This is a genomic window from Polaribacter sp. YIW18, from assembly GCF_057219325.1.
Genome location: NZ_JBXVVE010000010.1, coordinates 1 through 57671 on the forward strand (window position 1 = coordinate 1; position 57671 = coordinate 57671).

The window sequence follows — 57671 nt, forward strand, 5'->3', positions numbered from 1 at the left end:
ACACCAAATCAAATGCATCAACAAAATAAAGTCAAAAGAAAACAATATAAAAGCAAAAAAGGCAGTGATATAAAATCACTACCTTTAGATTATTAATTCTGTAACGCTATTTCAGGACGTCACAATTTAATTTTTATTGTTTGATAAACTTTTTACTGATCGATTGGTTTTGCGTATATAATTTTAATAAATACATCCCTTTAGATAACTTGGAAACGTTTATAGAACTGTTTACGTTTTTTATTGTTTCTGATTGTACCAATTTACCTAGGACATTATAAATATTTATAGTTGCTTTTTCGTTGATATTAAAAAATAACTTGTTTCCTGTAACCGGGTTTGGATACATTTTGAAACCGTTTAAAGCCTCTGAATTTGTACTTAGAGTTACAGTGTGACTTCCAACGCCGTTAAATGTGTTTTCAGGAAAAGCAGTCCATTCAGCTGTTTTATCAAAGGTAGTGTTAGGTGCAGTAATATCTTCGTTTCTTCTTAATGTTACGTTAATGGCAAATTTTTCGCTATTTCCAAAAACGCCAATTATATCAATTAATACATCATCTTTAAATAAAGCAACTGCGTCATCACCATTAAAGTTTACTGGTTGACCATAGTTTGTGTCAAGGTTATTTGGTTGTACTAAATCTACTTGTCCATTTGGATTAGATGCAGAATATGGTTGTAATTCTGGAGCAGAGTTATCTCCGTTACCAACAACAAAAACATCACCAGGAACAATACTTTTTACAGATCCTTTATCTAAAGCTAAAGGTGTGGTCCAAACACCAGATCCATTTCTTTCTAATTTTAAAACATATCCATCAAGATCTACTTTACTACCTGTTAGGTTAACAATTTCAATTGCTTTGTTAGTGCCTCCATTTCCTTCTACATATTCAGAAATAAATAATTCTGTTGCAGTACCACCAGAAGAACCATCTGTAGTTGTTGCGCTAGCTGCTGCAGATTTTGCAGACATATTATTGTCTTTGTCTTTAGCTAATACAGTTATACGATAAGTAGTAGATGTTGATAAATTTATGATTGTATAATTTGTTTCTGTTGTATTTGCGTGAAAAGAATCATCTAAATAAACGTCATAACTTACAACGGCATTATTATCTGTTGATGCAGACCAGTTTACCATGAAAGAGCTATCTGTAATATTTGTAATTGTAACATTATTAGGTACAGTTGGAGCTGTTGTGTCCGATAATGTTTGTCTTGTAACTATGTCACTTGCTTCAGATCTATTAATTTGATCTTTGGCAACAACTTTAAAGCTATAAGATGTGCCTGCTTCTAAATCTGTTATAGAAGTATTTGTTGTTGTAGTTTGTTTTGTTAAAACATCATTAACATAAACATTATAACCTATAACACCAACATCATCTGTAGAAGCTGTCCAGTTTAAATCGATTGATGTTAAAGTTATATTGCTTAAAGTTACATTTGTAGGCTTAGTAGGTGCTTATGTATCACTACTAGTGTAAATACCCCAAGTATCTTGTGCTGCATCTCCGCCCCAAATTCTAGTTGCTAAATATGGGTTATCTATAAAAGGGTTTCTATTTCCTTGCGCATAAGTATTCGAAGTATTTTCATGAAATGTATTACGAGCTTTTTCAAAGTCTGAAACGGGGTCTTCTACATTCCATTTTAAGAATAAATCAATCATGTCATCTGGCGTAAATTGATTACTCCCAACACCTACAGCAGTAGGCAAACATTGGTCTCCGTAACGAAGGTACATGTACATAATAATTCTAGCAACATCACCTTTCCATTCATCTCCAGGATACCAACCTCTTGTATTTGGGCCTTCGGGACCATTGTAAGTTACGCTAGAACGAGAAGAATTACCAGTACCTAAAGCAAATTTAAAATTATTTCTTTCTGAATTTCTGTTTTTATCTGCAGGTCTTAAGTTGTGTGCATCTTTACCAGAACCTGGATTGTTTGTTACCAAACTTGGGCTTGCCAAAGATTTAGAAAAAACATGTTCTCTGTTCCAAACAAAGTTATCACCATTTCCTCTATCTTGTAAAGAATTATCTCTAGTTCTGTCGTTTGTAATATCTTGGTCAGTACCATTTTCCCAACCATAAATTAAAACAACTTTAGATGCATCTACATCTTTGTCTGTAACCTTAGAAGCTTCCCAAACACCAGGAGTGTAACTTAATAAGTTTGTGTGTGTACTAATAATTTTTGTTGCTAAAGCATCTTTTAAATCTGTACCAGATAATTGTAAATTAACATCACTATAATAAGCTTCTTGACAGAAAGAGATTAAAGAGGTTAAAGTAAGAATACTAAAAAGTAATTTTTTCATCATATTTATTTATTAAAAATTAAAAAATAGATATTTCTTTTTCTGCAATTAAACCTTAATACTATCAATATATTAAGGTTGTTTTTTTTCTAAAAGCGCCATGTAAAATCCGTCAAAACCAGATTTATGAGCTAACACTTTTTTATCTGATACAAAGGTAAACTCTTTTCCTGCTTCTGATGTTAAGAAAGTATTAACTTGATTTTGATTTTCTGATGGAAGAATTGAACAAGTTGCATACACCATTTTACCACCTGGTTTTACCATTTTAGAGTAACTCTGTAAAATTTCTTGTTGTACTTTTTTAATATTATCTATAAATTCTGGTTTTAATTTCCATTTAGAATCTGGGTTTCTTCTAATAACACCCAAACCAGAACAAGGCGCATCTATTAAAACTCTATCTGCTTTACCATATAGTTTTTTAATAGGTTTTGTAGAATCTATTACACGCATATCTATATTATGTGCTTTGTTTCTTCTGGCTCTTACTTTTAATTTTTTTAATTTACTTTCGTAAATATCCATAGCAATTATTTGCCCTTTATTTTGCATTAAAGCAGATAAATGCAAGGTTTTACCACCAGCACCAGCACAAGTATCTACTACTTTCATACCTGGTTGTACATCTAAATAAGCAGCTACTAATTGAGAGGAGGCATCTTGAACTTCAAAAAAACCATTGTGAAAAGCTTCTGTTTTAAATACATTGGCTCTTTCTGGTAATACCAAAGCATCTGGATGATTAGGTACAAATTCTGTAATTACATTTTCTGCTCTTAATTTTTTCTGAAGAACTTCTTTGGTAATATTTAATGTATTAGTTCGTAAAATTACTTTGGCTTGCTCATTTAAAGCTTCAATTTCTTTGGTCCAAATAGCTTCTCCTAATTCAGATATACATAATTCGTCCATCCAATCTGGTACAGATTCTCTATATTTTCTAATTTTAGATAATTCAGCAAAACGCCCTTTAATCCTTCTTTCTGGCACATCACCAATTTGATTCCAATCTGGTAATGCAATTCCTCTTAGAATACACCATACAGAAAACAATCTCCAAATATTATCTCTATCATAAGGTATTTTTACTTCTGCAATTTCTGCGTATAACCTATTCCAACGTACCATTTCGTAAATGGTTTCTGCCACAAACTTACGATCTCTTGCACCCCAACGTTTATCTCTTTTTAAAGCTTTTTCTACGGCTTTATCTGCGTAAACACCTTCGTTAAATATATCTCTAATACTGTCTATAACAGCAAATGTTAAATTTCTGTGTAATCTCATTTTATTTAAATCTAATGGGGTGCAAAGATACGTCAAATAAAAGGTATTTTGTATTTTCGTTTTTACAAACTTTTAAAAGTTGAATTTAGACCAACCTATTACATATATTAAAGGTATAAGTGTACAAAAAGCGGCATTGCTTTTTGCAGAATTGGGTATAAAAACTTGTAACGATCTATTACATTTTTTTCCTTTTAGATATATAGATAAAACCCAGTTTTATGCCATAAAAGACTTACAGCCAAGTACCGCTGAAGTACAAATTGTAGGTAAAATTACACGTGTAAAATCGGTAGCTCAAAAAAGAGGAAGTAGATTAGTAGCTACTTTTCAAGATGCTACTGGTTCTATGGAACTAGTCTGGTTTAAAGGCCAAAAATGGATTAAAGATTCTTTAAAAATTAATCAACCTTATGTGGTTTATGGTAAATTAAACCATTATAATGGCAGTTTTAGTATTCCACATCCAGAAATGGAGTTAGTAACAGAGTACAAAAAGAAACTACAAACTAAAATGCAACCTGTTTATCCATCAACAGAAAAATTAACCAATTCTGGTTTTTCTAATAAAATGATGCGAACCTATCAACAAAATTTATTACAGCAGTTTTATGACGGCATACAAGAAAGTTTATCTCAAGAAATTATAAGTGATTTTAAGTTGATGTTAAAAAGAGATGCATTGTTAAATATACATTTTCCTAAAAGTCAAGAAAACTTAGCCAAAGCTCAAAACAGATTAAAGTTTGAAGAATTATTTTTTATTCAATTACAATTATTGCGTAAAAAACTCATCAATAAAACTAAAAACAAAGGTTTTATTTTTGAAAATGTTGGTGCTGTTTTTAATCAATTTTATAGTAAAAAGTTACCTTTTGATTTAACAAATGCCCAAAAAAGAGTTTTAAAAGAAATTAGAAAAGATGTAGCATCTGGTGCACATATGAACCGACTTTTACAAGGAGATGTTGGCTCAGGAAAAACAATTGTAGCTTTATTAACCATGCTTTTAGCAATAGATAATGGTTTTCAAGCCACCATTATGGCGCCTACAGAAATTTTAGCAAATCAGCATTTTATTGCTGTTTCAGAATTGTTAGAAGGCATGAATATTAAGGTTGCTATTTTAACAGGGTCTGTTAAAACAAAAAAACGAAAAGAAATTCACGCTAGTTTAGAAGATGGTAGTTTACATATTTTAGTGGGTACACATGCCTTATTAGAAGATAAAGTACAATTTAAAAATCTTGGTATTGCTATTATTGACGAACAGCACAGGTTTGGTGTAAAACAAAGAGCAAAATTGTGGATGAAAGGAGGGATAATTGATGGTATTTCTCTTCCACCACATATATTAGTGATGACAGCAACACCAATACCAAGAACATTGGCAATGTCTGTATATGGTGATTTAGATATTTCTGTAATTGACGAATTACCTCCAGGAAGAAAAGAAGTAAAAACGGTGCATCGTTTTGATAGCAATAGATTGTCGGTTTTTAAATTTATGAAAGATGAAATTAAAAAAGGTAGACAAGTCTACGTGGTTTATCCATTAATTCAAGAATCTGAAGCGATGGATTATAAAGATTTAATGGATGGTTATGAAAGTATTTCTAGAGAATTTCCATCGCCAAATTATCAAATTAGTATTGTACATGGTAAAATGAAACCTGCAGATAAAGATTTTGAAATGCAGCGATTTGTGAATGGAGAAACTCAAATTATGGTGGCCACAACTGTTATTGAAGTTGGTGTAAATGTACCCAATGCAAGTGTAATGATTATAGAAAGTGCAGAACGTTTTGGCTTGTCTCAATTACATCAATTACGAGGTAGAGTAGGTAGAGGTGCAGACCAAAGTTATTGTATTTTATTATCTAGCTATAAATTATCTGAAGAAGGTAAAACGCGTTTAAAAACTATGGTAGAAACTACAGATGGATTTAAAATTGCAGAGGTAGATTTAAAGTTACGTGGACCTGGAAATTTAATGGGTACACAACAAAGTGGCGTTTTAAATTTAAAAATTGCTGATGTTGTAAAAGATTCTAAAATTTTAGTTGCTGCCAGAAATACAGCTATGGCTGTATTACAAGAAGATGATACCTTATCTAAACCAGAAAACGCACCTATTAAAAAAGCCTATGTAAAAATGAGTAAACACTCTAAAATTTGGAGTGAAATTAGCTAGTGTATTTACGAATACGACCTCGTTTTAATGACTTATACTCGTACTTAACTAATTTATATTTATTAAAGTTTTTAAACAAAAAAACTACAATTCTAACAAGCGTTTTGCTGCATTAAAAGGGGTTGTTTTGCTTTTTTCTAATTTATCTATTTCTTTTTCTAAAGCTTTTTTAATTAACGGATTGTTATAAAAATTAGCTTTTAATTGTTGTTCTATAGTAGCCAATAACCAATATTTATTTTGTGCATTTCTTTTATCAATAAAATAATTATTTTCTTTTGTTAAGGTTAGGTATTCAGAAATCATGTTGTCAATTTCTTGAATTCCTGTATTGTGCAATGCACTTGCAATAAGTACTTTTGGTTGCAAGTTACTTTTTTTTGGTGGATATAAATGCAATGCTCGATTAAATTCTACTTTAGCAATTTTTGCATTTTTTTCGTTTTCACCATCAGCTTTATTAATTACAATAGCATCTGCCATTTCTATAATACCACGCTTTATGCCTTGTAATTCGTCTCCAGCTCCAGCCAGTTTTAGTAATAAAAAGAAGTCTACCATAGAATGTACTACAGTTTCAGATTGCCCAACACCCACAGTTTCTATAATAATAGTATCAAAACCAGCAGCTTCACATAAAATGATACTTTCTCTTGTTTTTTGTGCAACACCACCTAAAGATGTTCCAGAAGGAGAGGGTCTAATAAAAGCATTTTTATCGGTAACCAATTGTTCCATTCTGGTTTTATCGCCTAAAATAGACCCTTTATTTACAGCGCTACTTGGGTCTACAGCTAAAACCGCTACTTTTTTTCCTTTGGATGTTAAATGTTTACCAAAAGATTCAATAAACGTGCTTTTACCAACACCAGGTACACCTGTAATTCCTATTCTTACTGATTTATTTGCATGTGGCAAACAACGCTCTAATATTTCGTTTGCTTTTTGTTGATGTTTCACATTTGTACTTTCCACCAAAGTAATTGCACGACTTAAATACGTAATATTACCCTTTAAGATTTCTGAAGTAAAAAAATCTACAGAGTTTTGTTTAGCTCTGTTAAGTTTTATTTTTTCTGCACTGGTTTTACTGGTTGTTTCTGGTTGAGAAACACCTTCATTTTCATGTAATGCAGAAGAATTTTTGTTCATTTATAAAAGTAAATATGTAAATTTAGAAATAAATTATTACAATTTTGCAACACTCCAAAAAATCTATCGTCTTTAGAGTAAGATTATTTTAATGAAACCAACCAAATATTTACATCAATCTTTAGTAGATCTGTATTAAAAACAAATAATAAAATCTCTTTAAAAGCAGATTATAGTACTATTGTAATTAAGTAATTTTCTAGTAAATATTTATCTTATTTCTATTTCAAACTATTTACCAAACTTCTCTCAATTTCCATTTCTCTATTCTTAATAAAGTGCCTATCTTTATCCACTGTAAATAGTCACTTTTTTTAATGGAACTCTACAAAGAAAATCAATTGAAAATATACAATTCTCTTAACAAGTCTAAAGAGGATTTTAAACCCATAACAGAAGGTTACGTTGGCATGTATGTTTGCGGTCCAACAGTATATAGCAATGCACATTTAGGCAACGTAAGAACATTTATGTTTTTCGATGTTGTGTACAGGTATCTTTTACATTTAGGATATAAGGTGCGTTACGTTCGTAATATTACAGATGCTGGTCATTTAGAAAATGATGCAGATGAAGGCGAAGATAGAATTGCAAAAAAAGCACGTTTAGAAGAAATAGAACCGATGGAAGTTGTACAACGTTACACTGTAGATTTTCATAATGTGCTAAAAAATTACAACTTTTTGCCACCAAGCATAGAGCCTACAGCAACTGGCCATATTGTAGAACAAATAGAAATGATTAAAGAAATCATAGAAAAAGGTTTTGCATATGAGGTAAATGGATCTGTCTATTTTGATGTATTAGCCTACAATAAATCTAATCACTATGGAATTTTATCTGGCAGAAAAGTAGAAGACTTAATTCACAATACACGTGCTTTAGATGGACAATCAGACAAGAAAAACCCACAAGATTTTGCACTTTGGAAAAAAGCCGAAGAACGCCATATAATGCGTTGGCCTTCACCATGGTCAGATGGTTTTCCGGGTTGGCATTTAGAGTGTTCTGTGATGAGTACCAAATATTTAGGTGAAAGTTTCGATATTCATGGTGGTGGTATGGATTTAAAATTTCCACATCACGAATGTGAAATTGCACAATCGCAAACTTGCTCAGGTGTAAAACCCGTAAATTATTGGATGCATACTAATATGTTATTGTTAAATAGTCAAAAAATGGCTAAATCCACTGGGAATTTTATTTTACCAAACGAAATTTTATCAGGTAAAAATAATATTTTGCCCAAAGCCTTTTCAGCTTCTGTAGTACGTTTTTTTAACATGCAAGCCAACTATAGAAGTATTTTAGACTTTTCTGGAGAAGCGTTAGAAGCATCAGAAAAAGGACATGCTAAGTTAATGGAAGCCATTACATTTTTGGATAAAATAGAAGCTGATAAAGCCTCTACTTTCGATGTGAAAAAATGGAAAAAAGCCTGTTATGACGCTATGAATGATGATTTTAATACACCCATTTTAATATCGCATTTATTTGAAGCTGTAAAGGTAATCAACCAAATTAAAGAGCATAAAGCAGGTTTAACAAATGCTGATTTAGAAGAGTTTAAAACCACTATCAATGCTTTTGTTTTTGATATTTTAGGGTTGATGAATGAGGCAACACAAGACAGTTCAGAAAAAATAAATGGAGTAGTAGAGTTGTTAATTAAATTACGAAAAGAAGCAAGAGAAAATAAGGATTGGGCTTTATCTGACCAAATTAGAGACGAGTTAATTAAATTAGGTATTCAGTTAAAAGATGGTAAAGAAGGCACTACTTTTTCAGTAAATTAATTAAAATACTATTAGGATGTCAGTACAAATGATTTCTATTATTCATCAAAATTGTATCGATAACTTTTAAATATGATTAAATTATATTTTTGAAAAAAATACTTTCATATCCATTCATATTATTAGTTCGTTTTTACCAGACAGCTATATCACCGTTTACACCAGCAACCTGTAGATACAGTCCCACATGTTCACATTACACCATAGAAGCATTGCAAAAATACGGTTTATTTTCTGGTGGTTGGTTAGCTTTAAAACGAATTTTTAGTTGTCATCCTTGGGGAGGCAGTGGTTACGACCCTGTTCCTGAAAAAATAAAAAAAGAGTAGAAAAAAATAAAATTGTCAGTTTTAGTGATTATTGAAATTAAAAAATCACAAGATATAACAATAATAAAAATAGTAAATATGAGTTTTATAGCAATCAATTGGGATCCATCCATAGGAATAGATTTAGGTTTTTTTACCATACGTTGGTACAGTTTAATGTTTGTAACTGCTTTTTTATTAGGTTTAAGACTCATGAAAAAAATCTATATAGAAGACAAAATTCCTACAGAAAAAATGGACCCATTATTTATGTATGTTTTTGTTTCTATGCTAATAGGTATGCGTTTAGGAGATGTATTTTTTTATAGTTGGAATTATTATCAGCATAATTTGTTAGAAATATTTTTACCCTTTAAAAAATCTGCAGAAGGTTGGAGATTTACTGGCTTTACAGGTTTTGCAAGCCATGGCGCAGCTATTGGAATTCCAATTGCTATGTATTTTTATGCTAAGAAACATTTACAACAACCTTGGTTATTTATTTTAGATAGATTGGCAATTATGGTAGCTTTGGCTGGGTTTTTCATCCGTTTTGGAAACTTTTTCAATTCAGAAATTTACGGGAAAGAAACAGGTTCTAATTTTGGGGTAATTTTTAAAGCAGCTGGAGAAACTGTACCCAGACATCCAACACAATTATACGAAGCATTTAGTTATTTAGCTTTATTTTTTGTAATGTGGTATTTGTATTGGAAAACCAACAAAAAAGAACTAACTGGTTATTTATTTGGTTTGTTTATGGTTGTTTTATGGTCATTACGTTTCGTAATCGAATTTTTAAAAGAGCCGCAGGTACAAAAAAGAGGAGAAGAGTGGTTTTTTAGTCCGTTAAATACTGGGCAAGTTTTAAGTATTCCACTTGTATTAATAGGTGTTTGGTTAATGTTACGTAAAACTAAAAATAAAGAAGCTTAATTATATGGAAAAATTAAAACAGAGGTGGAATATTGAAAGTAATTGGAGTTTAGCAGCTATTTTTATCGTTTTTTCAATAAACGGCTCTTTTGCGGCTTGGGTAGCAAAACCCTTAACAAATTTTATCGGTTTAAATCCAGACACAGTATCTGGTTTTATCTACTGGCCTTTAAGGATTTTATTAATTTTTCCAATTTATCAATTAACCTTACCCATTGTAGGTTGGTTGTTTGGGCAATTTAAATTTTTCTGGGCGTTTGAAAAAAAGTTTTTAAGCAGATTAGGTTTTGGTTTTTTATTTAAAAAAGAAGATTAATTTTTTGGGCGTTTTAACGGGCTTTCAGCACTCGCTTTTTTTCTAAATAAGAAAAAAGAGCTCAAACAAATGATTCAATCCCTAACGCAATCAATCAACTTCAATAAAATTTTCATTTTTACGTTTGTTAATTATGTAGCAATAAATTCAATGGTATCGAAAGCATTACTAATCGCTTTTTTATTTAGTTTCCATAACACATATCATGTTCAAATTTCTTATCAAAAATTGCTACACTAAAATAGAAATATATAAATTAGCTTAAAATAGAGAAAACAGTTTGAAATTTGACACTTTTAAAAGCAATTTAAATAGTTTAAAAACAGAAAAGTTAGGGGGTTTAGAAGCGCAGTTTAAATTAGCACCAGGATTAAGAAAACGCTACGATGCCAATAAAATTAGACTAAGTAATCCTAAAAAAGCCGCTGTTTTAGCTCTCTTTTATCCTAACAAAAATAACCAAACTACTTTTTTATTAATAGAAAGAGCTACCTATAAAGGTACACACTCTGCACAAATTAGTTTTCCAGGAGGTAAAATAGATAAAACAGATGTAAATTTACAATCAACAGCCTTAAGAGAAGCTTATGAAGAAGTAGGGGTAATAGCATCAGAAATACAAATTGTTAGAGAGTTAACTTCTGTTTTTATACCGCCAAGTAATTTTTTGGCTACACCTTTTATAGGATTTGTAAATCAAAAACCCATTTTTAAAAAAAATTACGAAGTAGAGCAAACAATAGAGGTTTTGTTAAAAGATTTATTAAATGATAATTCAATAACAACAAAACTATTAACAACATCCTATATGGGTAAAGTTAATACACCTTGCTTTAAATTAAATAATTACATAGTTTGGGGTGCTACTGCTATGATGTTATCAGAAATTAAACAACTCTTTAATTCTTCATTTTAACATTTTGTTTTGTAAATTTGTTGTTAACTAAGTATTATCTAACAAAGATGCCATTATTAAAAAAAAATCCATTTGGTCATTATTTATTTTTAAAAAAATGTATTATTAGAATTTTTGGATTAATTTCTCACGGACGTTATCGTAAATTTAATAACTTACAAATAGAGGGTTCTGAAATTTTAAGAAATTTACCAGAAAAAAATGTATTATTTATTTCTAATCATCAAACCTATTTTGCAGATGTAGCAGCTATGTTTCATGTATTTAATGCATCTTTAAAAGGTAGAGATGATACGATTAAAAATATAGGTTATATCTGGAATCCGAAATTAAACATTTATTTTGTGGCTGCTGGAGAAACAATGCGTGCTGGTTTATTACCAAAACTGTTTGCTTACGCAGGTTCTGTTTCTATTGATAGAACTTGGAGAAGCGCAGGTAAAAACGTTAACAGACAGGTTAAAAATTCTGATATTTCTAACATTCAAAAAGCCATAAAAGATGGTTGGGTAATTACTTTTCCACAAGGTACAACTACGCCATTTAAACCAATTAGAAGAGGAACAGCACATATTATAAAAACGTGTAAACCAGTTGTTGTACCTATTGTGATAGATGGTTTTAGACGTTCTTTTGATAAAAAAGGATTGGTAATAAAAAAAAGAAACGTATTACAATCTATGGTTATTAAAGAACCTTTAGAAATTGATTACGAGAATGAAGAAATTGCAGATATAGTTACAAAAATAGAATATGCTATCGAGCAGCATCCTTCTTTTTTAAAAGTATTATCTCCAAAAGAAGCAGAAGAATACTTAAATCAAGAAGAAGAATTGAATAAAAAGAGAGAATTTTGGAGTTCTTAAAATTGTTTCATTTATTCTTTTAAAACGGCATTAATATTATTTAGTTCATCATCAGAAAAAGAGGTGTTTTCTGTAGCTTTTAAACTGTCTATAATTTGGTCTGTTTTACTGGCACCAATTAAGACTGAAGTAATTCTATCATCTTTTAAAATCCAAGAAATAGCCATTTGTGCTAAATTCTGATTTCTATTTTTAGCAATTTCGTTTAGCGCTTTAATTTTTGGTAGATGTTCTAAAACTTGGCCTGTATTTAAAAAAGGACTTTCTTTTACTGCTCTAGAATCTTGTGGCAATCCATTAATGTACTTATTAGTAAGCATGCCTTGTGCCAAAGGAGAAAAACAAATTGCTCCAACTCCAGAATTGTCTAATAAATCCAACAAACCATCTTCAATCCATCGATCAAATAGATTATATCTAGGTTGATGAATGATACAAGGAGTTCCTAATTCTTTTAAAATTTTAAAAGCCTTAGCAGCTCTTTCTGGTTGATAATTAGAAATCCCAACATATAAAGCTTTCCCTTGTCTTACAATCAAATCTAAAGCTCCCATTGTTTCCTCTAAAGGCGTATCATAATCGGGTCTGTGGTGGTAAAAAATATCTACATAATCTAGTCCCATTCTTTGTAAACTCTGGTCTAAACTTGCCACTAAAAACTTCTTCGAGCCTAAATCTCCATAAGGTCCAGGCCACATACCATAGCCTGCTTTCGAAGAAATAATCAATTCATCTCTGTAAGGTTTAAAATCCTTTTTTAAAATTTTACCAAAGTTTTTTTCGGCAGAACCAGGAGGTGGTCCATAATTATTGGCCAAGTCAAAATGTGTAATTCCGTTATCAAAGGCACATTTTAAAAGGTTTCTAGCGTTTTTAAAATCATCATTATCACCAAAGTTATGCCATAAGCCAAGAGAAAGTTCCGGTAACAATAAACCACTATTACCTGTTCTTCTATATTTTATTTTTTCATAGCGATTTTCATCAGCTATATAGTTCTTTTTTTTACTCATAATTTTATAATAAAGCTTCTTTTAAAAGAGTAATTGGATGCTTTGCAGTACGTTTTGTACCATCAAAAATTTGATGACGACAACTAGTTCCAGCAGCAGCAATTTCTGTATCAGCACTACAATTTCTTACTTTAGGAAATAACGTATCTTCACCAACTTGCATGCTTACTTTATAATGTTCTTTTTCATAACCAAAAGAACCAGCCATACCACAACAACCTGTATTTAATATGGTTACTGTATAATTTTCTGGTAAATTTAAAATTTGAAAACTAGCATTTGTACTTGATAATGCTTTTTGATGACAATGTCCGTGAATTTTAATAGCCTTAGATTCTTTTGTAAAACGGTCTTTGCTAATAGTTCCTTCTTTTATTTCGTTAGCCAAAAACTCTTCAAAAGTAAAGGTGTTTTTTGCTATTGTTGAAGCGGATTTTTTATCATCTGCTAATCTGATGTATTCGTCTCTAAAAGTTAATATTGCAGAAGGTTCTACACCTATTAACGGATTTTCTTTAGATATGATATCTTTAAAAATAGCAATATTTTTATTGCAAACAGCTTTGGCTTCTTTTAAAAACCCTTTAGAGATATAACTTCTTGCACTTTCTTCGTGATTGATAATAGTAACGCTATATCCTAATTTTTCTAACAAATAAAGTGCGTCTTTACCAATTTCTACATCGTAAAAGTTGGTAAATTCATCGTTAAAAAGATAGATTTCTTTTTTAGGTTGTTTTGTGTTCTTTTCAACAATTTTATGTTTTTTATACCAACTATTTAATGTTTTTTTAGCCAATTTAGGAACGCTTCTTTCAACAGCAACTCCCATAGCAGATTTTGCAATTTTAGTATTTAAAACCACGTTGGCTAAAGTAGGAGTGAGGCTCCCTAATTTGTTAAGTTTGGCATTGTTTGCAAATAATTTACTTCTAAAAGAATAACCATTTGTTTCTTGATATTGATACAAAAACTCAGCTTTCATAGTAGCAATATCTACATTACTTGGGCATTCAGAAGCACAAGCTTTGCAACTTAAACAAAGGTCTAAAACTTTTTTTAATTCTTTAGAATCAAATTTATTTGCAGCTGTATTGTTGGTTAAAACCTCACGTAACATATTAGCTCTTGCACGAGTTGTATCTTTTTCATCTTTAGTAGCTCTATAACTTGGGCATAAAGTGCCACCCGCTTCTACAGGCTTTCTACAGTCTCCAGAACCATTACACTTTTCGGCTAATTTTATAATGCCTTCACTATCAGAAAAATCTTGAATGGTTTCAATTTCAGGTTCAGTTCTGTCAATTTCATAACGCAAACTTTTATCCATTGGAAAAGCATCGGTAATTTTTCCTTTATTAAATATGTTATTTTTATCAAATACTTTTTTAATTCTTCTTAATAATTGATAATTGTTTTCACCAATCATTAACGGAATAAACTCTGCACGTACAATTCCATCTCCATGTTCACCAGAAAAAGAACCTTGGTATTTTTTTACCAATTTAGCAGTTTCTGTGGTTATTTTTCGAAACAACACGACGTCTTCAGATTTTTTTAAATTCAAAATAGGACGTAAATGCAATTCTCCAGCACCTGCATGCGCATAATACACAGCATTTTGCTTGTATTTTGCCATAATTTTGGTAAACTCTTCTATATAATTTGGCAAATCTTCTAGTGCAACAGCAGTATCTTCGATACAAGCCACAGCTTTCATATCTCCCACCATATTCCCTAAAGCACCCAAACCAGCTTTTCGTAAATAATGCACTTTAGCAATATCTAATCCATATACTTTTGGGTGATGATACCCAAAATTGTTTTTTTCTAAATCTTTTATTAATTTGTTTGCTAAAAGTTCTGCTTCTGGTAAAGTATCTGCAGCAACTTCTAACATTAAAACAGCTTCTGGATCTCCTTGTAAAAAGAAACGGTTTTTTGCCAATTCGCGATTGTTTTTAGTACAATCTAAAATGGTTTTATCCATCAATTCACAATTGTATAAATTATGATTCATGGATGTTAATGTGGCTTTTAAACTCTCGTTAATGCTTTTAAAATGAGAGCAAACCATGATGCTTTCTTTCGGTGGAATTGTATCTAGCTGTAAAGTAATTGCTGTCGAAAAAGCTAGAGTTCCTTCACTTCCTGCTAATAATTTAGCAACATTTATCGTAGGTTCTGTGCCTCCAAACAAATCTGATTTTAAAAACTCATCTACAGCATAACCAGTACATCTTCTATGAATGGTTTCTTTAGGGAATTCCTTTTTAATTTCTTGTTGTACAGATGCTGAATTCAATTCCTTATAAATGGATTGATAAATCTGTCCTTCTAAACTATTTTCTTTGGTTTTGTTGATGAATTCTTCTGATGTAATTTCTTTAAAAGTAGCTGAAGAACCATCACTTAAAATAGCATCTATAGCCAATACTTTATCACGAGTAACACCATATCTAATAGAGGTACTTCCAGAAGAATTGTTACCCACCATACCACCAATCATACATCTGTTAGATGTTGATGTGTTAGGACCAAAAAACAACCCAAAAGGTTTTAAATAAACGTTTAAAGAATCTCTTACAATTCCTGGTTGTAATTTAATGGTTTTGTTTTGCTCATTAAAATGAATAATTTGAGTAAAATGCTTAGAAACATCAACTACAATTCCATCTCCTACACATTGGCCTGCTAAAGATGTACCTGCAGTTCTTGGTATTAAAGTAATGTTATTTTTAGTAGCAAAATCGATTAAAATTTTGATGTCTTTTTCATCTTTAGGAAAAGCAACTGCTAAAGGTATTTTACGATAAACAGAAGCATCTGTGGCATATAATGTTTTGTGTAAATCATCAAATAAAACATCACCAGAAAGTGATTTATGTAAGTTTTGTAAAGGCCTAGTATCAATCATTATTTACTATTAAAAAGTAACTGTTTATGCAAATATCTGAATAATAAACGCAATATTTCTATGTCTAAAAACTTCTTTACTATTTTTATTGATTCTACAATAAAGGCTTTTAATTCTTGTTGATTTTTAAACAATCTATTTACAAAAACTCCTTTATTTCTTTAAAATGATGAATAACTGCATCTGCATTTTCTAGCGTTTGTCCTTCAGATAAAATATTTGCGTATCCAAAAACAAAAATACCAGCATCGTTTGCGGCTTTTATACCATTATCAGAATCTTCTATAACAATACAGTTTTCTTTAGGTGTTTTTGCTAAAAGAGCTGCTTTTTCAAAAATTTCTGGATGTGGTTTGCTTTTAGCTAAATCTGCGCCACTAATTTTTCCTTTAAAATAAGAATTTAGCTTAAATCTGTTAAAAACACGATCTATATTTATCATTGCAGAAGAAGATGCTAAAATTAAAGTGTAACCTTTGTTATATAGGTGTTTTATAAGTTCTTCTACACCACTTACCAAACTTAAATTTGGGTCGTTTTCAAAATAGTTTACATATCTTTCTCTTTTATAGATTACTAAATCTTCTGGATTGTTATCTAAATTAAAATGAGCCACCAATCTTTGAAAAGCATTAATGGTAGAAGACCCAGTAAATGATTTGTATAAATCTTCTGAAACGTTTACACCTAAATACTTGTAAGTTTCGTAATACGCTTTTTTATGGATTTCTTCAGAATCGATAATAACGCCATCCATATCAAATATGATACAATTTATTTTTTTGGGAAAATTCATTTAATCTAAAAATTTTGCTTTTATTTCTGGAGTTGGTATCATACAATTGTCTTTTTTACCAAACCAATGATATCTGTTTTTTGCTATAAAATCGTAAATGTAATTTCTAAAAAGCTCTGGAAAAACCCAACCAATTTGAGTTAGTTTCCATAAACCTTCAAAATTACTCATAATTTTTAAAGCTGCTGTAGATTTTATCTCATAAGAAACACCAGGTTCATATAAAATTATTGAATCTGTTTTTGTAGTATCAATGTTTAAATAAGCTAAAATTTCTTGTCCAGATTTAGATTGTATTGCAGCAAATAAAAATGTGTTTTTTTTGTCAAAACGAATCACTTTTGCAACAAAATTATTACATAAATTACAAACTCCATCAAACAAAATTACCTTTTTATCTTTAGCAATAGAAACCATTTAATCACTTTAAAATTTATTTTAACAAAGATACTTTAACTTTTTCTAAAAATCTTGTAACATTTTTTATTTTGATACGTCTTATGGTTGTAATTGTAGAGAAAATTTGCTTTTAACATATTATTAATAAGTACAGTCAATAGCATTCAATACTTTTATATTTTAAATAACCAACGAATGATTAAAATAGAAAAATTACACAAATCTTATCCTATTGGAAAAGATTCTTTACATGTATTAAAAGGAATTGATTTACACATAAAAGAAGGCGAATTCGTATCAATTATGGGGTCTTCTGGATCAGGAAAATCTACTTTACTGAATATTGTTGGTTTGTTAGACGTACATGATGAAGGGTCTTACTATTTAAATGGTCAGTTGATAAAAGATATGAATGAGAAAAAAGCGGCTTTGTTACGTAATAAATTCTTAGGGTTCGTATTTCAATCTTTTAACTTAATCTCATACAAAACAGCTCTAGAAAATGTTGCTTTACCTCTATATTACAAGGGGATGAATAGAAAAGAGCGTTTAAAGGTTGCTTTAGATTATTTAGAAAAAGTAGGGTTAAAAGATTGGGCAAATCACTTACCTAACGAACTCTCTGGTGGACAAAAACAACGTGTGGCTATTGCAAGAGCATTGGTAACCAAACCTAAAGTTGTTTTAGCAGATGAACCTACAGGAGCATTAGATTCTACAACAACAGACTCTGTAATGGATTTATTAAAAGATATTAATGACGAAGGAATGACTGTTTTTGTAATTACGCACGAAGAAGAAGTTGCAGAACAGACCAAAAGAATAGTTCGTTTAAAAGATGGTTTAATTATTAGCGACGAGTTAACAAAAGCATCTAAGGCAGTTTAATTATGTTTGATTTAGATAGGTGGAGAGAAATTTTTCAGAGTATAAATAAAAATAGACTACGTTCTGTAATGTCTGGTTTTACAGTTGCATTTGCAATTTTACTTTTTACTTTGTTATTTGGCATCGTAAGTGGATTAAGCAATTCTTTTAAAAGTGCTTTTGCAGACGATGCTCAAAATGCCATGTTTGTACGAGTTTGGAAAACCTCTAAACCCTATAAAGGTTTACAGACGGGTAGAAGGGTTCAATTAAAAAATAGTGACTACAACTATGTAACTGAAGAATATGCGAGTAAAATAGAATATCAATCTTCTAGAATTTATAAAAACTTTTCTATAAAATATAAAAGCGAGGCAAGTTCATATACCGTAATGGCTGTAAATCCAGATCATCAGTTTTTAGAAAAAACAATAATAAATGAGGGAAGGTATTTGAACGAAAGAGATCTTAGAGAAGCTTCTAAAGTTATTGTAATTGGTAGGTTGATAAAAAAGGATTTATTTGGGGAAAGACCAGCTCTCGGAAAACGAGTAAATATGAATGGGAGTTCATTTTTAATTATTGGTGTTTTTTCTGACGATGGTGGAGATAACGAAGAAAGAAAAGCATTTATACCTTTATCTACAGCACAAAGAATGTATGGTAATAATGATTATATAAGCCAGATAGCTTTAGGTTATAATCCTGATTTAAGTTTAGATGCAGCAGTAGCTTTTGGTAATCAATTAGAAAGAGATTTACGAAATAAACTAAATATTCATCCAGATGATCAAAGCGCTTTATCTGTTAGAAATATGGCAGAAGCTAATAAAGGTGTTGGGCAATTTATGGGTATTTTATATGCAATTGTTATATTAATAGGATCTGGAACTTTAATTGCGGGTATTATTGGTATTTCTAATATTATGATTTTTGTGATAAAAGAACGAACTAAAGAATTCGGAATTAGAAAAGCCCTAGGTGCAAAACCATCCTCTATCGTAGCAATGGTTGTACAAGAATCGATACTTATAACCGCTTTAGCAGGCTACTTTGGTCTTTCTTTAGGAACTTACATTTTAAGTTTAATAGGAAATAGTCTAGAAGAAGAATACTTTATTAAAGATCCAAGTGTTAGCCCAGGAATTGTAATTGGAGCAACAATTGTACTTATTCTATCTGGTTTAATTGCAGGTTATTTACCAGCAAAAAAAGCAGCAAATATTAAACCAATTGTAGCATTAAGAGCAGATTAACTATGAAATTTTTATTCGATTCAGATACTTGGCAAGAAATTTACGGAAGCATTCGTAAAAATAAAGTAAGAACTGCAATTACTATAATTGGTGTTCTATGGGGAATTTTCCTTTTAGTAGTTCTTTTAGGTGCAGCAAGAGGTATGGAAAATGGTTTTAATAAACTGTTTGGAAATTTTGCAACCAATAGTGTTTTTGTTTGGACACAATCTACAGATACACCTTTTAAAGGTTTTCAGGAAGGTAGAAGGTTTAGACTTACTATGAATGATATTCAAGTTTTGAACTCTGAATATAAAGATGAAATCAAATTGTTAGCCCCAAGAAATCAAACGAACAATTTAATTATAAAAGATTTTAAATCTGGAGATTTTAGAGTAAGTGGAGACTATCCAGTATTAGATAAAATACAGAAAAAACAATTGATTTATGGGCGTTTTTTAAATGAAAACGATATTCAAAACATTGCAAAAGTTACTGTAATATCTGAAGATATGTACAAACAATTGTTTGACAAAGAGGAGTTTCCCATAGGACAATATGTAAAAATTAATAGTATAAGTTATCAGGTGATTGGAGTGTATAAACCTTCAAATACTATAGATTTTGATGGAGATACAGCTTATATACCATTTACAACTTTCAAAAAAGTATACAATACTGCCAATAAAGTAGACTGGATGATGATTACAGCAAATGAAGGCACCAACATAGAGCAAATGGAAAAAGACATCTTATTGACTTTAAAAGGACTTCATAAAGTACATCCAGAAGATGAAAGAGCTTTTGGAAGTGTCAATTTAGGAAAAGAGATTGGAAAAGTAACAGGTTTTTTAACAGGAATGCAGTTTTTAACTTGGTTTGTAGGTATAGCCACTTTAATTGCAGGTGTTTTTGCAATTGGAAATATTTTATTAATCACAGTTAAAGAACGTACCAAAGAGATAGGTATTAGAAGAGCTTTAGGAGCAACTCCTAAAAGTATAAGACAGCAAATTATTTTAGAATCGGTTTTTTTAACAACCATTGCAGGTATGTTGGGTATTATTTTTGGGAGTTTAGTTTTGTTTTTAATAGATGCTACCTTTGGACAAGGAGAAGATGCAGCTTTAATAAATCCAACTGTAAATATACCTATTATATTTATTGCCTTTGCTACTTTAATAATTTTGGGAACCCTAATAGGATTAATTCCTGCACATATGGCAACAATAGTAAAACCAATAGAAGCATTAAGAGAAGAGTAAATACAATCAATTAACAACAAATCATGAGTAAAAGATCAAAAATTATTTTAATAATTATTGCAATAGGTTTTATTGCAGCACTTATTTGGTTCGGAAAAAAGAATAAAAAAAGTATTGTAGAGTACGAAACTGAAACACCATTTAGAACAACTATTGTTAAAAAAACAGTAGCTACCGGTAAAGTTATACCTTTAGAGGAAATTGAAATTAAGCCTCAAATAACAGGTATTATAGATAAAATAGTATTACTAGAAGGTTCTAAAGTTAAAAAAGGAGATTTAATTGCAACTGTAAGAGTAGTGCCTAATGAGCAATCTTTAATTAGTGCAAAAGGTAGGGTAGACAATACAAAAATTAGATTGAGTAATGCAGAAATTTCTTACAAAAGAAGTAAAAATTTGTTCGATAAAGGAGTAATACCAAGAGCAGAATTTGAAAATGTAGAACTAACTTACAACCAAGCAAAGCAAGATTTAAAAAATGCTCAGAACGATTTTCAAATTATAAAAAGAGGTTCTGCTGGCTCAGGTGCTTCAGCTAACACAAATATAATTGCACAAATGTCTGGTACTATTTTAGAAATCCCTGTAAAAGAAGGAGATCAGGTAATTCAGTCTAACAATTTTAATGCAGGTACAACCATTGCCTCTATTGCAGATATGAATAAAATGATTTTTGAAGGGAAAGTAGATGAATCTGAAGTTGGAAAATTATTAAAAGGTTCAGATATAGAAGTATCTATAGGTGCTATTGAAGGAAAAAAGTTTCCAGCAAAATTAAATTTTATTGCTCCAAAAGGAACAGAGGAAGCTGGTGCGGTTCAATTTAAAATAAAAGCTGATGTGTCATTAGATGATAAATACTTTATCAGAGCAGGTTATAGTGCTAATGCAGATATTGTTTTAGAGAAAAAAGACAGTGTGTTAGCAATAAAAGAAGCTCTTTTAAAATTTGATAAAAAAACAGAAAAGCCTTATGTAGAAGTAAAAACAGGTGAAGGTTCTTATGAAAAGAAAACCATAAAATTAGGAACTTCTGATGGCGTAAATGTTCAAATTTTAGAGGGAGTTACTAAAGATGATGAAATAAAAATTTGGAATAAAGTTTCTAAGAAAGAAGAAAAATCAAATAATTAAGACTTAGTATTAAAATTTAAAAAAAAAGGAAACTAATTTTAGTTTCCTTTTTTTCATACCAATTCTCACTCCTATAACCACCAAACCAAAAAGAATTTTTCTAGTTCACCATTTGTCTTTTTAAGCCAACAAAGTGGAGAAAAATTTCTATCCAAATATTCTCTAGAACTTTTTTTAAAACTTACAAAAGATTGCCAATCTACATTTTTATGTGGAATTATGAGCCAATCTTTTTTAACAGGAATAAAAAACTTACAATCAGAAAAAAGAGGAAGCTCCTTATAATTGATGTAAAACCCAACAATACAAATTGTGTTTAGCTTTTTAAGTTGTATGTGTCTATTAAAAAAAGGTACAAAAAGTTGCGCTTTAAAATAAACTTGTTGTGCTATATTTTTTGGATTTAAATTTAAACTTGATACATATTCTGAACATTCTTTAGAGTAGAGAAGTGGCAACTGTTTTTCTTTTAGTTTTGTTAATTTTTCTAAAAGACTATCTTTTCTATTAGGGCCAATAAAATGTTCTATTTCAGTATTGCCAATTGAAACATCATATAGATAAAACTTATAAATTATTTCTAAATGTATGGGTATGTCATCTTTTAAAAGAATACAATCTAATTCGCCTAATGTTCTTTTTTCTTGCTGAATTTGAATGTTTTCAGCAATCATATTTATGGTTGATTTTTGAGATAATTCGAAGGATACAAAACGTTCTACATATTTTCCTAAACGCAAATTCTCATCAATATTAATAGTTATTTTCTTTGATCTAGAATCGATTTTAAATTGTTCTAAGTTAAAAACAGCATTATTTTTCCATAAAGAAGCAGTCTGTAAGTAACCTTCGTATCTTTTTTGTATGTCTTTCGTTTTTTGATGCATCTCAAAATCGAAGTTACAAATCAATTTTGTAAATTGAACTTTTTAATAACAACAAAAAAATGCAAATACAAAAAACAACATTTCAATTTTTAGAAAACCTTCAGAAAAATAATAATAGAGATTGGTTTACAGACAATAAAGAAACGTATTTAAAAGCACAAAAAAATGCAAAAGAGGTATTTGCGGCAATACATACTAATTTGCAAAAACACGATGAAATTGAAAAATCTAAGATGATGCGTATTTATAGAGATGTTCGTTTTTCTAAAGATAAAACACCTTATAAAGCTCATTTTGCCAACTCGTATTCTAGATTAGGTGCAGCTTTAAGGGGTGGTTACTTTTTAAGAATAAGACCAGGAGAATCTTTTTTAGCAGGTGGTTTTTGGGAACCAAATAAAGAAGATTTATTTAGAATTAGAAAAGAGATAGAATTAGATGCTTCTGAAATTAGAGAAATTTTAGAGGATAAAAATTTTAAAAAACATTTTGGTAGTAAGTTTGAAAGTTTTGGCGAATTAAAAACGGCTCCAAGAGGTTTTGATAAAGCACATCCAGATATAGATTTATTACGTAAAAAAGGGTTTATAGCTGTTAAAAACTTTACAGATAAAGAAGTATTATCAGAAAACTTTATTGTAGAAGTAGATAAAAGTTACAAAGCTTTACGCCCTTTTTTTAATTTGTTCAGTGATATTTTAACCACTAATTTAAACGGTGAAAGTATTCTTTAGTTTTAAAGTTGCAAAGTTGCAAAGTTGTGAAGTTTTAAAGTAGTGAAATTTTTAACTCCCAACTCCCAACTCCCAACTTCCAGCTTCCAGCTTCAATCTTCCATCTTCAAAATTAACAGAATTAGTTCAAATTCTTATCAACTTCTCGTTTTAAAACCAAAATTGTAATGACTGTAGATAAGATGTCTGCTATTGGAAAAGACCACCAAACACCATTTACACCATAATACTTTGGTAAAAAATAGGCTAGTGGAATTAAAAAAAATCCTTGTTTTAAAAGTGTTAAAATTAATGCAGGTATTGCTTTTCCAGCTGCCTGAAAATAAGCAGAACCTATTAATTGCATCGTAACAATTGGAGTTGCTAAAAAAACAATAAGCATTGCATTAGGTGTTTCAGATAATAAAGTGGCATCATTGGTAAATACCCAAATAATTTCTTCTTTAAAAAATACAATTCCTAAAAAGATAATGGTACCAATAATGCTTCCAAAATACACAGATATTTTAATGGTATCTTTTATTCTATCATTTTTTTTTGCACCAATATTAAAACCAGCCACAGGTAAAAATCCTTGAGAAACCCCTAAAACAGGAGATAGTGCAAACATCATTACTCTGTTGATAATTCCAAAAATTGCTATAGAAATTTCTCCTCCGTATTTATATAAAGAATAATTTAATACAATCATTAATATGCTAACAGCTCCTTGCCTAACTACAGAAACACCACCTAATTCAACAATTTCTCTTACAATTTTATGGTCTAATTTAAAGTTTTTAGGAATTATTTGTAGTTCACTTTTAGAAGATAAAAAGAAATATAAAATATACAAACCACAACTTGCAAAAGACAAAGAAGTTGCCAAACCAGCGCCCCACATACCCCAATTAAATACTTTAATAAATAAAATATCTAACAAAATATTTAGCACAGCAGGAATCATCATAGCATACATAGCAAATTTTGGTTTTCCTTCTGCTCTAATCGTAGGGTTTCCCATCATTGCAAAAGCTAAAAAGGGAACTCCATAAATAATCACACTAAAATAGTCTGATGCAATTGGTAAAATATCGCCTTTTGCACCAAATAAATTTAAAATTGGTACACTAAAAAGGTTGCCAAGTAAAACAAATGTAATGGCTAAAATGACTGTTAAACAAATTTGATTTCCGAAAGTTAAAAATGCTTTTTCGTAGTTGTTTGCACCTAAAGACCTAGAAATTATAGAACTTCCACCAATTCCAATACCCATTCCAATAGAAGAAATTAAAAATGCAATAGGCAAAACTACTGTAATGGCTGCAATTGCTAAAACACCAATCCATTTTCCTACAAAAATGGTGTCTACAATCATGTTTAAAGACATTACAAGAATCCCTATAGTTGCAGGAACTGCTTGTTTTATCAATAATTTGCTAATTTTTCCGGTACCTAAATCGCTTGCTAATTTGTTCATATGATTTTCCAAATATCAACATAAATTAGAAGTTGAACGGAATTCTATCATCAATAATTATTATACAATTATTTAAAATGATAAGTTTGTAAAAAAGGAATAATGAAAGATATTTTTGAACTAGAAATAGTTGTAAATTTAGAAGATATAGACGTTTTAAATCATGTAAATAATGTAGTTTATGTAAAATGGATGGATAAGGTTGCGTTTGAGCATTGGGCATTTTTAACCAGAAATAACCCTTTACCTCAGTTTATTTGGGTTGTATTAAGACATGAGATAGATTATGTAAAACAAGCCGTTTTAGGTGATAAAATTACAGTAAAAACTTGGGTAGGAGAAACCAAAGGTTTTAAATCTGAACGTTATATGGAGTTTTATAAAAACAATGATGTGTTGGTAAAAGCTAAAACAATTTGGGGCATGTTAGATGCAGAAACTTATAAGCCATCTAGAATTAGAGAAAACGTGCTAAATGTATTGCAGCCACCTAAATAAAAGTATCTTTGTAACTTATTAAGAAAGATTAGTTATGAGTACATTTTTAGATTTAGGCATTCAAAAAGAATATATAAAAGGGTTAAACGAATTGGGAATTAAAATTCCATCTGAAATTCAAGAAAAAGCCATACCAATTTTATTAAATTCTAAAACCGATTTTGTAGGTTTAGCACAAACAGGTACAGGTAAAACTGCAGCTTTTGGATTACCAATATTACAAAATATTGATGCTAAAAAAGATGAAATACAAGCCTTAATTTTATCGCCAACGAGAGAGTTGGTGCAACAAATAAAAAAGCAACTTTTTAAATTCACAAAATATTGTAACGATAAAATCTTTTTAGAAGCCGTTTTTGGTGGCGAAAAAATTGACATCCAAATTAAAAACTTACAAAGAACTACACATGTTGTAATTGCAACACCTGGTAGATTGGTAGATTTAATTGAACGAGGAGAAATAGACATCAGTAATATAAAAACGTTGGTTTTAGACGAAGCAGACGAAATGTTGTCTATGGGTTTTAAACAAGATTTAAATAGAATTTTAAAGTTTACAACTGGGCAAAGAAACACATGGTTGTTTTCTGCAACAATGCCAGAAGAAATTCAAAGAATTATAAAAACTTACATGGATTCTAATTCGCCAAGAGTAGAAATTAATAGAAACTCTTTGGTAAACGAAAACATAAGGCATCAATATGTAAAAACAACCCTCAAGCAAAAAACAAATGATATTGTTGCTTACATAGAAAAAAGAGGTACAGAAAGAGGTATTATTTTTTGTAGAACAAAATTAGGCGTTCAAAACTTGTACAATCAACTAAAAGAAAAAGGTTTTTCTGTAGGAGCTTTAGAAGGAGATATGCAGCAAAGAGATCGTGAAAAAGCCATGAGAGCTTTTAAAAACGGTAGCATGCAGTATTTAATATCTACAGATGTTTCGGCTAGAGGTATAGATGTAAGAGGTTTAGAATTTATTATTCATCATCAATTACCAGAACAATTAGAGTATTATACACACAGAAGTGGTAGAACTGCTAGAGCAGGAAAAACAGGAAATTCTATTGCTTTTATTTTACCAAGCGAATTACCTAGAATACACGAAATTCAAAAAGAATTAAACATAAAGTTTACCGAAATTACTACGTAAATGGATGTTATTTACATTTTAGATATTTTAGGAACTTTTGCTTTTGCAGTAAGTGGTGCCTTGGTTGCTTCTGATAAAAAGTTCGATTTATTCGGGGTTTTAATAATTGCTTTTGTAACTGCTGTTGGTGGCGGTATGCTAAGAGATTTATTAATTAATGCACACCCAATAAATTGGATTGGAGATTTAAACTATTTATACACTATTTTTATTGCTGTAATAACCACTATTTTATTTAAAAGTAAAATTTTACCTTTAAGTAAAACCATGTTTTTGTTTGATACTGTTGGTTTAGGTGTTTTTACATTGTTAGGTTTACAAAAAGGATTGTCTTACAATTTGCACCCAATCATAGCTTTAATTATGGGGATGACTTCTGCTGTTTTTGGTGGGGTTTTAAGAGATGTTTTAACCAATAAAGTACCTTTGATTTTTGAAAAAGAAATTTATGCCTCTGCTTGTTTAGCTGGCGGAATCGTTTTTTTAATTTTAAAATCTTTACATGTAGATAATCAACTAAATTTTATGATAGCCGTATCTGTTGTGGTTGTAATTAGAGTAATTGCTATAAAGTTTCATTTAGAACTTCCTAAAATTAAAGACGATATTTTTACAAAATCAAACAAATAAAATGAGAACATTTGATACGATTGCCGATTTTAAAACAATGCTTGGTAAAGATTTACCAACAGGAAATTGGTATACCGTTTCTCAACAAATGATAAATGATTTTGCCAATGCAACTCTAGACAAACAATGGATTCATGTTGATGAAGCTAGAGCAGAGAAGGAGACTCCTTTTAAAAGTACGATTGCTCATGGTTTTATGTCTGTTGCTATGATTTCCAAACTTTTAGAAGATGTTTTTAGTATTAGAAGTTTAAAAATGGGCTTAAACTATGGATTGAATAGAGTTCGTTTCCCAAATCCTGTTCCTGTAAACAGTCAATTAAGAATACATACTACTGTTAAGAAAATTGAAGATTTAGATAATAACGGAATTAAAGTTACTTTTTCTTGTACAATAGAAATTAAAAATGCAGCAAAACCAGCTTGTGTAGCTGAGTTTATTGCTGCATTGTTTGAATAAAAAAGGGCTACTGCATTTTTTAATTTAAAATGCCATCTTGAACGCATTTTTTCGAATACCAAATTAAAAAGAGCGAGATTACTATAATCATAACAGGCATTATAACACTTGGTAGTGCTATGTTTGTTAATAAGTAACCTTGTTGTACAATGGCACAAATACCAGAAATTAAAAATAATTGATAGGCAAACTTCTTTTTTAATAAAAGTACAATACAAGCTAAAGTACCTACAAAAACAGCCAGTGCAAACAAAGCTGTATACCAAGCAGGGTGTTCAATTAAATAAAGGGCTTGTTGATCTTTAGGTAAAGTCGCAATTTGTGCATCTGTAATAAATGCTTGCATTAAATAAGCAATTGCACCCATTAAATTCCAAAGGAGGGCGATAGGACCAATGATCCAAAAGGGTCTTGGTGTTTTTTTGTTAGGAGTCATAATAATAAGTTTCGTTGTTTGTTCTTTTAAATTTAGTCAAAATAAATTGATTAATTCAAAAATGTAAAGTATATTTGTCATTATATAAAATAAACTTGTCTAATTGTAAAATAAAATACGATGTCTAAATCAACTATTTGTGAAAGAGAAAGAAAACAACTTCAAAAAATGAATAAATTCCAACTTGGGAATCCATATAAAAAAGCAGGACATATTATTGCAATAGGTGCTTTTCTTTTAATGATTTTAAGAAAATATATTGAAGATTCAGAATGGATTCGTACAATTTTACAGGGAACACTGTTAATTGGCTTATTAATCATTTCATTATCTAAAGAAAAAATAGAAGATGAGTATTTAGATAGTTTACGTTCTCAGTCTTATAGATTGGCTTTTATTTTAGCAATTGTTTATTCTTTAGTACAACCTGCCATTAATTATGCAGTGGCTACTCTGTTAAATCAAGATGATACATTATCTAGTTTTAGTTATTTTCAAGTATTGTTTTTTATGTTAATTGTGCAATTGCTTTTTTTTTGGCAATTGAAAAGAATGAATAACTAAGATGAAAAACACATTAAAAGTACAAAGAGCCATTTTAGGATTAACACAAGATGATTTGGCGAAAAAAATAGGAGTATCAAGACAAACCATTAATTCTATCGAAAAAAACAGGTATGTTCCTTCTACAGTATTGGCATTAAAACTCTCTACTATTTTTAATATACCCGTAAACGATTTTTTTACTTTAGAAGAAGAAGATTAGGTTTCTCAGATAAATTATATATAAGACCTCACAAAATAACTTTGTGAAGTTTTTTACAGATTCGAAAATAAATGATTAATTTATAGAAATAACTGCGGTTTTAAACAAGTTTGCTTTGGTTTTAAAAAAGGTGTTTTCTAATTTTATAGCTTTTAATTTGGCTTCTATAAGTTTTACTTCTCTATAGTTAACTAAAAATAAAGAACTTTCTCCTAAAAAGAACTTTCTATCTTCTGCTTTTAAAAGGGTGGTATAATCTTTAACAATATTAGCAGTTAAATCGTTTTGTAAAATATATGATTCTAACTCTTGTTGTATACCCGACACTTTATTTTTAATAGTAAGTTTAGCTACTTCATTTTCGTATTTTTTATCATTCAATTTAACGTTAGCCAATTTTAAATCTCCTCGTTCCTTTCTTAAAAATAAGGGGAGTTTAAATTTAATACTTGCTTTATAATCTTGCATATTCAGCGTGTTTATTTGATTTCTATTCTGAGTCAAAAAATTATATTGCACATCTAAATTTGGTAATAAGTTATTCATTTTAAATCTTCTATTTACATCAAGGCTTTTAATTTTAAACTCTAAAGACCTTATTTTTGGGTGCTTGTTAATATCAAAATTTTCATTATTAAATAAAGCAATATTAAAGGTATCATCAATAGAATTAAAAGTATTTATATCGGGTAGGATGTTGTCTTGTAATTCTACTGGAGTGTTATCATTCAGCCATAAAAAATTAGATAATTCTAATGAAGATTTTACCAATTTAATTCTAGCTTTTTCTAAATTTAGCTTTCTTGTATCTAAAGTTATTTTTGCTTCTGTAGTATCTATGGCTGGTTTTTCACCTTCAAAAAAAGCTCTTTTTGTTAATTTAAATCTAGTAATAGCATTTTCTAAAAATTCTTTATAAACCCTTTGTTCATTATAATTTTTTAACCAAGTAAAGTATGATAAAGAGGCATTGTACAATATATTATTTACTACTATTTGTTGGTCTTCCTTTGCTTGATTTAAAAATAGTTTCGCTTGTTTTAAAGACGCCATTCTTTTGTTAATTAACAAACCTTTTAATAAAGAAGCAGAAACACCAGCACTGTACAAACCGTCTGTTGGCACGTTTGCTTCAGGATTTAAAAAAACGCCATCATTGTTTTCAAAATTTGCCTTAAATTCTAAGCCATAATAGGTAGGTATTTTAAAAGCTGCATTTAGTTTGTTGTAATACTCTTTGTCTTTAAATTCTTTTTTATCAAAATCTACCTCTATTTTAGGGTCAAAAGCACCTCTTGCTTTTAAAAGTTTTGCTTCACTTTCGTTAATTACAAGGTTGGCTTGTTTTACAATAGGATGAAAACTTTTTACATAGCCTAAATATTCAGACAGCGTCATTACAGAAGTAACTTTTTCTTGTGAAAAAACACTGGCAGAAATCAACAAAAACAGCATTAAAATATACTTTTTCATGTTTTTAAAATCTTAAAATGGCTATATTATTTCTTTTTTGCGTCAGATTTTCCTTTGTTATTTCCATTTGGTTGATAATAATTAGGAGGGAAGCTGTTTAATTGTCTCCAAAGTTCAAACCAAATAGGAACATCTTCTAATAATGCAATGGTTCTTGCACCAGAACCTACTCTGATGGCTTCTGGCCATGTGTGATCTGTTTCATCTGGAGCTAATAAAACTCTGTATTTACCATTATCGCTTATAAAGTTTTCTATAGCAACTACTTTTGCACCATAAGTACCATACGAAACATTGGGCCAACCAGAAAAAACAATTGCTGGCCAACCATCAAATTGTACACGTACTTTTTCGCCAATGTGTAATAAAGGTAAATCTATTGGTCTTACAAAGGTTTCTACAGCTAAATCGTATTTTTCTGGCATAATACCCACCAAATCATCACCTTCTTTAAAAGTCCCACCAATTCCGCCTTTTATGGCTTTGTTTATAAAACCATTATGTGGTGCTGTAATGTATAATAAATTTCTTCTAATTCTGTAATTGCTATTGCTGTTTTCTAATTTAGAAACCTGTACTTCAGCATCAAAACCACTAGACATGGCAGTAGACATATCACTTTGTGCTTTAGAAATTTTATTAGTGTATTCTGCGTTAATTCGGTTTAACTCTATTCTTGCATTAATTACATTATTTTTGCTTTCTAATAATTTATTTTCTTTACCAATTAATTCCGCTTGTGTTTTTTGTAATTTTAAATTTTTCTCCTCAACATCTTTAACAGCTGCAATTCCTTCACTTTCTAGTGTTACTGCACGATTAAATTGTCTTTCTGCAATTTTAATATTTGTTTTTGCAGCCTCAAACTCTATGCTATCACTTTGCACTTTAAGCTTAGATTGTAGCAGTTTATTTTCTGCCATTTCTAATTTTAATACTTGCTCATTTTTAAGTGATTTTATTCCCATTTGTAATGCGTTTACTTTTTCTTTATAAGCACCAACAGATAAAACTTTTGAATTAATTTGTTGATTGGTTCTCTCAATTAATTGATCGTCGAAATAATCGGTCTTAATTTCAGAAATTCTAAGAATAGTATCTCCTTTTTTAACATAATCTCCTTCTCTTACAAACCATTCTTCTATTCTACCAGGAATTTGAGATTGTATGGTTTGTGGTCTTTGTTCTGGCGTTAAAGTGGTAACAATACCTTGACCAGTAATATTCTGTGTCCAAGGTAAAAAGAGTACAATAATACCTAAAATAGCAAAAACTAATAAAAACTTATTAAATGCTTTATAATAGTTTTTAGTAAAGATTTTTTTACCCGATTTAAATAAAGTTAAATCTATTTTTTTATTTAATTGATTGTTAGAAATATTTAACATAGCTATTATATTATAGATTTAATTTCTCCTTTTTCTAAGGTTATTATTTGCTGGCATTGTGTGCTCCAGCTTTTTTTACTACTTACAACAATTAATGCCCAAGGTTTATCTGGTGCAGTTAAATATTTAATAATGTCTTTAGTTTCCTGTAAATTAAATTGATCTAATGGATCCTCTAAAATGAGCACTTTGGGTTGTTTAATTATTGCTCTAGCTAATATTATTTTTTTCGCAATGGTAAAAGACATTTGTTTTCCTTCAGGATAAATTATTGTTTCTAAACCATAAGGTTGCTCTTTGATAAACTGATTTAAACCTACAATATCAAGTACTTTATAAATAATACTATCATCTATCTCTTTATCACCAAAAACCAAATTGTCTTTTATAGTTCCTTCAAAAGGAGTTTCATCTGATAGTGATAAACCCAATTGAGAACGATAATGATTTAAATGTAAGCTGTTTAACGATAAATTATTAATGTAAATATTGCCCTCTGTTGGTTCTATAATTCCTGATAATAAACGTAGTAAACTAGATTTTCCTGCACCACTTTCTCCTTTAATTAAAATTCTACTTTTAGGATGTAAAATAATGGAAACATTTTTTAAAATAGGTTTTTTTCTGTCTTCTACTGTATAGGACACATTGTCTAACTCTATAGTTAAACCGTCTTTAAATATAGGTCTTTCTCCGTCTTGAGATTCTAACTCTTTGTCTACAACCTGACCAATTTTTTCTATAGATGTTAATACGTCATAAAAAGATTCTAATCCAATAATAAGTTTTTCTACAGATTGAATAACCAATAAAATGATAATTTCTGCTGCAACAAACTGCCCAATATTCATTTCTTGATTTAAAACCAAAGCCCCACCAATTAACAATAAACTAGCAGTTACAACAACTTTAAAACCAATCATTTGAGAAAATTGTAGTATTAAGATTTTAAAATGACTTTCTCTTGCTTTTAAATATTGGTCTACCAAAACATCATTTTTTTGAATTGCCAAATTTGTATTTCCAGAAAGTTTAAAACTCACTACAGTTCTTGCTACTTCTTGTATCCAATGTGCTACTTTGTATTTATTTTTAGATTCTTTTAAACTAGTTTCTAAACCTTTTTGAGCTGTAAATTTAAATACAATGTAAATAAGCAATAATAATAAAATACCAAATATGATAAAAAATGGATGGTAAAAGGATAACAAAATCAAAGCAAAAATAATTTGCAATAATGCAGTAGGTACATCAATTAAAATTTTAGAAAGTCCTTTTTGAATGGTTAAAGTATCAAAAAAACGATTTGCTAATTCTGGTGGATAATAATTACGCAACTCATTCATTTTTATTTTTGGAAAACGATAACTCAACTCAAAAGAAGCTTTTGTAAATATTCTTTGTTGAATGGTTTCTATAATTCTTAGTTGCATTAATTGTAAGGCTCCAGAGAAAATTACACCAAGTGTAACTACAATTACTAAAACAACCCAAGAAGTAGAAATTTGTGCTCCCTGTATTAAATTAATAATCGCTTGAATACCTAAGGGTAGTGATAGCGATACAATACCGCCAAAAATTGCATAATAAAAAATCTGAAAAATATCACGTTTTTCTAACCTTAATAAGTTGATAAAACGTTTCCAAGGGTGTAATTTTTTTTCTTCCATACTTATTTAATGGTATTTTTCACTAATTCAATAAAAAATTTTTTGGGTGTGTTTTTTTGTTTACAATTTGTAATAGAAGGGAAGTGTTCTGTTAAAAAATGTTGATGCAAACCACCTTCTAAAATAGTACTAGCTAAACTTAACGCGAATCTGTAGTTCGGTTTTATTGCTAAAATCATTTGTTCTAATCTTAAAATTAGACGTTTATAAGTTTCAAAATACCCTTCTTTATTATCTTTGTCAACCTCTTTTGTTAAATATGATTTAGAGCTTTCATTTACAATTATTCTATATAAAAGTACTTCATTAACATGAGAAAATGTAGTATCTTCCTTTACTTTTCTTGTAAAAACATCAATAGCTTTTTCTAATTTTTGTTGATTGTCTGAAATACTAAACGTTTCTAAAACCAATTGATACTCTAACCAAGCCCAATACCAAGAAGATAGATAAAGTAACAATTTGTGCTTGCTTTCAAAATATCTGTAAATAGAACTCTCATTAGAGCCAATTTTGGTTCCTAATTTTTTAAAAGTAAAATTTTCAAAACCAATTTCATTTATCAATGTAATGCTATTTTCTACTATGCGTTTTCCTAAATCGGATGTTTCTGGATCTTTAATATATACATTGTTAGGTACAGAAATTTTTAAAACAGATAATAAATTTTTCATTTTGTTTATTTTCTATAATTGCAAATATAATAGTAATACTATTATTAAAGTTAAAAACACTCTTTTTTTTTTAAAAAAATTAATATTTTACAATCCAACTTAAACACAAGTTATGTTTTTAGATGTTTATTCTTACAACTTTATTTTCCTATCAAAATAATATTAAAAATATTTCTTTAATAAATTGTATATTTGTAATTTATTAGGAGAAATATACTTTGATGTTTTAAAACTTCTGTAGCTAAAATTACCAAGCATTTTCTAATAAACAGTACTAATTTTAATATTCTAATATTTTTAATGGCAAAATCGCAACAGACATTTAGTAAAAGTGAAAAAGAAAAGAAGCGTTTAAAAAAACGTGAAGAAAAACGTAAAAAAATGGAGGCTAGAAAAGCCGACAAAGAAGCAAATGGTAATGGAGGTATTCAATTTGCTTACGTAGATCATAATGGAAATTTAACAGATACCCCACCAGACCCAGAGTTAAAGGTAGAGTATGAGTTAGAAGATATACAAATATCTGTAACTAAAAAAGAAGATTTACCAGAAGAAGATCCTGTAAGAAAAGGAAAAGTTTCTTTCTTTGATTCTTCTAAAGGTTTTGGTTTTATTATTGATACAGAAAATAATGAGAAATATTTTACACACGTAAGTGGTTTAATAGATGAAATTGCAGAGAATGATAAAGTTTCTTTTGAACTAGAAAAAGGAATGCGTGGTATGAATGCTGTTAAAGTAAAAAAAGTATAATCAATATATTCAAATACATTCTACAAGTTAGCCTTCTATTGCAAAATAGAAGGTTTTTTTATGACAATTCGTCTAGAGTTTCTATTAGTATTTTACAACCTTCTACGATTTCTTTATCAGAAATTGTTAAAGGTGGTGTAATACGCATTGCCCTTTGTTCAAACAATAAAAAGAATAAAATTAGCCCTTTTTCTAAACACTTGTGTATTGTTTTTACTGCTAGTTCTGGTGTTTTTACAATGGCAGCTAACATTAATCCTTTTCCTCTTATTTCTAAGATTGATGAATGCTGTAAATGTCTTCTAAAAAGTTGTTCTTTTCTAAGGCTTTCTTTTAGTAAATTTTTATTTAAAATTTCTTTTACAGTTGCATTCGCAGCTGCTGCAATTACAGGATTACCAGCAAAAGTAGAAATATGACCAAGTTTAGGATTGTCTTTTAACAAACTCATCATTTTAAAAGAAGCTAAAAAAGCACCAATTGGCATACCACCACCTAACCCTTTTCCTGTAACTACAATATCTGGAGTTACATTATAGTTTTCGAAACCCCAAAAGGTTCCTGTTCTTCCAATTCCTGTTTGTATTTCGTCTAAGATTAACAATGCACAAACTGAATCACATTTTTGTTTTAATTTGACTAAAAAATTATTTTTAGGTTCAATAAAACCAGCACCACCTTGTATTGTCTCAACAATTACTGCTGCTGTTTTATGGGTTATTTTATTTAAATCTTCATCTGTATTAAAACCAATAAACTTTGTGCCAGGTATTAAAGGTCTAAATGCACTGTTTTGTTTTTCTACACCAGAAACACTCATTGCCCCCATAGTATTGCCATGATATGAGTTTTTAGCAGCAATTATTTCTGCTCTCTTGGTTACTCTTTTGGCTAGTTTTAAAGCCCCTTCTGTAGCTTCTGTACCTGAATTTGTTATGTAAACTGCATTTAGGTTTTTAGGTGAATTTTGCGCCAATAATTTACACAAATCTACTTGTGGTTTTTGTATAAACTCGCCATAAACCATTACATGCGCATAATTATCTAGTTGATTTTTAATGGCCTCTGTAACTTTTGGATGGTTGTGCCCCAAGCTATTTGCCGAAACACCAGCCACAAAATCTAAATATTTTTTTCCTTTAGTATCAAATATAAAACTGCCTTTTGCTTTAGAAATCTCTAAGGCAAGTGGGTGAGGACTGGTTTGTGCTTGATATGTAAAGAAATCTTTTTTCATCTAATTTTTAGTGGGTAGAATTTCTTTTTTTCTTTTTCTCTCTTTTTTAGGAAGTTTTTTTAAAGCGGGTTTTACCAAATCTTTTTTAGATTTTTTTGGTGATTTGTCTTGTGTATCCTTTTTAAAAATATCTTCTTTAGATTTAGGTTGTTCTGTTTCTCGCCAAATAAAACCATTTAACCTGTTTACTTCTTCTGGTAATTTAGAAGGAGGGTAGGTAGTGCCTTCTGATTTTTTTAAATATTTTATTTGCTCAATTTCACCTTCATTTAAAGTAAATTCTATGTTACTAGAAATTTCTTTGGTTACGGTTTCTAAAACTCCTTCTTCATTTCTATTAAAATATACAGACTCAGCATTACCCTTTACTAATAGAAGTTTAAGTTTGTTTTCTAAAAACTTACCAAATATATTTCTTCCTTTAATTTGATTAAAGTTATCATTTGATAAAGAGTCTTTAGAGACTATAAATGAGTTATTTAATACTTTTAAAGAATCTAGCTTTTCTGTTTCTATATTAGATAGTAAGTGAATGGTATCTCCAGTAATTTGATTACCATCTGACCATAATACGGGGTTGCTAAACATTCTTGTTAAGCCTTTTTCTTGGTTTGTATGTATCGAATCGCACTTACCTTGTAAATCTGATTTAAAGATTTTTACATTATGATAGGTTCTAACAATTCTTTTATCTGGAACTCCTGTAACTAATAAAGTATCTCCGTGAATAAAGGTAGAATCTTTGTCTATAATAGAAATGGCAACTGCTTTTTTGATGATAAAAAGTGAATCTTTTTCTTCGAAAATTTCTGCATAATTCCCTCTGGTAACAAAGTTTTTTACGGTATCTATCACCTGTATATTGTTGGTTGCAGAGGCAAACCCATTCTTTTTATCATAATACAAACTATCTCCTTCTACAGTTCTTTCTTTTAAGTAAAGTTTTGCGTTTTTAATAAAATAAGAAATATCTGTTTTGGTGTTGTAAAAACCTCGTTCACAATAAATTTTATTTTTGTTTTTTGTATTGGTGATGGTAGATGGTCCATATAAATAAACCAAACCAGAGTTGGTGTAATAATCTAAGTGATTAGAGGCCAAATTATGCTCAGGATTAACAATAGTAACTCTTGTTGTAGCTGTAAATTTTTTGTTTTTTAGATAATAATTTCCAATTTTACTTTTTAATGTATTTGTTTTGTCTTTTATAGTGGCAAAAGTTTTATAATATAGTTTTTGATTTAATCTATCAAAATGAAGCGTATCTGTAGTTAAAGTCATTTCTGGGTCTTTTAAAACCACATTTCCCCAAGAGAGCGCCTGTTCTGTATTGGCATCATAATCAACATAATCACTAGTTTGTGTTATGGTATCACCTTGTTTAATGAGTACATTATCTATGGCCTTAAAAAAGTTTAGTTTTTTATAATAAAAGGCTTTGCTACAAGTTAATACAGCACCTTTATGAGTCATTTTCACATTCCCTAAAAGCACAGTAGCACCCGGGTATTTTTCTTCGTCTACAAATTGTTGTGCAGCACCAAAAACCATTTTTTTAGTTTGCGAAAAAACAAAGGCTGTTTGTGTTAGAAATAGAAATAAAAGTATTCTTTTCAAAATAAACGATTTTACGCAAAAATAATGAAAAGAAAATGGCAAACTATTAAAGAAGAGTAAAATTCTAGCTATATTCTTTTTTTTTTGCTAAATACTTTGAACTGTAGTTTTTTTGCTTTCGGAAAAAGAATATTATTTTCTATATGGATATGCTCTTGCAATCGATCATCAAAATTCTTTAATTTTATATATAAAAGTTTAAATGAGTTGCATATGTTTTCTGGTAGAATATAGTAATTGGTAAGTGTTGCTATTTTTTGAAATGTCTTACGAATTTTATAGTGCTCGTCTTCAAAACTATCTATAATTTTTAGTTTTTTTGAAGAATTATATTTAGAAGTAGAGGAAGCATTCTCGAGTTTTAATAACTCATTTAAGTAAGGAAACAAGATGGTTTCCTCGTTTTTCATATGTTCTAAAATTTCTTCTGAAACACCTTGTATTAAGTTGTTAACTTCTAATAATTCAGGATATTGTTTACTATATAAATCAGCTACTTTTTTACTATATTGTTTTAGTATTAATATGTTTTCTTCTTTATAATTGTGATGAATTTCTGATAGGAATTCAATTAAAAAATCTAATTTCCAAGAATTGTAGTTTTGTAAATAATAAACATCTTTATGTGCAGCTACTAATTTATTTATGATTTTTTTACTATCTATATTTTTATGCTCGCAAACTGTTAAAAAGTTTTTATTCCCTTCTATAGAATAGTCTATATTAAACTCTTTAAATACTTTAGACGTATTGATGTTATTTAAAACAATATCTGCAATTAGCTTATTTTCAAAACGTTTCATGTATCATTTAATTTTCTACAAATTTCGATGAAATAAACGGCAGTAAATATGACTTTTATCAGTACTTCAATTAAATTTTAAAATAGATGAAAACTAATTTTAGACAACACAAAAAAGCCTTATTCTTAATTAGAAATAAGGCTTTTTCTTATAAAAAGTAAAATGTATTATCTTTCTATAGTTTGTTTTCTATCTGGACCTACAGAAACTATTTTTACAGGTACACCTGTTTCTTTTTCTATAAAAGCAACATAGTCTAGTAAGTTTTTAGGCAATTGATTTGCAGAAGTCATTTTTGTTAAATCTTCTGTCCAACCTTTAAATTCAGTATAATTTACAGAAACATTTTCTGGTTCTATATTGTATGGTAAGTGAGCAATTTCTTTACCTTTATAATTGTATGATGTACATACTTTTAAAGTATCAAAACCAGAAAGTACATCACCTTTCATCATCATTAATTGTGTTACACCATTTACATCTACAGCATATTTTAAAGCTACTAAATCTAACCAACCACATCTTCTTGGTCTACCAGTTGTTGCACCAAATTCGTGCCCAACTTTTGCCATAGTTGCTCCATCATCATCAAACAATTCTGTAGGAAAAGGACCAGACCCCACTCTAGTGGTATACGCTTTAAAAATACCAAAAACTTCGCCAATTCTATTAGGTGCTACACCTAAACCTGTACAAGCTCCAGCAGCAGTTGTATTAGATGATGTTACAAAAGGATAGGTACCAAAATCGATATCTAATAAAGAACCTTGTGCACCTTCTGCTAAAATTGTTTTTTTATCCTTAATTGCTTGGTTTAAAAATTCTTCGCTATCTATAAAAGCTAAGGTTTTAAGCTTGTCAATTCCTTTACAGAATTCTGCTTCTAATTCTTTTAAGTCATATTCTATTTGAACATCAAAAAACTTTAACATTTTAATATGCTTTTCTGTAAGCGCATCGTATTTTTCTTTCCAGTTTTCTAATTCTAAATCTCCAACTCGCATACCGTTTCTACCAGTTTTATCCATATAAGTTGGACCAATACCTTTTAAAGTAGAACCAATTTTAGCTTTACCCTTTGAAGTTTCTGATGCTGCATCTAACAATCTATGTGTAGGTAAAATTAAATGTGCTTTTCTAGAGATTAATAATTTAGAAGTATAATCTATATTGTGTTTGTCTAGATTTTCTAATTCTTTTTTAAAAATTACAGGGTCAATAACAACACCATTCCCTACAACATTTAATGCTGTTTTGTGAAAAATACCTGAAGGGATTGTGTGTAAAACGTGTTTTGCGCCATCAAAAATTAAAGTATGTCCTGCATTTGGCCCTCCTTGAAAACGCGCAATGATATCATAATTTTTAGTTAATACGTCTACAATTTTTCCTTTTCCTTCGTCTCCCCATTGTAATCCTAGTAATAAATCTACAGCCATTAGTTGTGTTAATTTGTTGTTTGTTTTGTTGTATTTTTTTTAGTTTATTGGCAAAATACCAACAGAATGTTGTTATTTTTTCTTTTTTGTCCCGTAAAAGTAAAGTGAATGATTATGAATATCAATATCAAAAATTTCTTCTATGGTTTTTTTAATAATTTGTATTCTTGGATCGCAAAATTCTTTAACATCTCCAGAGTCTGTAAAAATTACGTGGTCGTGATTTTTATCGAAGTAACTTTTTTCATAACGAGCCATAGATTGTCCATCAAATTGGTGTTTTCTAACCAAACCACAATTTAATAAAATATCAATGGTGTTGTAAAGCGTAGCTCTGCTAACTCTATAATTTTTATTTTTCATTTTAATATAAAGAGATTCTATATCAAAATGTTCATCTGCATCATAAATTTCTTGAAGAATAGCATAACGCTCAGGTGTTTTTCTGTGCTTATTTTCTTCTAAATAGGATGTAAATACTTTTTTTACTACTTCTTGATTTTCAAGAGAATTATTCATTTTCTTAAAATTTTACGAAAAGACAAATTTACAGTTATTTCTTTATAAAATCCTTTTTTTTGAAAATGATATTTACAAAGTATTAACACGTTCTACATTTTTAACACCTTCAATTTTTTGCAGACTTTTTGTTAATTTATTCAACTGTGCACTGTTTTTAACGCTTAAGCTTATTTTTCCATCAAACACACCATTGTCTCCAGCAATATTAATACTGTTAATAAATACGCCCATATTGTTAGAAATTATTCGGGTTACATTATTTACGATCCCTTTATTATCGACACCATTTATATGTAAAATTGCTTTAAAATCTTGCTTGGTAGAATCTATCCATTTTGCTAGCATAATTCTGTAAGCATAGTTAGATTGTAAAGAAATTGCGTTTGGACAGTTTTTTTTATGCACTTTAATCCCTTCATTTATTGTTAAAAAACCAAAAACGGTATCTCCTGGTATAGGATTACAACATTTAGAGAGTTTGTAGTCTAATATTTCTTCTTCTTTACCAAAAACAAGCGCATCAAATTTATTAGTTACTTCTTCAGTATCTATAAGTTCTTTATTGGTGGTGTTTTTTCTTCTTAACTTGGTTTTAAAGAAATTTAAAATAGTACTATTTCTCTGTGTAACAAATGCTTTTAATTGTGTATTGTCTATAGAACCATTACCAATTCTAAAAAACAAATCGAAACTAGTTCTAAGTTTAAAGAAATTGACAAGTTCGTTCGTTGTTTTTTCGGTAAACGGTATTTTTAAATGACGTAATTTTCTAGTTAAAATTGCTTTTCCTTCTTCGGCAATTTGTTTTTCTTCATCTTTTAAAGCAGCTCTAATTTTTGTTTTTGCCCTTGCTGTTATTACAAAATCTAACCATCTAGCATTGGGTTTGTTAGAAGCGCTTGTAATTACCTCTATTTGATCTCCACTTTTTAAAGTGTAACTTAAAGGCACTAACTTGCCATTTACTTTTGCGCCTCTACATTTTAAACCTACATCTGTATGTATAGAAAAGGCAAAATCTAAGGCAGATGCATCTTTTGGTAACGATTTTAATTCACCTTTAGGTGTAAAAACATAAATTTCTTTAGCATATAAGTTTAGTTTAAACTCTTCTACAAAATCAACTGCATTTAAACTTTGGTTTTCTAGTGATTCTTTTAATCTATTTAACCATGCTTCTAGACCACTTTCGTTAGTGTTTCCTTGTTTGTATTTAAAATGTGCTGCATAGCCTTTTTCTGCAATTTCATTCATTCTATTAGAACGAATTTGTACTTCTACCCATTTTGCATCAGGTCCTACTACTGTAATGTGCAAAGCTTCGTAACCTGTAGATTTGGGTTGCGAAATCCAATCTCTTAAACGAACAGGGTTGGGCTTAAAATAATCTGTAACTATCGAATAGATTTTCCAGGCATCAAATTTTTCGTCTTTAGAGGTAGGTGTAAATATAATTCTAATGGCAAATTTATCATAAACCTCATCAAAAGTTACATTTTGTTTTCGCATTTTTTTGCGAATAGAATAAATGGACTTGAAACGTCCTTTTATGTCATAATCAAAATTTTCTTTATCTAAGCCCTCTTTTAATCTATCTGCAAAGGTTTCTAAATATTTTTGTTGATCTTCTTTACTCTCTTTAATTTTTGCAACAATATCATTAAAAACCTCTGGTTCTGTGTATTTTAAACCTAAGTCTTCTAATTCTGTTTTAATATTATACAGTCCTAGTCTGTGTGCTAAAGGTGCATAAATATAAAGGGTTTCTGAGGCTATTTTTACTTGTTTGTATGCAGGCATTGCATCCATAGTTTGCATGTTGTGCAATCGGTCTGCAATTTTTATTAAAATGACTCTAACATCATCATTTAATGTTAATAGCATTTTTCTAAAATTTTCTGCTTGTATAGAGGCGTCTTGTTCTTTGTTTAAACGAGAAATTTTGGTGAGTCCATTTACAATTCTTGCAATAGTTTCACCAAATAACTGCTCCATATCATCTAAGGTGTACTCTGTATCTTCTACAACATCATGCAACAATGCTGCTGCAATAGAGGTTGCACCTAAACCAATTTCTAAAGCTACAATTTTTGCTACAGCAATGGGGTGAAAAATATAAGGCTCGCCTGTTTTTCTACGTTGTTTAGAATGTGCATCTACAGCAATCTCGAAAGCCTTTCTAATCAGCTCTTTATCTTCTTTAGAAAGTACCTCATAAGTTCCTTTTAGCAAATCTTTATACCGATTTGCTATTTCCTTATTTTCTTCTTCAATGGTTGCTAAATATGCCATAAATAACTGTAAGATTTGTGTTTAAAAATCTAAAGTGAATTTAGCAATAAGTATTTGAACAAGCAAGAAAATTAAAGTCTAAATTTTTAAAAATTTGATGTTATTTTTCTTCTAAATTTTTTACTCTATCCAACAAAGTTGGATGTGAATAATGCATGAAAACATAAGCAGGATGTGGGGTTAAATTACTCAGGCTATTTTTAGAAAGTTTTTTTAAAGAGCTAATTAAAGGTTTGCCAGCAAAGGTGTTTTTTGCAAAATTATCTGCTTGGTACTCAAATTTTCTAGAAATATAATTCATTACAAAACCTGTAATTTCTGATATTGGAGAGTACAAAATACCAAATACAATTAAACCTGCATGAAAACTGGGTTTAGTTATACCAATAGCTTCAGAAAATATAGGTAAGTTTACAAATAACGATAACAAATACAAGGTAAAACCAGTAAGTAGGATAGAGGTAAAAAGATTAAAAACAATATGTTTTTTCTTGTAATGACCCACTTCATGAGCTAAAACAGCTACAATTTCATCGGTTTCTAAATCGTTTATAAGTGTATCAAAAAGTGTAATTCTTTTTTGAGAACCAAAACCAGAAAAATAGGCATTTGCTTTTGTAGAACGTTTAGAACCATCGATTACAAAAATATTGTCTAATTTAAAACCTACAGTTTGTGCGTATTTTTCTATGGCAAATTTTAATTCGTCATCTTCTAAAGGTGTTTGTTTGTTAAATATGGGAACTATTAATTTGGCATAAAAAAGATTCATAAATAAAGAAAAAACAGCGACTAAAACCCAAGCATAAATCCAAAAATTAGTTCCTGTTGTTTGATAAAACCAGATGATAATCGCTAAAACACCACCACCTAATATTGCAGTTAAAAAGATTCCTTTAATTTTATCTAACCAAAATATTTTTTTGGTGGATTTGTTAAAACCAAATTTTTCTTCAATAACAAATGTTTTATAGTAAGAAAAAGGTGTGGTTAAAATATCTGACCCAATCATAATAATACCAAAGAAAATTAAAGCTATTACAATAGGGTTTTCTGAGATACTTCTCGCAAAATTATCTACATATTTAAAACCATCAAGAAAAAAGAACCCTAAAGTTAATAAGATTGAAAAAGTGGATGTTAGGTTCGTAAATTTTGCATTTTCCTTTTTATAGGCTTGAGATTTTTTATAGGCTTCTTCATCATACACATCTGCTAATGCAACAGGAATTTTGTCATTAAAATGTTTGGCATTTAAGCTGTCTAAAATTTTGTCTACAACAAAACTGATGATTAAAATTGCGATTAAAATATAAAATAGAGTAGTGGGTTGCATTTTTTTAATTTGTTAATTGATTCAGTTAGTGTTGTATAGTACACTATTTATTTTCTGTAAAATAGATTTTTTATAAGTTATGTGTAAATGTTAGCTTTCGTTTTATAACTTCCATTCTTTATTTATTTCTTCATTTTTTTAGCGTACATGGCTGCACCAATAATACCGGCATTGTTTCTAAATTCTGCAGCTTTAACGGGTATATCTGTGGTTAAATATTTTTTAAAATTATTGTATTTTTTACTAATTCCGCCACCCAAAACAATTAAATTGGGTGTAAATACCAATCTTATATATTCTAATAAAGAATCAAATCTAATGGCCCATTCTTCTAATGTTAAGTCTTCTCTTTTTCTAACAGAATCAGCTGTGTATAATTCTATAATTTCTCCGTTGGTATGCAACATTTTACCTACTTCTAAATTCGGAATTAATTTACCTTTATAAAACAAACCAGAACCAATACCTGTACCAATGGTTACTACAAGCACCAGGCCATTTTCTTTTTTTGCAGCACCTAAACTAACTTCTGCTAAACCGGCTAAATCTGCATCATTACTTACATAAAAAGGAATTTTACATTGCTTTTTAAACAACTTATCTACCTTTACACCTAGCCATTCTTCGCTTAAATTACCAGAGTGTATGCATTTACCACCTACAAGCGTGGTTGGAAAACTACAACCAACCTCTTTTTTCCAGTTAAAATGTACAATCATTTGTTTTACAACTTTAGCAATTGCTTCTGGTGTAGCTGGTTTTGGTGTAGGTATTCTATGTCTTTCAGTTAATAATTCGCCTGTTTTGGTATTAACAATAGCCGCTTTTATACCAGAGCCACCTATATCTATTCCTAATGATTTCATATCTCAAGTGCTTTACAAATAATGGTTTATTTAAATAATCGTTGTCTTTTTGCCTCAAACAAAACAATGGCTGCTGCAACTGAAACATTCATAGAGTCAATTTTACCTTGCATAGGTATGTTTATGTTTTGGGTTGCTTGTTCTCTAAAAATAGTTGTTAAACCAGTGGCTTCTGTACCTACAACAATGGCTGTTGGTTTTGTATAATTTTCTTGAAAATACGGATTTGAATTCTGCAAAGTAGTGGCATAAGTATGAATGTTGTTCTTTTTTAGAAAACTAATAATTTCTTCTGATGTACCTACAGCAATTTGATTGGTAAACACACAACCCACACTAGAACGTATAATGTTTGGGTTGTAAACATCACTCTTAGGATTTGCAATAAGTACAGCATCTATATTTGCTGCATCTGCGGTTCTTAAAATAGCGCCAACATTACCTGGTTTTTCTATACTTTCTGCAACTAAAACTAACGGATTTTCATTTTTAAAAACAATACTATCTAAAGAAAAATCTTTTGTTTTTGCAATGGCAATAATGCCTTCTGTAGAGTTTCTGTAAGCTATTTTTTGATAAACTTCTTTAGAAATTTTTATACAATTGATGTTTGTTGGAAACAGTTCTAAAACCTCATTTTCTGAAATTAAATCTTCTAAAAACAATAAGGTTTCAAATTGATATGCTGCAGCTATGGCTAATGAAATTTCACGTTTTCCTTCAATAATAAATACCCCTTGTTTTTTGCGTTCTCTTGCTTTTTCTTGCAGTTTTAGAATATTTTTAACTAGAGGGTTTTGGCTGCTGGTAATTTCTTTCATCAACACAAATATACCTAATTATAGATATTGTAAAAATTAATAAATACTTATTTAATTTATTAGATATATTATTTGAATATTAAAATTTCTAAGAAAAAGAAGGCTCGCAATTCCACTTTACTGGAAGCGAGCCTTTTTAAATTGATTAAATCACTTTATTTAGATTTATACTTATTAGCATAACGTTTCCAAAGTTTGGTTTGGTGCGTTTCTAAACTAAGATCTCTCCCTTGTATAAAAGCTTTGTTTACTATGTTTCCTCTCATTTCTAAAGCATCACCTTCGGAAATAAATAGGGTAGCATCTTTACCAACTTCTAAAGTACCTGCAAAAGCATCTATCCCTAAAATTTTTGCTGTATTCGATGTAATTAGTTTTAAAGCTTCTTCTTTGTCTAAACCAAATGCAGCAAATGTACCTGCGTAAAAAGGGAGGTTTCTAGTATTCATTCTTTCCATTTGCCCCTCCATACCTAAACTAATCAACACACCTTTGTCTGTAAGTGTTTTTGCTATGGTATAGGTTTTGTCATAGGCATCATCTTCGCTATTTGGATTTCTATGAGGTCTCTCTAAAATTACAGGAATATTATTTTTTACTAATAAATTTGCTACTTTTTCTGCACCTTCTGCATGCACAATTACAATATTATTGATTCCTAATTCTTTAGATATAGTAATAGCATCTGTAATTTCTTTTTGACCATTTACATGTATAAAAAACTTTTGAGTACCATTAAATAAGCTTTTAGTTGCTGTATATGGTAAATGTTTTTTATCTGGATTTCTAGCTAAATAATTCTTAGCATCTGTTAAATAACTCTTTATTTCATCTATTTTTTTAGCATAATTTGAATCTGGTTTTAATGCAGGGTCTTCTCCTAACCACCATCTACCACGTGTAAAACTAGAAGGCCAATTCATGTGAATTCCATCATCAGTCTTCACAGAAGCATCTTCCCAGTTCCAAGCATCTAATTGTACAATAGAAGATGTACCAGAAATAACACCACCTCTAGGAGTAATTTGTGCCATTAAAACGCCATTAGGTCTCATAGATTCTACGACTTTGCTTTCTGCATTGTAGGCTATCAAACTTCTAATATGCGGATTCATAGTACCAATTTCATCCTCATCATCACTTGCTTTTACAGCATCTATTTCTACCAAACCTAAACTTGCGTTTGCTGCTATAAAACCAGGATATACATGTTTTCCTGTGGCATTAATAATAGTTCCCATTCTTGCAATTTTCATCATTGCACTTCCAACAAAGGTAATTTTACCTCCATCAAACATGATTAAAGAATTCTCTATTACTTTTCCATTTCCTAAATGTGCAGTTGCGCCTTCAATAGAAAATGCTCTAGTTTGTTTGTCTGCAGGGGTTTGTTGTGCAGAAACTGTATGTATTGCTAAGAAAAATAGCAAACTATATATTATTTTTTTCATCATTTTTTAGCTTTTAGTTTCTTCTAAAGTATCACATTGAAAGTTTCTATCTCCTCTTTTCATAGGTACTTTGGTTTTTCCACCACCCATTTTTTCATCCAACATCATTTTAATCAACTTACTTTTTTCTTGTTTAATTGCAGCTCTTTTATTTTTATCTAATTCGATATCAAAATAGATTTTACCATCTACAATTGTTTTTTCTGCTTTTGCATAAATAGACATTGGGTGATGACTCCATAATACAATATCTGCATCTTTCCCTTTTTTAATACTACCAACTCTATCATCTATATGTAACAGTTTTGCAGGATTAATGGTAACCATTTTCCAAGCTTCTAATTCTGTCATACCACCATATTTAATTGTTTTTGCTGCTTCTTGATTTAATCGTCTAGACATTTCTCTGTCATCAGAATTAATAGCCACTGTAACCCCAGCATTGTGCATAATTGCAGCATTGTAAGGTATAGCATCATTTACTTCGTATTTATACGCCCACCAATCAGAAAAAGTAGAGCCACCAACACCATGTTCTTTCATTTTATCTGCTACTTTGTAACCTTCTAAAATATGTGTAAATGTATTTACATTAAAATCAAATTTTTCTGCAACTTTCATTAACATATTAATTTCTGACTGAACATAAGAGTGACAAGAAATAAAACGTTCTTTATTCAAAATTTCAGACAATGTTTCCATTTCGATGTCTTTTCTATATGGTTTTCCACTTTTCTTTAAAGCATCGTATTCTTTAGCTCTTGTAAAATAATCTGTAAAAACTTGTTCTACACCCATTCTTGTTTGCGGAAAACGAACACCATTTTGGTAACGAGATTGTTTTACATTTTCTCCCAAAGCAAATTTGATGAACTTAGGTGTGTTATCGTAAATCATGTTTTCTGCATTTTCTCCCCATTTTAGTTTGATGATTGCAGAACGCCCACCAATAGGATTTGCAGAACCATGTAAAATTTGAGCAGTAGTTGTTCCTCCAGAAAGATTTCTATAAATATTAATGTCTGTAGGATCTACAACATCTTCTATAGTTACTTCTGCAGACGAGTTTTGTGCTCCTTCATTAACAGCAGATGTTGCAATATGAGAATGCTCATCTACAATACCAGCAGTTAAGTGTTTGCCTGTTCCATCAATTTCTTTGGCACCTCTTGCTCTTAGATTTTTGCCAATTTCTGCAATTTTACCATTTTTTAAAAGTACATCTGTATTTTCTAAAATCCCAGCATCTTCACTTGTCCAAACAGTTACATTTTTAATTAAAAGTGTTTCTTGTTTAGGTTGTACGTAATTACCAAAGCCCATATTAGGATAGCTTACAGGCATTACAACAATGTCATCTTTTTTAGATTTTTTAATGCTTTTCTTCTTTTTAGCATCTTTCTTAACTACTTTACTTGCAGACCAAGAAGTTTCGTTTCCTAAAATGTCAAAAGCAGTACCTTGCATTGCATTGGCAGCATTAATGATTTTTCCAATCATTCTTGTGTAGCCATTTTCTTCGTTTAAAGTGATTTCAATCCAATCATCTTTAAAAGAAAATTTAGATTTTATTTTTTTATCACTTAATTTAATGCTTCCAGATTGTTTAGCACCTTTACCAGAAATGGTTAAATCGTAATTTTTATTGTTAACATATAACATGTAACTTCCTGTAATATCAGGAATATTCATGTCATTTATTACATTTTTATCACCTTGAACCCAATTTTCATATAAGGTAGTTTTGGCATCAAAAATATCTCCAGATGTAATAATAAAATTGGCATAACTACCTTCTTTTAAATTACCAATAGCATTGTTACCAATAATTGTTGCAGGAATGGTAGTTAAAGCTTCTAATGCTTTTTCTTTATCAAAACCATATTTAATAGCTTTTTGTAAGTTTTTATGAAAAGATTTTACAGATTTTAAAGAGTGCGTAGTTAAAGCAAAATTAACTCCATTTTCTGCTAAAGCCTTTAAGTTAGAAGGTTCTTGATTCCACTTACGCATATCTCTTAAAGAAATTTGTTGCGCTAAAAGCGGATTAGAAACATCATAAGCATTGCTAAAATTGATAGGAATGATAAAGTTTGCATTTGTAGATTTGATGTCATTTATTCTTTCGTATTCATCACCACTACCAACAATTGTATACTGAATTCCAAATTCGTCACCCACTTTATCTGCTCTTATGGCATCTAAATGATTGTTGGTTTCAAAAATTTGAATCAAATCTTTATTTTCATTTAATGCTTTTAAAGCTAAATCATTGTTTTTCATGTTTCCTTTTGCATACCAATCTGCATCTAAGTATACTTGTCTTAATAAAGCCATAGCCCCCATTCTTGAACTTGGATAGGCTTGTCTAGAAGTAACACTTTTAGAAAATGATAAATACTGAGCAGATTTAGTATCTAAAATTCTGTAGGCATCTGTAGCATTCGGATTTAAAGCAATTAGCAATCCATTTCCACGAATAATACCATCTGGCATGTGTGTATTTACTACACCAAAACCAGCACTTATTAGAGATTTTGCTTTTTTAGTATCAAAAGAAAAATCTTTTAACGGGTTTACATCTGGTCTAATATGGTCGTTCCAATAATAGCCTTCTCTAGACGCATCATATTGTGTAACTCTAGAATTTCCAGAGGCTCTTTTTGGTTTTTTTATTCCAAAATCAGAATAAATATCAATAAAAGAAGGATAAATGGTTTTACCAGATACATCGATCGTTTCAGTTCCTGTCGGAATTTTTACGGATCTACCAACGCCAATAACTTTTCCGTTTTCAATTAGTAGAGTTCCTTTTTTAATTACCTTTTGGGGTGTTACATAAATAGTTGCATTGGTAAGCGCAACTAAAGTGGTTTCTGTTGTTTTTACTCCAGAATCTGTAGGGAAATAATCTTGTGCATACACGATTACAAACGACAAGAAAAAGAGTAAGAAAAATAGTTTTTTCATATAGTCAGTATTATTTGAATTAGCTATAAATTTATTGATATGCTTTTTGATAGCTGTTAAAACAATTTATTTTAACATAAATTTAATAATTATGTGCTTATGGAAGTTTCTCGAAATAAGAAATCAATAAATCCACAACATAGTTATAAGACTCGATTCCTTTTTCTTGTTTATTGGCTTTTAAATAAGCATTGTAGCCTTTTTTTACAATGGGTTCAAACGGATTTTTGTAAGCTTGCCAAAAGAGATAACTCGCTCTAAAATCTTTAGAAATTCCTTTATTTACTGTACTCCAAAGATCTTTAGATAAATCAGGATTTCGTTTTCTAACTTCAGAAATGCAATAGGCAAACGCCATTCTGTAGCTTGCATATTTAAAATATATATTATCATTATAATTAGCAGCTAAAAAACCCACAAAATTAGCTTCGTTTTCTGCTGCATAACCAATTTGATGTGCCATTTCATGACAAATAGTTGTTGGGTAGCTTGTTTTTGGAACTCTATCATTTACTTGTGCTTCTCCCGTTAACGGATTTAAATAACCAGAAGTGCCATTATAGGTTTGCAACAAACTCATTAAAGAGCTTTTTACAGATTTGTGATGGTATTTTAACTGCGGAAACTCTGTTTCTAAGTTTTTATAACCCAAAACAGCCATTGCATACATTTCCTTTTGTTGATATGGATTGGTCACTTTTACAGTGTCATTTTTTGTGATTTTAAAATGATAATCATTCAGTTTTTTTACAATGGTTACTGTAACTTTTTTTAGCTGTGCTGTTGTATATTTTTTTTGTTGATATTCTAAGTTATCAGTCAAAGGTTTTCTGTAATAATTTAAGCCCCAAAACAGATAGAAACAACCATAAATTATTGATAAAATTGCTGTAAAATAAATAAATTTGTGCAGAAAATTTTTAAAACGATTTTTTATCAATAAATACAAAGCGCGCACAAATATAAATAGGAGGAAAGCGATTAAAACATCACCTACAGAAAAAGGAATCCAACCCAAAAGTATTCTAAAAAAAGAGGAGATATAAGGATAAATTCCATTAGAATAATAGGTTTCTATAAACTCAGGATTTTTAGACGCTAACTGCACTAAAAAAATCTGAACAGGAAGAAAGACAGTTAAAAGAAGATGTTTTTTTTGAATTTTCATTTGCGTAAAAATAACAAATCAATTTATAAGTTGATTGGTTATTAACAAGATAATAACAATTTAGTTTACAATATTTGTGTACAAATAAAAGTTTTAAAAAATAGACATCTAACCAAGTAAAAAAGTACATTTGTGACCATGGAGAAAACGAATGCAATCACCCAAAAAAAAATAGATAAAAGTAGAATTATAAGCCTCGAGAAAGGTAAAATTCCACCACAAGCAGTAGAATTAGAAGAAGCTGTTTTAGGGGCTATGATGATTGATAAAAAAGGTATTGATGATGTCATAGATATTTTACATTCAGATGCTTTTTATGATGTAAAACATCAAGAGATATATGCTGTTATTTATGAATTATTCCAAAATTCGCAACCCATAGATTTACTTACAGTTTCTAATTTATTAAAGAAAAACGGTAAATTAGAAATGGTTGGTGGCGATTTCTACTTGATTCGTTTAACACAAAAAGTAGCCTCTTCTGCACACATCGAATTTCATGCAAGAATTATTTTACAGAAATACATTCAGCGTAAATTAATCTCCATTTCATCAGAAATTATAGAAAGCTCTTATGACGAGTCTACAGACGTTTTTGATTTGTTAGATGAAGCAGAAGGAAAATTATTTGAAGTTACTCAAGGAAACTTAAAAAAGAGTTCAGAAGATGCAGGTTCTTTAGTAAAACAAGCTTTAAAGAAAATTCAAGAAATTGGAAATCAAGAAGGAATGTCTGGTTTGGCAACAGGTTTTACTAAACTAGATGCACTTACTTCTGGTTGGCAACCTTCCGATTTAATTATCATTGCAGCAAGACCAGGTATGGGTAAAACTGCCTTTGTAATATCAATGGCAAAAAATATGGCCATCGACTTTAATCATGCTGTAGCCGTTTTTTCACTAGAGATGTCTTCTGTACAGTTAATAACCAGGATGATTTCTTCAGAAACTGGATTGACTTCAGAAAAATTAAGAAAAGGAAATTTAGAACCACATGAATGGGAGCAATTAAACGTAAAAGTAAAACGTTTGTCTGATGCACCTATTTTTATAGATGATACCCCATCACTTTCTATTTTCGATTTACGAGCAAAAGCAAGACGTTTGGTATCGCAACACAATGTAAGAATTATTGTAATTGACTATTTACAACTAATGACAGCTGGTGGTAATGGAAAAAGTGGAGGAAATAGAGAGCAAGAAATTTCTACCATTTCTAGAAACTTAAAAGCTTTGGCAAAAGAATTATCTATACCAGTTATTGCACTTTCTCAATTATCACGTGCTGTAGAAACACGTGGAGGAAGTAAAAGACCTTTACTGTCTGACTTACGTGAATCTGGTGCCATTGAGCAAGATGCAGATATTGTAAGCTTTATTTTTAGACCAGAATATTATGGAATGACAGAATGGGATGATGATGAACATACACCATGTGAAGGACAAGGAGAATTTATTGTGGCAAAACACAGAAATGGTGGTTTGGATAATATTCGTTTGAAATTTACTGGACATTTAGCAAAATTCTCAGATTTAGAAGAAGGTTTCAGTTCAGAGTTTCAATCTTCTATGAATGCAGATTTTCCTGATGATCCTTTTGCAGGAGAAGGCGGTGTAGATCCCAAAGATGCTTTTGGTGATGAGGATACAGATGTTCCTTTCTAGAATATTAAATAAATTATAAAATTATAGAAATACACAATTGCTTTATAGGAATTGTGTATTTTAGTTTTTGATATGAAAAAACGCTTAACAATACTTACATTTCTATTAATTTCAAACTCAATTTGGGCATCTTTTATTTATGTTCCTATGAGTAATGATAATCAAAAAAACCATTTAAAAGCTTACGGAATTGTCTACTACTCATTAGAAGCAGGCTTAAAATCTAAATGGTTGTTAAACTATGATGGAGGCGCTTTTTTAATTGAAAACAATAAACTTATAGAAAACGAATGTAAAATTAGAGGCGTTTCGTATCAAATAATTTCTGATGCAAAATCGCAATTAATATTACAAGAAATAGCTTCACCATCTTCTAATCAAGATGCCGTAACCTTAGAAAAAGCACCAAAAATTGCGGTGTATTCACCAAAAGACAAAATGCCTTGGGATGATGCTGTAACCATGGTATTAACCTATGCAGAAATTCCTTTTGATGTAGTTTACGACAAAGAAGTTTTAGAAGATAAATTGTTGTTATACGAATGGTTACACCTGCATCATGAAGATTTTACAGGACAATATGGGCGTTTTTACGGCTCTTTTAGAACTGCACCTTGGTATATAGAAAGCAAACAAATAGCAGAAAAACTAGCCACAAAATTAGGCTACCGTAAAGTATCTGAAGAAAAATTAGCAGTTGCAAAAAAAATAAGAGATTATGTTGTGGGTGGTGGTTTTATGTTTGCCATGTGCTCTGCTACAGACAGTTTTGATATTGCCTTATCTGCAGAAGGCGTAGATATTGCAGAGGCTATGTTTGATGGAGATGCGTCTACACCAAATTATCAATCTAAAATCAACTATAATAAAACCTTTGCTTTTAAAAACTTTAGTTTAATTAAAAACCCAACAACCTACGAGTTTTCATCAATTGATATGACTCGAAAACGTAAAATACCAAAAACATCAGACTATTTTAATTTGGTAGAATTTTCTGCAAAATGGGATCCTGTACCTACCATGTTAACCCAAAACCATACAGTTTTGGTAAAAGGCTTTATGGGGCAAACCACCTCTTTTGAGAGAAATACCGTAAAAAGTAATGTATTAGTTTTAGGCGAAAACAAAGTAAATAGAGAAGCACGTTACATACATGGCACGAAAGGAAAAGGCATGTTTACGTTTTATGGGGGGCATGATCCAGAAGATTATACACATAGAGTAGGAGACCCAAAAACAGAGTTAGATTTACATCCAACGTCACCTGGTTATCGCTTAATTTTAAACAACGTTTTATTTCCTGCAGCCAAAAAGAAAAAGCAGAAAACTTAATTTAATTTTATTTAGGCTTTCTAACGGGCTTTTCTTTGCAATCTTTTGCCTAAAAAAAAGGCAAAAGGATTTCCATTTCAATCCCTAACGCTTAAACAAGCCCAATAAAACGTCGAAATATGTTGTGTTTAAAAACACCATTTACAAATAAAAAATAAAACTGTTGATAAATCTTCAATAAATACTTTAGAAATACATTTCAGTTTCATTCACTTTTGTATTTTTGTCAGTATAAATTAAATAACAAAATGTCAACAACACAACAATTACAAGACTTTACACAACAAGTACGTAGAGATATTTTAAGAATGGTACACAAAGTAAACTCTGGGCATCCAGGAGGATCATTAGGCTGTGCAGAATTTTTTACTTGCTTGTACCAAGAAGTTATGGAGTATTCTACAGATTTTACCATGAATGGTGAAAATGAAGATTTATTTTTTCTTTCAAACGGACATATATCTCCTGTCTTTTATAGTGTTTTGGCACACAGTGGTTTCTTTCCAGTAGAAGAATTAGCTACATTTAGATTGATAGATTCTCGTTTACAAGGACATCCAACTACGCATGAAGGTTTACCTGGAGTAAGAATTGCTTCTGGTTCTTTAGGTCAAGGAATGTCTGTTGCTTTAGGTGCAGCTGCAGCTAAAAAATTAAATGGAGATAATAAATTAGTGTACACCTTACATGGAGATGGTGAGTTGCAAGAAGGGCAAAACTGGGAAGCAATTATGTATGCCTCTGCAAAAAAAGTAGATAATTTAATTGCAACTATAGATTTAAATGGAAAACAAATTGATGGTGCTACAGACGAAGTTTTACCAATGGGAAGCATTAGAGCAAAATTTGAAGCTTTTGGTTGGAATGTTTTAGACATTGAAAAAGGAAACGATATTGAAGCTATTTTAACCGGTTTAGAAGAAGCAAAATCATTAACAGGAAAAGGAAAGCCAGTTTGTATTTTATTGCATACAGAAATGGGGAATGGTGTAGATTTTATGATGCATACCCATGCTTGGCATGGTAAAGCACCTAATGATGAACAATTAGAAAATGCTTTGGCTCAAAACCCTGTAACATTAGGAGATTATTAGTGAAACTCGTTTTTAAAAAGTTCGCAGAACATATTTAAAATCGTAAGTTGCACTAATTCTAAATTTATTTCAGAATTTATAAAATTAAAGAGCTTTTCATTTATTTGAAAAGCTTTTTTTATGCTTTTATTTTGATTTGAACTGTAAGATTAGCTTTATATTTACACTTAGTAAATTATAAACCTTCAATAAAAAATATGAGAATAGGTATCGTATGTTATCCAACCTTTGGTGGTAGCGGAGTTATGGCAACAGAACTTGGTATGGCTTTGGCAGATAAAGGTCACGAAGTTCATTTTATAACCTATAATCAACCTGTTCGTTTAGATTTTTTATCACATAAATTACACTTTCATCAAGTTTTATTAGAAGAATATCCACTGTTTCAATACCAACCCTATGAGTTAGCTTTGTCTAGTAAAATGGTAGAAGTTGTTAGAAAATTTAATTTAGAAGTTTTACATGTACATTATGCAATTCCTCATGCATATGCCGCATATATGGCAAAGCAAATGTTAAAAGAAAAAGGATTAGATGTAAGAGTAGTTACTACTTTGCATGGTACAGACATTACTTTAGTGGGTAGTCATCCAACTTATAAAACTGCTGTAGAATTTAGTATTAATAATTCTGATGTAGTTACCGCTGTATCTAATAGTCTAAGAGAAACGACTAACAAACTATTTAACATTACAAAAAAAATAGACGTTGTTTACAACTTTATAGATACCAATAAATATAACCAAGACAATCAAGAAGAGTGTAAAAGAGTTGCTTTAGCTGCACCAAATGAGAGAATTCTAACACATATTAGTAATTTTAGACCTGTAAAAAGGGTAGAAGATGTAATACGGATTTTTGATAAAGTACATAAAGAAATACCTTCTAAACTTTTAATGATCGGGGAGGGGCCAGATAAAATTAAAGCAAAACAACTTGTTAAAGATTTAAAACTCTCTGATGCTGTTTTTTTCTTAGGAAACAGTACAGAAGTACCGAAAATACTTTGTTACTCAGATGTATTTTTACTACCATCGCAAACAGAAAGTTTTGGTTTGGCAGCTTTAGAAGCAATGGCTGCCAAAACGGCTATAATTTCTACCAATACAGGTGGATTACCAGAAGTTAATATACAAGGTAAAACAGGTTTTTTAAGCAATTTAGGTGATATAGATGATATGGCTAAAAATGCCATATCAATTTTAAAAGACGATAGTACTTTGCAAAGTTTTAAACAAAATGCCAAAGACCACACTAGAAAATTCTCTTTAGAAAATATTTTACCAGTTTATGAAGATTTATACAAATCTTGTTATTTAGCTAAATAACATAAACGCTTGCAATATTATACAAGTATTTTTAAAAAAATAGTAAAATAGAAAGTTTAATATGTATTTATAATACGGTTTTTAAATTCATATATTTATATTTATCTGTTGCACTTATTGCTTGAACTTAGAATTTGATTTTTTTTAAAAATAAACAATTATTTGGCTGCATTTAAATTTGATATTAATGAGTGTACATTTATTTTTAATAGTAATTTTGCAACTTCAATTTTAGAAAATGAACTTAACAAAAACCCAAGTTTTTATAATTATAGCATTTTTATCTATTTATATTATTTGGGGCTCTACTTATTTATTTAATAAAGTTGCAGTTACAGAATTGCCCCCCTTTTTTTTGGCATCTATACGTTTTTCTACGGCAGGTATATTAATGCTAACTTTAGCTAAAATATTAAAGGCTTCTTTAAAAATTACTAAAAAAGAACTAAAAAATACAGCAATAGCTTCTTTGTTCTTTTTAATATTAGGTAACAGTGTATTTGTTTGGGCTTTACAATTTGTAGATAGTGGTTTTGCAGCCTTAATTGCTTCTACACAACCTCTTTTTGTTTTGCTAATACTACGAATTTTAGATCAAAAACCCATGCAGAAAAAATCTATTATTGGGGTTTGTTTGGGTATTTTTGGTATGTATTTACTCATCAGTCAGCAAGAGTTAGTAACTTCAGAGAATACTCTTTTAGGAATTCTAGTTATGATGGGTTGTGTTTTAGGGTGGAGTTATGGTAGTGTTTTTGTTTCAAAAGCAGTTTTAATTAAAAACTCTTTGGTAAGCACTGGTTATCAAATGGCTATTGCTGGTGTGGTTTTGGCAATACTAAGTTTACTTTTTCAAGAAACATGGACATCACCTTTACAATGGAGTACGAACGTACAAATCTCTATGTTTTTGTTAATCTCTTTAGGAGGTATAGTAGCTTTTACAGCATTTAATTACCTTTTAAAAGTAGTATCTACAGAAAAAGTGGCAACATCTGCTTATGTAAAT

At 29.9% G+C, this 57671-nt stretch carries 51 protein-coding genes and 1 pseudogene (1 of these 52 running past the window's edge); 24 read left to right on the plus strand and 28 right to left on the minus strand.

Features of this window, described 5'->3' with window-relative positions; translation table 11 throughout:
• Nucleotides 1–133: 133 nt before the first annotated feature.
• From AC2D6T_RS10475 to AC2D6T_RS10490, 4 genes and pseudogenes are all read right to left on the minus strand, one after another.
• Entirely contained in the window at nt 134–979 is an 846-nt protein-coding gene (locus tag AC2D6T_RS10475) for a T9SS type A sorting domain-containing protein (protein ID WP_484681499.1), read from the minus strand.
• 15 nt (nt 980–994) lie between these two features.
• Nucleotides 995–1450: pseudogene (locus tag AC2D6T_RS10480) on the minus strand (fibronectin type III domain-containing protein); the annotation flags it as partial.
• A 21-nt stretch (nt 1451–1471) separates the two neighbouring features.
• Entirely contained in the window at nt 1472–2338 is an 867-nt protein-coding gene (locus AC2D6T_RS10485; RefSeq protein WP_484681457.1) for an endonuclease I family protein, read from the minus strand.
• A 69-nt stretch (nt 2339–2407) separates the two neighbouring features.
• Entirely contained in the window at nt 2408–3625 is a 1218-nt protein-coding gene (locus AC2D6T_RS10490; protein WP_484681458.1) for an RsmB/NOP family class I SAM-dependent RNA methyltransferase, read from the minus strand.
• A 79-nt stretch (nt 3626–3704) separates the two neighbouring features.
• Here AC2D6T_RS10490 and recG point away from each other — a divergent pair, with 79 nt between their 5' ends.
• Nucleotides 3705–5819, plus strand: coding sequence for an ATP-dependent DNA helicase RecG (recG, locus tag AC2D6T_RS10495; protein ID WP_484681459.1), 2115 nt, complete (start codon nt 3705–3707; stop codon nt 5817–5819).
• 84 nt (nt 5820–5903) lie between these two features.
• On the opposite strand, the gene meaB is transcribed toward recG, so the two are convergent.
• A complete protein-coding gene (gene meaB, locus AC2D6T_RS10500) occupies nt 5904–6971 on the minus strand; it encodes a methylmalonyl Co-A mutase-associated GTPase MeaB (RefSeq protein WP_484681460.1) in 1068 nt (355 codons plus the stop codon).
• A gap of 317 nt (nt 6972–7288) precedes the next feature.
• Between meaB and cysS the strand changes: the two genes are divergently transcribed.
• From cysS to AC2D6T_RS10530, 6 genes are all read left to right on the plus strand, one after another.
• Nucleotides 7289–8767, plus strand: a complete 1479-nt coding sequence (cysS, locus tag AC2D6T_RS10505; RefSeq protein ID WP_484681461.1) for a cysteine--tRNA ligase — start codon at nt 7289–7291, stop codon at nt 8765–8767.
• Nucleotides 8768–8856: 89 nt separating this feature from the next.
• Entirely contained in the window at nt 8857–9096 is a 240-nt protein-coding gene (gene yidD / locus AC2D6T_RS10510) for a membrane protein insertion efficiency factor YidD (protein ID WP_484681462.1), read from the plus strand.
• Between the two features lie 78 nt (nt 9097–9174).
• Nucleotides 9175–10011, plus strand: coding sequence for a prolipoprotein diacylglyceryl transferase (gene lgt, locus AC2D6T_RS10515; RefSeq protein ID WP_438988448.1), 837 nt, complete (start codon nt 9175–9177; stop codon nt 10009–10011).
• A gap of 4 nt (nt 10012–10015) precedes the next feature.
• Complete coding sequence (locus AC2D6T_RS10520) at nt 10016–10327, plus strand: DUF6787 family protein (protein ID WP_438988447.1); 312 nt, start codon at nt 10016–10018, stop codon at nt 10325–10327.
• A 280-nt stretch (nt 10328–10607) separates the two neighbouring features.
• Nucleotides 10608–11243, plus strand: a complete 636-nt coding sequence (locus AC2D6T_RS10525; protein WP_484681463.1) for an NUDIX hydrolase — start codon at nt 10608–10610, stop codon at nt 11241–11243.
• A gap of 47 nt (nt 11244–11290) precedes the next feature.
• Nucleotides 11291–12109 (plus strand): lysophospholipid acyltransferase family protein, encoded by an 819-nt coding sequence (locus AC2D6T_RS10530; RefSeq protein ID WP_438988445.1) that lies wholly within the window; start codon nt 11291–11293, stop codon nt 12107–12109.
• Between the two features lie 11 nt (nt 12110–12120).
• Here the strand turns inward: AC2D6T_RS10530 and mgrA are convergent, their stop codons facing one another.
• From mgrA to AC2D6T_RS10550, 4 genes are all read right to left on the minus strand, one after another.
• Entirely contained in the window at nt 12121–13122 is a 1002-nt protein-coding gene (mgrA, locus tag AC2D6T_RS10535; protein ID WP_484681464.1) for an L-glyceraldehyde 3-phosphate reductase, read from the minus strand.
• Between the two features lie 4 nt (nt 13123–13126).
• Nucleotides 13127–16039 carry an FAD-binding and (Fe-S)-binding domain-containing protein gene (locus AC2D6T_RS10540; RefSeq protein ID WP_484681465.1) on the minus strand — a complete coding sequence of 971 codons (2913 nt, stop codon included), beginning with the start codon at nt 16037–16039 and terminating at the stop codon, nt 13127–13129.
• 139 nt (nt 16040–16178) lie between these two features.
• Nucleotides 16179–16835, minus strand: a complete 657-nt coding sequence (locus AC2D6T_RS10545; protein WP_484681466.1) for an HAD family hydrolase — start codon at nt 16833–16835, stop codon at nt 16179–16181.
• A complete protein-coding gene (locus tag AC2D6T_RS10550) occupies nt 16836–17252 on the minus strand; it encodes a thiol-disulfide oxidoreductase DCC family protein (RefSeq protein WP_484681467.1) in 417 nt (138 codons plus the stop codon).
• 177 nt (nt 17253–17429) lie between these two features.
• Here AC2D6T_RS10550 and AC2D6T_RS10555 point away from each other — a divergent pair, with 177 nt between their 5' ends.
• From AC2D6T_RS10555 to AC2D6T_RS10570, 4 genes are read left to right on the plus strand one after another with little or no spacing between them, the layout of a single operon-like run.
• Nucleotides 17430–18122 carry an ABC transporter ATP-binding protein gene (locus tag AC2D6T_RS10555; protein ID WP_484681468.1) on the plus strand — a complete coding sequence of 231 codons (693 nt, stop codon included), beginning with the start codon at nt 17430–17432 and terminating at the stop codon, nt 18120–18122.
• Between the two features lie 2 nt (nt 18123–18124).
• Nucleotides 18125–19357 carry an ABC transporter permease gene (locus tag AC2D6T_RS10560; RefSeq protein ID WP_484681469.1) on the plus strand — a complete coding sequence of 411 codons (1233 nt, stop codon included), beginning with the start codon at nt 18125–18127 and terminating at the stop codon, nt 19355–19357.
• Nucleotides 19358–19359: 2 nt separating this feature from the next.
• Nucleotides 19360–20604, plus strand: a complete 1245-nt coding sequence (locus tag AC2D6T_RS10565) for an ABC transporter permease (protein ID WP_484681470.1) — start codon at nt 19360–19362, stop codon at nt 20602–20604.
• Nucleotides 20605–20627: 23 nt separating this feature from the next.
• Nucleotides 20628–21740: an efflux RND transporter periplasmic adaptor subunit gene (locus tag AC2D6T_RS10570; RefSeq protein WP_484681471.1), complete on the plus strand. Its 1113-nt coding sequence runs from the start codon at nt 20628–20630 to the stop codon at nt 21738–21740.
• 71 nt (nt 21741–21811) lie between these two features.
• Here the strand turns inward: AC2D6T_RS10570 and AC2D6T_RS10575 are convergent, their stop codons facing one another.
• A complete protein-coding gene (locus tag AC2D6T_RS10575) occupies nt 21812–22651 on the minus strand; it encodes a DUF1853 family protein (protein WP_484681472.1) in 840 nt (279 codons plus the stop codon).
• Nucleotides 22652–22686: 35 nt separating this feature from the next.
• On the opposite strand from AC2D6T_RS10575, the gene AC2D6T_RS10580 reads away from it, so the two are divergent.
• Nucleotides 22687–23361: a DUF2461 domain-containing protein gene (locus AC2D6T_RS10580; RefSeq protein ID WP_484681473.1), complete on the plus strand. Its 675-nt coding sequence runs from the start codon at nt 22687–22689 to the stop codon at nt 23359–23361.
• A gap of 121 nt (nt 23362–23482) precedes the next feature.
• Here the strand turns inward: AC2D6T_RS10580 and AC2D6T_RS10585 are convergent, their stop codons facing one another.
• Complete coding sequence (locus AC2D6T_RS10585) at nt 23483–24820, minus strand: MATE family efflux transporter (protein ID WP_484681474.1); 1338 nt, start codon at nt 24818–24820, stop codon at nt 23483–23485.
• 102 nt (nt 24821–24922) lie between these two features.
• Here AC2D6T_RS10585 and AC2D6T_RS10590 point away from each other — a divergent pair, with 102 nt between their 5' ends.
• From AC2D6T_RS10590 to AC2D6T_RS10605, 4 genes are read left to right on the plus strand one after another with little or no spacing between them, the layout of a single operon-like run.
• Nucleotides 24923–25318, plus strand: coding sequence for an acyl-CoA thioesterase (locus AC2D6T_RS10590; protein WP_438988433.1), 396 nt, complete (start codon nt 24923–24925; stop codon nt 25316–25318).
• Between the two features lie 34 nt (nt 25319–25352).
• On the plus strand, nt 25353–26471 hold the full coding sequence (locus AC2D6T_RS10595; RefSeq protein ID WP_484681475.1) for a DEAD/DEAH box helicase: 1119 nt from the start codon (nt 25353–25355) through the stop codon (nt 26469–26471).
• On the plus strand, nt 26472–27101 hold the full coding sequence (locus tag AC2D6T_RS10600) for a trimeric intracellular cation channel family protein (protein WP_484681476.1): 630 nt from the start codon (nt 26472–26474) through the stop codon (nt 27099–27101). It begins immediately after the preceding gene.
• Nucleotide 27102: 1 nt separating this feature from the next.
• Nucleotides 27103–27561, plus strand: a complete 459-nt coding sequence (locus AC2D6T_RS10605) for a MaoC family dehydratase (protein ID WP_438988430.1) — start codon at nt 27103–27105, stop codon at nt 27559–27561.
• A gap of 19 nt (nt 27562–27580) precedes the next feature.
• Here AC2D6T_RS10605 and AC2D6T_RS10610 read toward each other — a convergent pair whose 3' ends face one another.
• A complete protein-coding gene (locus tag AC2D6T_RS10610) occupies nt 27581–27997 on the minus strand; it encodes a hypothetical protein (RefSeq protein ID WP_484681477.1) in 417 nt (138 codons plus the stop codon).
• 168 nt (nt 27998–28165) lie between these two features.
• Here AC2D6T_RS10610 and AC2D6T_RS10615 point away from each other — a divergent pair, with 168 nt between their 5' ends.
• Nucleotides 28166–28561, plus strand: coding sequence for a hypothetical protein (locus AC2D6T_RS10615; RefSeq protein ID WP_484681478.1), 396 nt, complete (start codon nt 28166–28168; stop codon nt 28559–28561).
• A 1-nt stretch (nt 28562) separates the two neighbouring features.
• Complete coding sequence (locus AC2D6T_RS10620; RefSeq protein ID WP_298946808.1) at nt 28563–28763, plus strand: helix-turn-helix transcriptional regulator; 201 nt, start codon at nt 28563–28565, stop codon at nt 28761–28763.
• 75 nt (nt 28764–28838) lie between these two features.
• Here AC2D6T_RS10620 and AC2D6T_RS10625 read toward each other — a convergent pair whose 3' ends face one another.
• Genes AC2D6T_RS10625 through AC2D6T_RS10640 form a run of 4 tightly spaced genes read right to left on the minus strand, consistent with a single transcriptional unit; the run spans nt 28839 to nt 33968 of the window.
• On the minus strand, nt 28839–30236 hold the full coding sequence (locus AC2D6T_RS10625; RefSeq protein ID WP_484681479.1) for a TolC family protein: 1398 nt from the start codon (nt 30234–30236) through the stop codon (nt 28839–28841).
• Nucleotides 30237–30262: 26 nt separating this feature from the next.
• The gene (locus tag AC2D6T_RS10630) at nt 30263–31624 is read right to left on the minus strand and encodes an HlyD family secretion protein (protein ID WP_438988426.1); all 1362 of its coding nucleotides are present in this window, start codon (nt 31622–31624) and stop codon (nt 30263–30265) included.
• A 5-nt stretch (nt 31625–31629) separates the two neighbouring features.
• The gene (locus AC2D6T_RS10635; protein WP_484681480.1) at nt 31630–33294 is read right to left on the minus strand and encodes a peptidase domain-containing ABC transporter; all 1665 of its coding nucleotides are present in this window, start codon (nt 33292–33294) and stop codon (nt 31630–31632) included.
• 2 nt (nt 33295–33296) lie between these two features.
• Nucleotides 33297–33968 (minus strand): TetR/AcrR family transcriptional regulator, encoded by a 672-nt coding sequence (locus AC2D6T_RS10640; RefSeq protein WP_438988424.1) that lies wholly within the window; start codon nt 33966–33968, stop codon nt 33297–33299.
• Between the two features lie 300 nt (nt 33969–34268).
• On the opposite strand from AC2D6T_RS10640, the gene AC2D6T_RS10645 reads away from it, so the two are divergent.
• On the plus strand, nt 34269–34721 hold the full coding sequence (locus AC2D6T_RS10645) for a cold-shock protein (RefSeq protein WP_298946798.1): 453 nt from the start codon (nt 34269–34271) through the stop codon (nt 34719–34721).
• 58 nt (nt 34722–34779) lie between these two features.
• On the opposite strand, the gene AC2D6T_RS10650 is transcribed toward AC2D6T_RS10645, so the two are convergent.
• The 12 genes from AC2D6T_RS10650 to AC2D6T_RS10705 form a co-directional block, all read right to left on the minus strand.
• Nucleotides 34780–35958, minus strand: coding sequence for an aspartate aminotransferase family protein (locus tag AC2D6T_RS10650; RefSeq protein ID WP_438988423.1), 1179 nt, complete (start codon nt 35956–35958; stop codon nt 34780–34782).
• Entirely contained in the window at nt 35959–37575 is a 1617-nt protein-coding gene (locus AC2D6T_RS10655; RefSeq protein WP_484681481.1) for an OstA-like protein, read from the minus strand. It abuts the gene before it with no gap.
• Nucleotides 37576–37643: 68 nt separating this feature from the next.
• Nucleotides 37644–38378 carry a DUF542 domain-containing protein gene (locus AC2D6T_RS10660; RefSeq protein ID WP_484681482.1) on the minus strand — a complete coding sequence of 245 codons (735 nt, stop codon included), beginning with the start codon at nt 38376–38378 and terminating at the stop codon, nt 37644–37646.
• Nucleotides 38379–38545: 167 nt separating this feature from the next.
• Nucleotides 38546–39817 (minus strand): adenylosuccinate synthase, encoded by a 1272-nt coding sequence (locus tag AC2D6T_RS10665; protein ID WP_347186928.1) that lies wholly within the window; start codon nt 39815–39817, stop codon nt 38546–38548.
• Between the two features lie 72 nt (nt 39818–39889).
• The gene (locus tag AC2D6T_RS10670; RefSeq protein ID WP_298946789.1) at nt 39890–40336 is read right to left on the minus strand and encodes a Fur family transcriptional regulator; all 447 of its coding nucleotides are present in this window, start codon (nt 40334–40336) and stop codon (nt 39890–39892) included.
• Between the two features lie 72 nt (nt 40337–40408).
• On the minus strand, nt 40409–42631 hold the full coding sequence (locus AC2D6T_RS10675; protein WP_438988420.1) for a RelA/SpoT family protein: 2223 nt from the start codon (nt 42629–42631) through the stop codon (nt 40409–40411).
• A 100-nt stretch (nt 42632–42731) separates the two neighbouring features.
• On the minus strand, nt 42732–43967 hold the full coding sequence (locus tag AC2D6T_RS10680; RefSeq protein ID WP_484681483.1) for a M48 family metallopeptidase: 1236 nt from the start codon (nt 43965–43967) through the stop codon (nt 42732–42734).
• Between the two features lie 122 nt (nt 43968–44089).
• A complete protein-coding gene (gene ppgK / locus AC2D6T_RS10685) occupies nt 44090–44833 on the minus strand; it encodes a polyphosphate--glucose phosphotransferase (RefSeq protein ID WP_484681484.1) in 744 nt (247 codons plus the stop codon).
• A gap of 26 nt (nt 44834–44859) precedes the next feature.
• Nucleotides 44860–45654 (minus strand): TrmH family RNA methyltransferase, encoded by a 795-nt coding sequence (locus AC2D6T_RS10690; RefSeq protein WP_438988418.1) that lies wholly within the window; start codon nt 45652–45654, stop codon nt 44860–44862.
• 155 nt (nt 45655–45809) lie between these two features.
• On the minus strand, nt 45810–47105 hold the full coding sequence (locus AC2D6T_RS10695) for an amidohydrolase family protein (RefSeq protein WP_484681500.1): 1296 nt from the start codon (nt 47103–47105) through the stop codon (nt 45810–45812).
• 6 nt (nt 47106–47111) lie between these two features.
• A complete protein-coding gene (locus AC2D6T_RS10700; RefSeq protein ID WP_484681485.1) occupies nt 47112–50075 on the minus strand; it encodes an amidohydrolase family protein in 2964 nt (987 codons plus the stop codon).
• A gap of 97 nt (nt 50076–50172) precedes the next feature.
• Nucleotides 50173–51243, minus strand: a complete 1071-nt coding sequence (locus AC2D6T_RS10705; protein WP_484681486.1) for a DUF3810 domain-containing protein — start codon at nt 51241–51243, stop codon at nt 50173–50175.
• 138 nt (nt 51244–51381) lie between these two features.
• Here AC2D6T_RS10705 and dnaB point away from each other — a divergent pair, with 138 nt between their 5' ends.
• From dnaB to AC2D6T_RS10730, 5 genes are all read left to right on the plus strand, one after another.
• Nucleotides 51382–52908, plus strand: a complete 1527-nt coding sequence (gene dnaB / locus AC2D6T_RS10710) for a replicative DNA helicase (protein WP_484681487.1) — start codon at nt 51382–51384, stop codon at nt 52906–52908.
• A 147-nt stretch (nt 52909–53055) separates the two neighbouring features.
• Nucleotides 53056–54240, plus strand: a complete 1185-nt coding sequence (locus AC2D6T_RS10715) for an asparagine synthetase B (protein WP_484681501.1) — start codon at nt 53056–53058, stop codon at nt 54238–54240.
• A gap of 248 nt (nt 54241–54488) precedes the next feature.
• Nucleotides 54489–55334: a transketolase gene (locus AC2D6T_RS10720; RefSeq protein WP_438988414.1), complete on the plus strand. Its 846-nt coding sequence runs from the start codon at nt 54489–54491 to the stop codon at nt 55332–55334.
• 197 nt (nt 55335–55531) lie between these two features.
• Entirely contained in the window at nt 55532–56662 is a 1131-nt protein-coding gene (gene bshA, locus AC2D6T_RS10725) for an N-acetyl-alpha-D-glucosaminyl L-malate synthase BshA (RefSeq protein WP_484681488.1), read from the plus strand.
• Nucleotides 56663–56900: 238 nt separating this feature from the next.
• On the plus strand, nt 56901–57671 hold the 5' portion of the coding sequence (locus AC2D6T_RS10730) for an EamA family transporter (protein ID WP_438988412.1). 123 nt of this gene lie beyond the right edge of the window; 771 of the gene's 894 nt are visible here — the first part of the coding sequence; its start codon is at nt 56901–56903; the stop codon falls past the right edge of the window.

Bases quoted from the DNA above. Each gene is read 5' to 3' on its own strand.
- AC2D6T_RS10475 (WP_484681499.1), bottom strand. From the start codon at position 979: ATGTCTGCAAAATCTGCAGCAGCTAGCGCAACAACTACAGATGGTTCT.
- AC2D6T_RS10485 (WP_484681457.1), bottom strand. From the start codon at position 2,338: ATGATGAAAAAATTACTTTTTAGTATTCTTACTTTAACCTCTTTAATC.
- AC2D6T_RS10490 (WP_484681458.1), bottom strand. From the start codon at position 3,625: ATGAGATTACACAGAAATTTAACATTTGCTGTTATAGACAGTATTAGA.
- meaB (WP_484681460.1), bottom strand. From the start codon at position 6,971: ATGAACAAAAATTCTTCTGCATTACATGAAAATGAAGGTGTTTCTCAA.
- cysS (WP_484681461.1), top strand. From the start codon at position 7,289: ATGGAACTCTACAAAGAAAATCAATTGAAAATATACAATTCTCTTAAC.
- lgt (WP_438988448.1), top strand. From the start codon at position 9,175: ATGAGTTTTATAGCAATCAATTGGGATCCATCCATAGGAATAGATTTA.
- AC2D6T_RS10520 (WP_438988447.1), top strand. From the start codon at position 10,016: ATGGAAAAATTAAAACAGAGGTGGAATATTGAAAGTAATTGGAGTTTA.
- AC2D6T_RS10530 (WP_438988445.1), top strand. From the start codon at position 11,291: ATGCCATTATTAAAAAAAAATCCATTTGGTCATTATTTATTTTTAAAA.
- mgrA (WP_484681464.1), bottom strand. From the start codon at position 13,122: ATGAGTAAAAAAAAGAACTATATAGCTGATGAAAATCGCTATGAAAAA.
- AC2D6T_RS10540 (WP_484681465.1), bottom strand. From the start codon at position 16,039: ATGATTGATACTAGGCCTTTACAAAACTTACATAAATCACTTTCTGGT.
- AC2D6T_RS10545 (WP_484681466.1), bottom strand. From the start codon at position 16,835: ATGAATTTTCCCAAAAAAATAAATTGTATCATATTTGATATGGATGGC.
- AC2D6T_RS10550 (WP_484681467.1), bottom strand. From the start codon at position 17,252: ATGGTTTCTATTGCTAAAGATAAAAAGGTAATTTTGTTTGATGGAGTT.
- AC2D6T_RS10555 (WP_484681468.1), top strand. From the start codon at position 17,430: ATGATTAAAATAGAAAAATTACACAAATCTTATCCTATTGGAAAAGAT.
- AC2D6T_RS10560 (WP_484681469.1), top strand. From the start codon at position 18,125: ATGTTTGATTTAGATAGGTGGAGAGAAATTTTTCAGAGTATAAATAAA.
- AC2D6T_RS10565 (WP_484681470.1), top strand. From the start codon at position 19,360: ATGAAATTTTTATTCGATTCAGATACTTGGCAAGAAATTTACGGAAGC.
- AC2D6T_RS10570 (WP_484681471.1), top strand. From the start codon at position 20,628: ATGAGTAAAAGATCAAAAATTATTTTAATAATTATTGCAATAGGTTTT.
- AC2D6T_RS10580 (WP_484681473.1), top strand. From the start codon at position 22,687: ATGCAAATACAAAAAACAACATTTCAATTTTTAGAAAACCTTCAGAAA.
- AC2D6T_RS10585 (WP_484681474.1), bottom strand. From the start codon at position 24,820: ATGAACAAATTAGCAAGCGATTTAGGTACCGGAAAAATTAGCAAATTA.
- AC2D6T_RS10590 (WP_438988433.1), top strand. From the start codon at position 24,923: ATGAAAGATATTTTTGAACTAGAAATAGTTGTAAATTTAGAAGATATA.
- AC2D6T_RS10595 (WP_484681475.1), top strand. From the start codon at position 25,353: ATGAGTACATTTTTAGATTTAGGCATTCAAAAAGAATATATAAAAGGG.
- AC2D6T_RS10600 (WP_484681476.1), top strand. From the start codon at position 26,472: ATGGATGTTATTTACATTTTAGATATTTTAGGAACTTTTGCTTTTGCA.
- AC2D6T_RS10605 (WP_438988430.1), top strand. From the start codon at position 27,103: ATGAGAACATTTGATACGATTGCCGATTTTAAAACAATGCTTGGTAAA.
- AC2D6T_RS10610 (WP_484681477.1), bottom strand. From the start codon at position 27,997: ATGACTCCTAACAAAAAAACACCAAGACCCTTTTGGATCATTGGTCCT.
- AC2D6T_RS10615 (WP_484681478.1), top strand. From the start codon at position 28,166: ATGAATAAATTCCAACTTGGGAATCCATATAAAAAAGCAGGACATATT.
- AC2D6T_RS10620 (WP_298946808.1), top strand. From the start codon at position 28,563: ATGAAAAACACATTAAAAGTACAAAGAGCCATTTTAGGATTAACACAA.
- AC2D6T_RS10625 (WP_484681479.1), bottom strand. From the start codon at position 30,236: ATGAAAAAGTATATTTTAATGCTGTTTTTGTTGATTTCTGCCAGTGTT.
- AC2D6T_RS10630 (WP_438988426.1), bottom strand. From the start codon at position 31,624: ATGTTAAATATTTCTAACAATCAATTAAATAAAAAAATAGATTTAACT.
- AC2D6T_RS10635 (WP_484681480.1), bottom strand. From the start codon at position 33,294: ATGGAAGAAAAAAAATTACACCCTTGGAAACGTTTTATCAACTTATTA.
- AC2D6T_RS10640 (WP_438988424.1), bottom strand. From the start codon at position 33,968: ATGAAAAATTTATTATCTGTTTTAAAAATTTCTGTACCTAACAATGTA.
- AC2D6T_RS10645 (WP_298946798.1), top strand. From the start codon at position 34,269: ATGGCAAAATCGCAACAGACATTTAGTAAAAGTGAAAAAGAAAAGAAG.
- AC2D6T_RS10650 (WP_438988423.1), bottom strand. From the start codon at position 35,958: ATGAAAAAAGATTTCTTTACATATCAAGCACAAACCAGTCCTCACCCA.
- AC2D6T_RS10660 (WP_484681482.1), bottom strand. From the start codon at position 38,378: ATGAAACGTTTTGAAAATAAGCTAATTGCAGATATTGTTTTAAATAAC.
- AC2D6T_RS10665 (WP_347186928.1), bottom strand. From the start codon at position 39,817: ATGGCTGTAGATTTATTACTAGGATTACAATGGGGAGACGAAGGAAAA.
- AC2D6T_RS10670 (WP_298946789.1), bottom strand. From the start codon at position 40,336: ATGAATAATTCTCTTGAAAATCAAGAAGTAGTAAAAAAAGTATTTACA.
- AC2D6T_RS10675 (WP_438988420.1), bottom strand. From the start codon at position 42,631: ATGGCATATTTAGCAACCATTGAAGAAGAAAATAAGGAAATAGCAAAT.
- AC2D6T_RS10680 (WP_484681483.1), bottom strand. From the start codon at position 43,967: ATGCAACCCACTACTCTATTTTATATTTTAATCGCAATTTTAATCATC.
- ppgK (WP_484681484.1), bottom strand. From the start codon at position 44,833: ATGAAATCATTAGGAATAGATATAGGTGGCTCTGGTATAAAAGCGGCT.
- AC2D6T_RS10690 (WP_438988418.1), bottom strand. From the start codon at position 45,654: ATGAAAGAAATTACCAGCAGCCAAAACCCTCTAGTTAAAAATATTCTA.
- AC2D6T_RS10695 (WP_484681500.1), bottom strand. From the start codon at position 47,105: ATGAAAAAAATAATATATAGTTTGCTATTTTTCTTAGCAATACATACA.
- AC2D6T_RS10700 (WP_484681485.1), bottom strand. From the start codon at position 50,075: ATGAAAAAACTATTTTTCTTACTCTTTTTCTTGTCGTTTGTAATCGTG.
- AC2D6T_RS10705 (WP_484681486.1), bottom strand. From the start codon at position 51,243: ATGAAAATTCAAAAAAAACATCTTCTTTTAACTGTCTTTCTTCCTGTT.
- dnaB (WP_484681487.1), top strand. From the start codon at position 51,382: ATGGAGAAAACGAATGCAATCACCCAAAAAAAAATAGATAAAAGTAGA.
- AC2D6T_RS10715 (WP_484681501.1), top strand. From the start codon at position 53,056: ATGAGTAATGATAATCAAAAAAACCATTTAAAAGCTTACGGAATTGTC.
- AC2D6T_RS10720 (WP_438988414.1), top strand. From the start codon at position 54,489: ATGTCAACAACACAACAATTACAAGACTTTACACAACAAGTACGTAGA.
- bshA (WP_484681488.1), top strand. From the start codon at position 55,532: ATGAGAATAGGTATCGTATGTTATCCAACCTTTGGTGGTAGCGGAGTT.